Source organism: Nocardia sp. NPDC056952, assembly GCF_042674185.1.
GTDB lineage: Bacteria > Actinomycetota > Actinomycetes > Mycobacteriales > Mycobacteriaceae > Nocardia.
This window is the reverse complement of record NZ_JBHURA010000008.1, coordinates 154,252-211,922: the sequence shown is the minus strand read 5'-3', so window position 1 is coordinate 211,922 and position 57,671 is coordinate 154,252. Positions and strand designations below refer to the sequence as shown.

Here is a 57,671-nt window from a genome sequence, read left to right as displayed (position 1 = left end):
CCGGCGGGGCGCACGTCGATCCGCTGATCGCGCTCGATCTGGAAATCGTCACCGTGACCGATCGTGGCGTGGTGCTGACCTGGACCACGTTCGGTCTCGATCCGGGAGGCCGTCCGTTCCCGGTCCCCGCCGATACCGAAGTGCGCCTGGCCCCGGCGGATTCGCCCCGCGAGCCGGTCACCGTCTACCACGACGACTCCAGAACCCCGTTCCATCACGCCGAGATCGACGACCTCGAGCCCGGCCGCCCGTACCGATTCCAGGCCCTGTCCAACGGAATTCGCGCGCTCCCCGCCCCGACGCTCACCACGGCGGCACCCGGCGCTCCCGAAGCGCGTGGCGAATTCACCACGCTCACACCACCTCCCGGACGCCTGCTACACACCATCGCCCTGGCCAACGACGTGCACTACGGCGAAACGGTGAGCGGCATCGTGATCGCCGGTTTCCCACCCGGATACCAGAGTGACCCGCCCTATCCACGGTTCATGCTCGACGGCCTCCTCGCTGATATCAGCGCCCGCGACGCCTCGCTCCTGCTGTTGGCCGGCGACCTCACGAACGAGGCCACCGTCGACGAATCACGTTCTGTCCGAGCACATCTGGACACATGGGGGACTCTCGGCACCGATTACCTGGTCGCCCGCGGCAACCATGACCGCCCGCACGACTATCCCGACTGCGCCGACTGCTGGGGCGATCACTTCCTGCCCCGGCAGCAATTGACCGAACACCACCTCGGTGACCTGCGCATCCTCGGCCTCGACACCAGCGCCCCGGATGCCGCGGGCGGCACCGTGGACCGCCCGCAACTCGACGCCCTCACCGAAACGCTGCGCGCCGACCCGGACCGGCCGACCATCGTGTTCGGCCACCACCCCGTCACCGCCGAGGCGGGCTTCACCAATATCGGCGGCCCCGGCTTCATTCTCGACCGCGCGGTCGCCCTCGAACTACAGCGCCTCTACCAGCGGTCGCCGGGCGTGTTCCTGCACCACAGCGGTCACACCCACCGAACCAGGCGCACCCGGCCCGACCTGCCCTGCGCGGTGGAATTCCTGGAAGTCGGTGCGGTGAAGGAGTATCCGGGTGGTTACTGCCTGCTCCACGTCTACGAGGGCGGCTACCGGGTGAACTTCTACAAGACCCGATCCGAGGATGCCCGCCGCTGGAGCAGCCTGACTCGCGGCCAGTATTTCGGCACCGCACCGGACTATCTCCTCGGCACGATCGAGGACCGCAATCACGCCGTCACCCGGGATCTCTCCGGACTCTGATTCGCCGGTCGTCCGCATCCGCGCATGTCACGCGGGGTATCTTCCTTAGGCAAGCCTCATCATAGGATGGGGACCCTTGGTGGAAGGACGCGAATGACCTCGCGCAGTTGGAAACCTCTGGCCGGACTGATGGCGGTCGCCGTGGCGACACTCGGCCTGAGCGGCTGCTCCTCCTCCTCGGGCAGCGCCGACGAGATCACCGTCTACAACGCCCAGCACGAGTCGCTCACCAAGGAGTGGGTCGCGGCGTTCACCGAGGAGACCGGCATCAAGGTCACTCTGAGGCAGGGTGGTGACACCGCGCTGGGCAATCAGCTCGTCGCCGAGGGCGCCAACTCCCCCGCCGATGCCTTCCTCACCGAGAACTCCCCGGCCATGGCGCTGGTGGAGAACGCGGGCCTGTTCGCCGATGTCGACAAGGCCACCCTCGACCAGGTGCCGGAACGGTACCGTCCGTCGACCGGTAAGTGGACCGGAGTCGCCGCTCGCGCAACGGTTTTCGTCTACAACAAGGACAAGCTCAACACTGCGGGGCTGCCCGCCTCGCTGCTGGATCTCGCGCAGCCGCAGTGGCAGGGCCGATGGGCGGCGGGCACGTCCGGCGCCGACTTCCAGGCGATCGTGGCCGGTTTGCTCGCCCTGAAGGGCGAGGACGTCACTCGTGCCTGGCTGCGCGGCATGAAGGCCAACGCGACCAGCCTGCAGAACAATGTCGCGACCATGAAGGCGGTCAACGCGGGCAATCCCGACGGCGGCGTGATCTACCACTACTACTGGTACCGCGACCAGGCCAAGACCAAGGAGGGCAGCGCGAACACGGCGCTGCACTACTTCAAGAACCAGGACCCCGGCGCCTTCGTCAGCGTGTCGGGTGGCGGGGTGCTGAAGTCGAGCAAGAAGCAGGAGTCCGCGCAGAAGTTCCTGGCCTTCATCACCGCGAAGAAGGGCCAGGAGGTGCTGCGCGACGGCGATTCGATGGAGTACCCGGTGGCGAGCGATGTCGCCGCGAACCCCGCGCTGCCCCCGCTGGCCGACCTGCAGGCGCCGGCGATCGACCCGAGCAAGCTCGACGCGAAGAAGGTCACCCAGCTGATGACCGAGGCCGGGCTGCTCTAGGTGCGCACCACCCTCGTGAGGTCGGCACCCCGGGTCGGTCGGCCCGGGGTGTTCAGCACGCTCGTCGCGCTGGTGCTCACGGCGGCGACGTTCGTGCCGCTGGGCTATATCGTCTCGGTGCTGTTCGACACCGGGCTGAGCGAGGCTGCCGCGCTGGTGTTCCGACCCCGGGTAGGTGAGCTGCTGACGAACACGGCACTGCTGGTGGTGTGCACGGTGCCGGTCTGCGTGGTGCTCGGCATCGGGTCGGCCTGGCTCGTCGAGCGCACCGATGTGCCGGGACGGGCGTGGTGGGGGCCGGTGCTGGTCGCCCCGCTCGCGGTGCCCGCGTTCGTCAACAGTTATGGATGGGTAAGCGTTTTCCCGTCGATGCACGGGCTGTCGGCCGCGGTGATCGTGGCGACGATGTCGTATTTTCCGCTGGTGTACCTGCCGGTCGCGGCCACGCTGCGCCGACTCGATCCAGCGATCGAGGAATCGGCGCGTGCGCTGGGCTCGGGGCCGGTAGCTGTGTTCTGGCGAATTACGCTGCCGCAGTTGCGATTAGCGATTCTCGGCGGCGGCCTGCTGATCGGCCTGCATCTGCTCGCCGAATACGGCGCGTTCGTGATGTTGCGGTTCGACACCTTCACCACGGCGATCTTCGAGCAGTACCAGAGCAGTTTCGCCGGACCGGCGGGCAGCATGCTCGCGGGGGTGCTGGTGCTGTGCTGTCTGGCGCTGCTCGGTGGTGAGTCGCTGCTGCGCGGCGACGCGCGCTACGCCCGGCTGGGTGGTGGTGCGGCGCGGGCGGCGCGGCCGATCGCGTTGGGTGGGCTGCGGGTGCCATTGTTCGGGGTACTCGTGGCGGTGGTTGCCGGGTCGCTCGGCGTGCCGCTGTGGACGATCGGGCGCTGGCTGTGGCTGGGTGGTTCGGCGGTGTGGGATTCCGTGGAAATCGGTGCGGCGCTGAGCCAGACGATCGGCCTTGCGGCCGCGGCCGCGCTGGTCACCACGCTGTGCGCGTTCCCCGTCGCCTGGATCGCGGTGCGTTCGACGAGCACGTTCGCCCGGCTGATCGAGGGCGCCAACTACATCACCAGTTCGCTGCCCGGCATCGTGATCGCGCTCGCCCTGGTGACCGTCACCATTCGCTGGACACCGCCGCTGTACCAGACGGTGTCGCTGGTGGTGATCGCCTACGCGCTGATGTTCCTGCCCCGTGCACTGGTGAGCGTGCGAGCCGGGCTGGCGCAGGTCCCGGTCGGCCTCGAAGAGGTGTCGCGGTCACTGGGCGAATCGGCCTCGACCACCTTCTTCCGGGTCACCCTGCGGATGACGGCACCTACCGCCGCGTCGGCCGCCGCACTCGTCTTCGTCGCGGTATCAACAGAACTCACCGCGACGCTACTGCTGGCGCCCACCGGCACACGCACCCTGGCCATGCAGTTCTGGGCGAAGTCGGGCGAACTCGATTACGCGGCCGCGGCGCCGTACGCGTTGATCATGATCATCGCCGCCGTCCCGGTGACCTATCTGCTGTTCACCCAGTCACGAAAGGCGGCCGGGATATGAGTCGGCTTGTTGTCGAAGGTGTTTCGAAGAGTTTCGGTGGCACCACGGTGCTCGATCACATCGACCTCGACGTACCGAACGGCACGGCAACGGCGGTGGTCGGCGCGTCGGGCTGCGGCAAGACCACCTTGCTGCGGGTGATCGCCGGATTCGAGGGCCCGGATACAGGTTCGGTGCGGCTCGGCTCGGACACTGTTGTCCACCAAGGTATTTGTGTACCGCCGCAGCGCAGGAGAATCGGTTACGTGGCCCAGGACGGCGCCCTGTTCCCGCACCTGAGCGTCGCCGACAATATCGCCTACGGCCTGCACACCGGGCTGCGCGGCGCCGTCGACCGCCTGCGCCCACACCGCGACCGCCCCCGTGTCATCGAACTCCTGGCCATGGTCTCCCTCGACCCCGACTACGCCGACCGCAAACCCCATCAACTCTCCGGTGGCCAGCAACAGCGTGTCGCCCTGGCCCGCGCACTCGCCCGCAAACCGGATCTCATGCTGCTCGACGAGCCGTTCAGCGCCCTCGACACGGGCCTGCGCGCCACCACCCGACAGGCCGTGGCCGACACGCTGCGCGCCGCGGGCATGACCAGCATCCTGGTCACCCACGATCAGGAGGAAGCACTCAGCTTCGCCGAGCAGGTCGCCGTCATGCGCGCGGGGCGGTTCACCCAGGTCGGGCCGCCGCAGCAGGTCTACCACCGGCCCGCCGACCTGTTCACCGCCCGCTTCCTCGGGGACTGCGTGCTCCTCGACGCCCTCTGTGAAGCCGACACCGCCAAGTCGGTCCTCGGGCCCGTCCCGGTGCAGCCGGGCGCCCCCACCGGCGAAGTGACCCTGATGATTCGCCCCGAACAGCTCGCCGCCCAGGTGATCGCCGACGACGAACCGCATTCCGGTCACGTCACCGCCGTCGACTTCCGTGGCCCCGACGTGATCGTCACCATCGACCTCGCCGAGGGCGCGGGCACCGTCCGCGTCCGCCGCACCGGCATCGACGCGCCCGCCACCGGCAACCGCGTCCGCCTCACCGTCCACGGCCCCGCCGTCGCCTACTGACATTGTGATCACGCTGATCCCAACCCTCAGCGCGGCTGAGTGGTTTACAGCATGTCCGGAAACCAGAGAGTTTCCGGACACCGCCTTTCTCGGGCGTCGTCGGTTCACGCCACAATTGTTGCGTGAACGTCTGTTTCCGCGTCAATCGGAACGGTTTCACCAACACCCACAAAGTGTCGGTCAGCGCCTTCCCGTCGGCGGACATTGTTTACCCGGCCTCCTGCTCGGGGGTCCGGGGATCGCGAAAAGTCCTGTGCAATCGCCGGCCATTGGGCGAGGTTGATCGCCGCGTTATGGTCACGATCAGCACGAAATCCACACTTGCAGAGGAATACTCGATCCGCCAACGACAAGACGGGGTTGATCGCCCCACAGGCCGAGCACCGCTTACTCGATGGATACCAGCGATTCGCGAGGGTGACCGTGCCACCACGCCATGCCTGTTTATAAGTCAACAGCCGAGCGAAGTCAGACCATCCAGCATCGCTGATCGCGCGTGCCAAGCGATGGTTGCCTAGCATCCCCACCACGTTCAGGTCTTCGACAACAATCCGGTCGTGGGTTTTGACCAGCCTGTTAGCGATCTGATGGGTGAAGTGACGGCGAATATCGGCGACTCGATGGTGGTGGCGTCGCAGCCGGGCGGCTGCCTGTCTGTGGTTATGAGAGCCTTTCTGTTTCCGAGACAACGATTTCGCCAGACGGCGTTGCTGGGCAAGTTCAGTAGCCAAGGGCTTGGGAGCGGTGGCGACGCGCGCGACTTCGGCCCCGCCGGCGGTTGCCGCGACGGCGAAAACGGTCAACCCTCTGTCGATCCCGACCCAACCACCGTCATCGTGGTGTTCCCGCGGCCGGTGATGGTGAGCCGGGTGCAGATCGGATGCCTCTGCAGCCAGGCTGATCCACCATCGTCCCGCCCGGAAAGAGACGGTGGCGTAGAGGATCTTCGCCCGCCCTTTGGCGAGCATCCGCCGCAACCGGCGGGTGTCCTCGCGCACCCTGACCGCACCGATCCCTGGCAGGGTCACCGACCGTGCGATCAGGTCGTCACCGATTCGGATCGCCGTCCATCCTGTCCTGGCACATTTGTTGCGGATCCGAAACGCCGGGACAGTGTTGGTCTTTTTCTTGAATCGAGGAAACCCGATCCGCCTACCTGTGCGTTTACCCGTCCTGGAGTCCGAGAACGCGGCCAGGGCGCGACCGCAGTCGACGGCGGCTTCCTCGAAGACTTGTTGGCATACCTGGGTACGCCACGCCAACCCGGTCACGAGGACCTCGGCGACCCCGTCCGTGTCGACAGCGAAGACCCGTCCAGCGCCTTCGGACTTCTTCCAGGTGTTGAACGTGTTGATCAGATCGAACCGGGTCCACGGCACTGGATGTTCCCGAGAGATCTTGCGTTCGGTGAGCGCGACCTTCACAAAAGCCAGGCTTTGGTTGAACGCAAACCGAGCCGCACCGGCATGACGGGCGAGCACGACGGACTGCTCGACCGTGGGATCGAGGCAGTATCGAAAAGTCGTGTGACGGCTCATCACCGACGAGTGTGACACAGGCCACCGACATCAAGTTTCGCTGGATTGATCGTTGAGATCACGCTGATCCCAACCCTCGCCGCGAGCACCGGAGCACGGCACTATCAATGGCGAGGCGGGCGTGGCTGAGTGGTAAGGCAACGGTCTGCAAAGCCGTCTACGCGGGTTCAATTCCCGCCGCTCGCTCTGTGGGAAAGCGGCTGGGTCGTGGAATGATCGTTTTCATGTCACGGCCCAGACCGCTTTCCCAGGACCCTATCGCCGAGGCTTACCGGCAGTGGGTCGCCCACGGCTGGGAGTCGGTCGCCGATGGGATGGCCCTGGTGACCTCGCTGGTTCGGGCGCAGCAGATCGTGATGGCGCGCGTCGACGAGGCGCTCAAACCGTCCGGGCTGACGTTCTCCCGCTACGAACTCCTGCAGCTGCTCAGTTTCAGCCGCACCGGCGCGCTGCCGATGGCCAAGGCGAGTGCGCGTCTGCAGGTGCATCCGACGAGCGTGACCAATACCGTCGATCGGCTCGAAGCCGCGGGGCTGGTGGTCCGCGTCCCGCACCCCAGTGACCGACGGGCAACTCTCATCGAAATCACCAGCGCGGGAAGGAAATCCGTGGCCGAAGCCACGGCGGCACTGAACGCCGAGGTGTTCGCCGAACCCGGCCTGCCCGCCGACCAGGGCCGCGACCTGTTACGACTGCTGGCACAATTCCGTCACGACGCGGGCGATTTCGCGGTCGACGACCCGGAAAACCTCGCATTCCACGCGACCTGGCAATCGACCGGAGAATCTTCTGCCGATCCCCTTGGCAGCTAGCCCGAAAAGGTTCACGATGTAGCGCATGGTGCTGATCCTCGGGGTGTCGGCGGGCGCGGGTGGAGCCCGTGCGCTGCTGACCCATTCCGATCAGCCCCACATGCCGCCCATCGACCGGATCCACGTACCGCGCCGGGCGGGCGGATCGGTGGAGGAATCGGTACTCACCGCGATCCATCGCATGCGCGCCGCGGCCGCCGAACGCGACGAGTACATTTCCGGCACCGCGGTCACCTGCCGCAGCGAGTTACAGGCCGATGCGATCAGAGCGGCAGCGGGCCAGGCCGACTTCGCGATCGTCGACGAACCACTGGCCCAGTTACGCTATCTGCGTTTCAGCGGCCTGCTGCCCGCCACCGACTCGGTGATGCTCTACGACCTGGGCAATTCCGGTTTGACCATCACCCACGCCGATTGCCGTACCGAAACCATCCTCGCGGGCAAACGCAGCACCGTCATCAGCGGCAACGGCTACGACGCGCTGCTGCGCCGGCAACTCGCGCGCAGTGGCGTCTCGGCCGACGCGCACGCCAGCCGCGAACATCGGGAATCGTTGAGCCGCACCAGAGTTGTCACCGCCGCCGATGCCGACACCGGCGGCCGTGCCGTGCTCACCCGCAGCGATCTGGCCGCTCTCTGCGAAGCGGGACTGCATCATTCGGCGTCGTTCGTGCGCCTGCTGATCGAGGAGACCGGGGTGCAGCCGGGAGCGCTGGCACTACTGGGCGGCTGCACCCGCAACCCGAGCATGCGCGCGGATCTGGCCCGGCTGATCGGCCTGCCGATCGTGTACGACCCTGAGCCAGAATATGTTTCGGCGCGCGGCGCGGTGCTGCTGTGCGCCCGTCGCCCCTCGGCGCGGTTACGGATGCCGCGTGGAGGTGCGGGGGTCATCGGAGTGCCGCCGCGCCAGGGTCGCCGAAAACTTCTCGCGGCGGTCGCGGTGACGGCCACCCTCGGTGGCACGGTCGCCGGCCTGCTCAGCAACGACAACCCCTCGGCGCGGTCCCCTGAACAGGGCACCGCGCCGAGTACCGCGCACTTCATCGACGGTGCGCCGCGCTGGAAACCGAACTAGCGGTTGGTGAAGTTCGGCGGCCGCTTCTCGACGAAGGCGGCCATGCCTTCCTTCTGATCCTCGGTCGCGAACAGCGAATGGAACACCCGGCGTTCGAACAGCAGCCCCTCGGCGAGCGTGCTCTCGAACGAGCGGTTCACCGCTTCCTTGGCGACCATCGCGACCGGCAGCGACATCGACGCGATGGTCTGCGCGGCCTCCAGCGCGGTGTCGAGCAGTTCGTCGGCGGGCACGACCCGCGAGACGAGCCCGGAGCGCTCGGCTTCCTCGGCACCGATCATCCGGCCGGTCAGGATCAGATCCATCGCCTTGGCCTTGCCGATCGCGCGGGTGAGACGCTGCGAGCCGCCGATGCCGGGGATGACGCCGAGGGTGATCTCGGGCTGGCCGAACTTGGCGTTGTCGGCGGCGATCAGGATGTCGCACAGCATCGCCAGCTCACAGCCGCCACCGAGCGCGTACCCGGAGACGGCGGCGATGGTGGGCTTGCGGAAGTTGGCCAGGCGGTCCCAGCGGGCGAAATAGTCGGCCAGGAACATGTCCATGTACGACTTGGGCGCCATCTCCTTGATGTCGGCGCCCGCCGCGAAGGCCTTCGCCGAGCCGGTGATCACGACGGCGCCGATGGAATCATCGCGGTCGAGCTCGTCGAGCGCGGCGATGACGTCGTCGAGGACCTGGGCATTGAGAGCATTGAGTGCCTTGGGCCGGTTCAGGGTGATCCAGCCGACCCCGCCCTTACCGTCGGTGCCGCCCTTGCGCTCCAGCAGAATCGTCTCGAATTCGGTCACAGCCACCCTCTTGTCAATCAACGGTCACGGATGGTGCAGACCATACCGAGCCGCGCCGCTCTCCGGTGACCTGGATCTGAACTGTGGCACGCCGTCTGTGACGCATTCCACCGCGCCCGATTTGCGGCACAATCGTCGCCATGGGCAGCGACCACTTCGTGCGGATCACCCGCCTGCGCGCACTGATCGACCACGAGAACACCGGCGCGGGCGAGCGCGCCACCGCGGAGCGGATGCTGGACCGATTGCTCCGAAAAGCCGCGGACCACACTGCTTCGGGCGCCGCGCCGGACCGCGTCTACGGTTCGCGGCACCACCGTGCGGGCAGGCACGCGAGCACCGCCTCGATCGTGGAATCGGTCCGCGAAGACATCGCCTTCGCCCGCACTTTCGTCGCCGCGGGCGCGCCCGGCGAGGTCACCGTCCACAGCCCCCTCGCCGCGGCTCCCGCCGAGCTCACCGTGGCCGTGACGACCCCGTTCGCCGACCAGATCGTCGTCACCATCACCGACATACCCCCCGCGTGGGGCTGGGAACCCGACGAATTCGACCGCATCACCGCCACCGAGGACCTGCGCCGGCTCGCCGACGAGCTCGCCGAGATCATCGACAGCTACAACCACGACGGCGCCGATGTGGGTCCCCGCTTCTTCCGCACGATCCGCGCCCAGGAAACCACCCTGATCCGCTGACCTGAACCGACCCGCCCGAGGCCCACCGCAGGTCATCGCTGCTTGCCGACCACGACCACCACCCCCGCGGTGAGCACCAGCGCGCCGATCCCCAACACCACGCAGGCGACGACCGGCCCACCAGCGGTGTAGTCGGCCACCACCTGCACGACCGCGATCGCGATCCCCGCCGCCCCACCGAGCACCAGCACGGCGTCGCGGCGCAGCACGTACAGCACGAAGCAGAGCACCCCGATCAGCGCGGTCAGGCAGGGCCGCCACAGCGATTCGCCGAACGTCACCGATTGCGCCCCGATCACCGCGATCACCCCGCCGAGGACATATCCGGCCCATTCGGCCACCAGCAGGCGAGCCGACGCGAGTCCGAACCACAGCGCACCGAATGCCATCAGCGCGATCCCCTGCCACGGCGACCGGACATCGAACAGCTCCGAGGTGACGCTCAGAATGCTCGCGACACCGAAGCAGGCCACCGCGACCGTTCCGAGCACGCTCGGCACCAGCAGATATCCGAGAACGGCGGTGAACAGTCCCGCGATCGAGGCCGCGACGGCCGTCGCGTCGCCATGATGCCCGTCGAACGCCGTCGCCACCGCACCGGTCACCGCCACCGCCGCCAGCACGAGCAGCACCGCCGCCAGCCGCACCCGCCCCGCCGACGCGATCGGCACCCGGCGGAACACGCCCACACATCCTTCGGCCAGTACCACCGCTCCCCACATCGCGCACCCGGCGACCACCACCAGCAACACCACCCGCCCCGATTGCGCCACCTGCGCCCACGCCTTGTCGATGAACAGCCCCAAACCCGCGGCTACCAGCGCGGCCCCCAGGTACGTCACGATCTCGGCGGCCACCCGTCCCCCGCTCGCGCGCCCGGCCCGCTCCTGCTCGTCGACCGCCCGTAGCACCGCTCCCCGCTGCTCCCCACTGATCACCGCGGACGCCACCAGTCGCTCCAACGCCACATCCACCCGGTGCTCGCGAACCATCCGTCGAGTATGTCGACCTGCGGTGATGATTCCGCCGCAAGCCGGGCGGGGCGTTTCGCGGCCAAGTGACGCGGTTCACAGTAGAATTACTTTGATGTCCTAGTATCGGGCGATCTATCAATGGCGGAGGCAGTCATGAGCCTGCATGTTCCGGTGAATCCCGTGCGCTTCGTGACCTCGGCGGCACTGTTCGACGGGCACGACGCGGCGATCAACATCATGCGGCGGATTCTGCAGGCACAGGGCGCCGAGGTGATCCATCTCGGGCACAACCGGTCGGTACGCGAGATCGTCGACGCGGTGATCGAGGAAGACGTGCAGGGCGTCGCGGTGAGCTCGTATCAGGGTGGGCACATCGAGTTCTTCGAATACCTGGCGCGGGCACTGCGCGAGGCGGGCGCCGGTGAGGTGCGGATCTTCGGCGGTGGCGGCGGGGTGATCGTCGCCGAGGAGATCGAGCGACTCGCGGCGAGCGGCGTGCGGATCTTCTCCCCCGAGGACGGCCAGCGCCTCGGCCTGCCGGGCATGATCAACGAACTGATCCAGCTCTGCGATGTCGACCCCGCGCGCACCGCCCCCGATCTCGACGCGCTCTACACCGGCGATCGAAACGCCCTGGCGCGCACCATCACCTGCCTGCAGCAGGGCTCGCTGCCCGAATCCGATCGGGCGGCGATCCTCGCGGCCGCGACCACACGGCGTGTTCCCGTGCTCGGCATCACGGGCACCGGCGGGTCCGGAAAGTCCTCCCTCACCGATGAATTGGTGCGCAGGCTCCGCACCGACCAGCAGGACAAGCTGCGCATCGCCGTGCTCGCGGTGGACCCGACCCGCAGGCGAGCCGGCGGCGCCCTGCTCGGTGACCGGATCCGGATGAACGCCCTCGACGGCGATCACGTGTATTTCCGGTCACTGGCCACCCGTGGCAATCACGAACTGCCCGACGATATCGACGCCATGATCGCCGCCTGCCGGGCCGCCGGTCACGACCTGGTCATCCTCGAGACCCCCGGCATCGGACAGGGCGACGCGGGCATCGTCGACCACGTGGACGTGGCGCTGTATGTGATGACGCCGGAGTTCGGCGCCGCGTCCCAGCTCGAGAAGATCGACATGCTCGACTACGCCGATGTCGTCGCGATCAACAAGTACGAGCGCCGTGGCGCGGCCGACGCGGTCCGCGATGTGGCGCGCCAATTGATCCGCAACCGTGCGGAATTCGGCGCGAGCCCCGCTGACATGCCAGTCTTCGGCACCAGCGCGGCGACGTTCGACGACGACGGGGTCACCGCCCTGTACCAGCACCTCACCGGCCTGCTCACCGAACACGGCCTGACGCTCGAGCCCGGCGTCCTGCCCCGCGTCGACACCTCGGTCTCCACCCGCTTCGCCCAGCTCGTGCCCCCGTCACGGGTCCGGTATCTGGCCGACATCGCCGACACGGTCCGCGGTTATCACGCCGACACCCAGCGCGAAGCCGCTGCCGCCCAACGGATTCAACGACTGGCACTGGTACACGACGAGCTCCCCGACGACACGGCCGTCACCGACCTGCTCACACAGGCCCGTCCCGCCCTCTCCGCGGCCTCGACCGCGGCACTGGCCGAATGGCCGGCGGTCGCGGAGAGCTACCGCGGCGACGAACAGGTGGTGCGTATCCGCGACCGCGAACTGCGCACGCCGCTGCGCCGCGAATCCCTGTCCGGGACCAGCATTCCCCGTGTGGCCCTCCCCCGCTGCACCGACGACGGCGACCTCCTGCGTTTTCTGCGCGCCGAGAACCTGCCCGGCCGATTCCCGTTCACCGCGGGCGTTTTCCCGTTCAAACGCGAGAACGAGGACCCCGCCAGGATGTTCGCGGGTGAGGGTGATCCGGCCCGCACCAACCGGCGATTCAAGGTCCTCAACGCCCATGCCGAAGCCACCCGCCTGTCCACCGCGTTCGACTCCGTCACCCTCTACGGCCACGACCCGGCCGAACGCCCCGACATCTACGGCAAGGTCGGCACCTCGGGAGTCTCGGTGGCCACCGTCGAGGACATGCGCACCCTGTTCGACGGTTTCGATCTCGGCGCCCCGACCACCTCGGTCTCGATGACCATCAACGGCCCCGCCCCGACCATCCTGGCCTTCTTCCTCAACACCGCGATCGATCAGGCGCTGCAGCGCTTCTCCGATGCCGAAGGGCGCGAACCGACATCGGCGGAAGCCGCCGATATCCGGGCACGCACGCTGTCGACCGTGCGCGGCACGGTGCAGGCCGACATCCTCAAGGAGGACCAAGGCCAGAACACCTGCCTGTTCTCCACCGAATTCAGCCTGCGCATGATGGCCGACGTCCAGGAATGGTTCGTACGCAACGACGTCCGGAACTTCTATTCGGTCTCGATTTCGGGATATCACATCGCCGAGGCAGGCGCGAATCCCATCAGCCAGCTCGCTTTCACCCTCGCCAACGGATTCACCTATGTGGAGACCTACCTCGCGCGCGGGCTGGCGATCGACGACTTCGCCCCGAATCTGTCGTTCTTCTTCTCCAATGGCATGGATCCCGAGTACACGGTGATCGGCCGGGTGGCCCGCCGGATCTGGGCGATCGCGATGCGCGACCGGTACGGTGCGGGCGAACGCGCCCAGAAACTCAAGTACCACGTGCAGACCTCGGGTCGATCACTACACGCGCAGGAAATGCAGTTCAACGACATTCGCACCACCCTGCAGGCGCTGATCGCCGTCTACGACAATTGCAACAGCCTGCACACCAATGCCTTCGACGAGGCGGTGACCACCCCGACCGAGGATTCGGTGCGCCGCGCGCTGGCGATTCAGCTCATCATCGCCAAAGAATGGGGCCTCGCCGTCAACGAGAATCCGCTCCAGGGCAGTTTCATCGTCGACGAACTCACCGATCTCGTCGAAGAGGCCGTGCTGGTCGAATTCGAGCGGATCAGCGAACGCGGCGGAGTGCTCGGCGCGATGGAGACCGGCTATCAGCGCGGCCGCATCCAGGACGAGTCGATGCGTTACGAGCAGCGCAAACACGACGGATCTCTGCCGATCGTGGGGGTGAACACCTTCCGCGGCCGCGACGACGGCGCCGAACACGCCCCGCTGGAACTGGCTCGCGGCACCGAAACCGAACGCCGCTCCCAGCTGGACCGGCTGCACAGTTTCCAGGCTGATCACGCCGAGGAATCCCATCGCGCGCTGGCGCGGCTGACCGAGGTAGCGCACACCGACGGAAATATTTTCGAAGTACTCATGGACGCGGCGCGGGTGTGCACATTGCAGCAGGTCACCGATGCCTTCTTCGCGGTGGGCGGACAGTATCGGCGCACTGTGTGAACCGCGTAATCCGTCGCGGCGCGCCGTTGGCGTGTGACAATCGCCGTGAGCTCTGCCAGCGGCGGCGATGGGACGCACAGCATGGATCTGACCGACTTCGACATCATCGATGCCCATATTCACCAGTGGGATCCGCATGCCACCCCACGCGAGTTCAGCAAGCTCGCGAAATTGATGCGCTATCTGCCTTTACCGGTCGATATCGCGGCGAAGCTGGCCCCGCTGCGTGACCGCCAATTCGTCGGCGAGCCCAGCGCCTACCTCCAGCCTTATCTGCCCGCCGACTACCGCGCGGACCGGGGAAATACGCCGGTCGAATCCGTGGTGGAAATCGAGGTGCAGTGGACGGGCTGGAAGCCCGACGAGACGCGCTGGGTGGCGAGCCTGCCGTTCGGTGTCGACACGCCCGCCTTGGCCACGATCATCGGCTCGGCCGACCCCGCCGGCGCGGATTTCGGCGCGGTGCTCGATGCGCATCAGTCCGCGTCGCCGCTGTTCCGTGGTATCCGGACGATGGTCGCCCACCACCCCGATCCCGCCGTGAAGTCCTTCGCCGCCCACGACGGCGCACTCACCGCCCCGGCGTTCCTGCACGGCTTCGGGCAGCTCGCCGAGCGTGGGCTCTCGTTCGACGCCTGGGTGTACTCGGGGCAGCTCCCCGAGGTGACGGCGCTGGCCGAACGGTTCCCCGAGGTACCGATCGTGCTCGATCATCTGGGGACGCCCGCGGGCATCTTCGGGCCGGTCGGCAAGGACACCGGGCACACCGCCGGACAGCGGGAGGTCCTGTTCGATCAGTGGCGCGAGGACCTCACCGATCTGGCCGCGCAGCCCAACGTGGTGGCCAAGGTGAGCGGGCTGATGATGCCGGTGCTCGGACATCCGGTGCCACGACGCGGTGCTCCGACACCTGTCCCCACACTGCTGAGACGGGTGGGGCCGCTGCTGGCGCACGCGCTGGCGGTGTTCGGCGCCGACCGGCTGATCTGGGGGTCGAACTTTCCGGTCGACAAGCCGATCACGAGCCTCGGCGGCGCGGCCGAGACCGTGGCCACCGCGCTGAGCGAGGCGGGCGCGAGCACCGACGACCTGCGGAAGGTGTTCGGCGGCAATGCCGTCCGGTTCTACCGGATCGAACCCACCGCGTGAATCGCCGCGTCCACGAGCCGGTTTCTGTCGGTGGCCGGGTTTAGCATCGGCGCATGAAAGCCATCGGCACCTTCGAGGTCACCGCGTTCGATCCCACCGAGCTGACGCCGCAGCCGCCCATCGTCACCGGGATGCCGGTCGGCATCTCGACCATGACGAAGGCCTACGCGGGCGAGATCGAAGGGCTCTCGGCCACGCTGTTCACCGCCGCCTTCGACATGAGCACCGGCGCGGGCACCTATCTCGCGATGGAGTCCTTCGAGGGTGCGCTGAACGGCAAGGCCGGTGCGTTCAACTTCGTCCACTCCGCCACCACCGGTGGTACCGACCGCACCGACGAGTTCTTCCACATCGTCCCCCGCAGCGGCACCGGGGAACTGACCGGCATCGCCGGTACCGGCGCGCTGTACGTGGATGCCGAAGGCGGACACCATATCTGGTTCGAGTACGAGCTGGGCTGATGCCAGGTCCAACAGCAGACCGGGCCGAGCCGTCGACTCAGTCGTCGAATTCGGTATAGAGCGAGCGCAATTCGCGTAAACCGGTTGCCGCGGTCGGTTCGTCCTCGGCCGACATCCGCAGCGCGCGACGCAGCGGAATCGCGTCGAGGTCGTCGATGACGGCGTGGAATTCGACGCGGGGCAGCTCGGGTAGGACCAGCTCGTCGCCGTAGGGGTCGTCGGAATCGGCGGTGCGCGAGGACTTCTCGACACCGCCGATGAGGGTGTCGAGGTCGAGCCCTCGCAGGGTGAGGATCTCGCTGGGCTGCTCGTCCAGGCGCTCGGCGAGCAGATAGCAGACCGCCGCCACGTGCTTGCACGGCCAGCCCATGTCCGGGCAGCTGCAGGCGAAGTCCAGTTCGGAGGCCGTGGTCGGCAGTAGGTGCGGGCCGAGCGCGGGTGGGAGCGCGCCCGAGGCGATCTCGGCCAGCATGCCGGGCGCCTCCCTGATCTCGGCGAGCAGCAGGTCCACCTCGTCCTCGCGCAGCGGCCGGATCGACAGCACCGAGGTGAACGGGCTCGGTTGGCTGCCCTGCACCTCCGCGGTCACCGCGCCGCGTTCGATCCGGTAGTTCACCACCTGCCCGACCCTGGCGTAGGTGCGTCCGCGCGAGAGCCTGCCCGCGTCGGCGACCTTCTCCACCGCGTCGAGCAGCGACTTGCCCCACCAGGTCCGGCCGAAACCGCCGCGAGCCTGGGCACCGCCGCGCACCGGTTTGCGCGGACCGAACTGGCTGAAGTCGGCCATCTACTCACCCACCGCCTCGGCGCCGAGGGTGAACAGCTCGCGCAGTTCGTCGGTGCTCATCTCGGTGATCCAGTTCTCGCCCGCGCCGACCGCCAGATCGGCCAATTGCTTCTTCCCGTTGATCATTTCGTCGATCCGCTCTTCGATGGTGTCGACGCACACCAGCTTGCGGACCTGCACCGCGCGCTGCTGGCCGATCCGGAACGCGCGATCGGTGGCCTGGTTCTCGACGGCCGGATTCCACCAGCGGTCCAGGTGGATCACGTGATTGGCGGCGGTGAGGTTCAGCCCGGTGCCGCCCGCTTTGAGCGAGAGCAACATCAGCGGCGGGCCGTTCTCCCCTTGGAAGCCGGTCACCATATCGTCGCGGCGCTGCTTGGCCACGCCGCCGTGCAAGAACGGGATCGGGGTGCCGAACCGTTCGGTGAGGTAGGGCTGGATCAGGTCGCCGAACTCACGGAACTGGGTGAAGAGCAGGGCCTTCTCGCCGTCGGCGAGCACCGCGTCGAGCACGTCCTCGACCAGCGCCAGCTTGCCGGAGCGGTGGCCGCCGCGTCGCAGGATCGGCGAACCGTCGCCCAGATAGTGCGCGGGGTGGTTGCAGACCTGTTTGAGGCGGGTCAGCGCGCCGAGCACAGCGCCCTTGCGCGCCATGCCCTTCGCGTCTTTGAGTTTCTCCAGCATGTCGTCGACGACGGCCTGGTAGAGGGCGGCCTGTTCGACGGTGAGGTTGGCCCGCACCGTCATCTCCAGCTTCTCCGGCAGGTCGCTGATCACCGCCGGATCGGTTTTGAGCCTGCGCAGCACGAACGGATCGGTGATCAGGCGCAGCCGATCGATGGCCTGCTGATCGCGTTCGCGCTCGATCGGCACCGCGAACTTGGCGCGGAACGATTGCGGGCTGCCGAGCAGTCTCGGCATGGCGAAGTCGAACAGCGCCCGCAGTTCTTCCAGCCGGTTCTCGACCGGAGTTCCGGTGAGCGCCAGCCGATGTCGCGCGGTGAGCGCCCTGGCCGCACGCGCCTGCCGGGTCACCGCGTTCTTGATGTGCTGGGCTTCGTCGAGCACGATCCGCTCCCACTGCTGTTCGTTCAGCAGCGTGATATCGCGGGCGAGCAGTGCGTAGGTGGTGATCACCAGATCCGAATCAGCCACCGCCGCAGCGAATTCCGAGCCCTGGAGCCGACCTGGACCGTGATGCACGAGCACCCGGAGATCTGGCGCGAACCGTTGCGTCTCCCGCTGCCAGTTGCCGACCACCGACATCGGACACACCAGCAGCGTCGGTCCGACCCACGCCGCGGCGTCGTAGGTCGCGAGAGCGGCGAGCTCGTCGACCACCGCGGGCTGCGTCTTCTCACGCGCCACGGCAGCTGCGCCGACCTCGCGCTCGTGTACGAGCAGCGCCAGCACCTGCACAGTCTTGCCGAGGCCCATGTCGTCGGCCAGGATCGCGCCGCAGTTCAGCCTGCTCATCGTGGCCAGCCAGCTCAGGCCACGTTCCTGGTAGGGCCGTAGCTGGGCTTTCAGGCCGACCGGAACCGGAACCGGCTCGGGTTCGCTTTCCCTGGCGAACAATTCGGCCGCCCAGCCATCGGCGGTGACCTCGGTGACCGGGACATTGTCGACCCGCTCGGCGGCGAGTTCACCGATCATGTCGGCCAGGGTGATCGGGCTGTCGTCGGCATGCTGCGCGACATAGCGGGCAGCGGCGGCCAGTGCTCGATGGTCGGCCTGCACCCACTCGCCGCGCAGCTGGACCAGGTCGGATTTGCTGCTGATCAGCCGTTCCATCTCGGCCTGGGTGAGCACCAGATCGCCGAGCGCCAACTCCCACCGGTAGGAGAGCAGGCCGCTGAGGCCGACGGTGGATTCGGCGGCGGCGGGACTGCTCACGCGCAATCGCATGCTCGGTTCGGCGATGTTCCAGGCCCGTGGCAGGAGCAGCCGAATACCGGCTTCCTGCAAGGCATGTGCACCGTGGGCCACCAGGTCGGCCACCACCTCGGTGGGGAGCAGCAGGTCGAGGCCGCGCGGATCGGTGGGGAGGTCGCGCAGGCGCGGGTAGGCCTTGCGCGCCTGGCCGAGTTTCTCCGCCGCCGTGCGTACGAGCACCGGATCATCTTCGAAGACAACGGGTTTGGGTGCGCCGTCGACCGGGCGCAGGCACACCTGCAGTCGCCACAGCGCCACCGATTCGTCGGCCGTGCCGAATTCGCCGTCGGGTTCGCACAGGCGCAACACCAGTTCCGGCTCATCGGCGGCATAGCCTTCCCGCCACTGCGTCAGCGTTTCCGACAGGCGGTAGGAGCCGGCGTCCAACGGGGTGTCGGCGACCAGCGCGGCCAGCAGCGGGTGCGTCATCGTGCGGTGCGCGAGATATTCGCGGGCGATCGGGTCGGTGAGATGTGCGCACAGGTCGTCGAGCACGGCGGCGGGCGGGCCCGCCACCCGCAGCGCCGACGGCATCGCGGCGGCCAGCTCGGCCAGCCACGCTCGTTGACGTTGTCCGCCGACAAGCCGCCAGCGCACCCACCACTGGCCGTCGGCCCGCTCGATCTGGGGCACCACGCGCCCGGCCCGCACCCACCGTTCGATGCCGCGCGCGACGTGCGCGAGGAACCGCAGATCGCCGGAGATGTGCTCGCGCGGCAGTCGGCTGCGCAGCACAACGGCCGCCGTCGGTGGCGCGAGCGCGTGCGCGCGCACCTCGGCGGTCCCGGACTGTCCCTCGGCATCGACGACGAGCACCTGGGCCCGGTGCCGGAACCTCGCGCGATCCAGGATGTCGCCGAGCACCGACCCCACGGCGACCGGCTCCGCGTCGTGCCACAGCAGTAGGCCCGATTCGGGGGACCACAGACCGTGCAGCATGAGCTCCATCCAAGCAGGCGGCACCGACACCGATCACGGCCGCCATACCCCTGGATTTCTCGCCGCAACGAGAACATAATGAAATAACCCCAGGTCACGGGCCGGAACACCCACCGGCGACAACTCCATATGGACCCAGGCGGACCGGACGATCCGGTTCGACCGATGACCCCTTGTAATTCGTGCGGAGGGCAGCGATGACGATTCTGCTCCAGGTTCTCGAGCAGAGCTACACACCCAACACCCCTTGGGAACGGCGCAAATTCACCTTCATCGACACCACGAAGATCCTCGGCATGCGGCTGGACGGCCAGGCAGGCGTCTGGCTCGATCTGTCGCGGCCAGGCGAATCCCAGCGCCTGGCGCACACCATCGACCCCAGCGAATCCATCACCTTCCTGCTCACCGTCTTCGCCAAGATCGCCGAATGCGAAGACCGTGGCGGTTCGTGGCTGGTCGGCCATGACGGCGCGCACGTCTCCTCGATAGCAGCCACCCGATTCCCGCCCAACCCGGCCGAGCAAGCCGCGGACGACCTGCTGGCCCGGGCGTGGTTATAGGCCACATCGTCGACTGAGGCGGCCTTCCCCGAGCCCGGCGCCGCTCGAAGCGCGATTGTTGTCGGTACCACCGGCTACAACATGCGGGTATGGGGAAACCGGCGTGGTTGCTCGTCACAGTGCTCGCGGTTGCCGGGTGCGCGGTGATCGGACCGGAACAGCCGGTCACACCCGCACCCGGTAGTCCGACGCGCGCCGAGCTCACCGCTTTGCTCGACACGGTGCGCGTGATCGCCGCGCGTCCTCGGCCCGGCGGCTACGAACGTGGGTGCAAGGCGGGTCAGGCCTGCGTGTTCGGCCCGGCCTGGACCGACGATTCCGACGCCCCCGGCAGCCACGACGGCTGCGATACCCGCAACAACGTGCTGGCGATGCAGCTGCGCGAGGTGGTGCATCGGGGCCGCTGCGTGGTGGTGGAAGGCATCCTCACCGACCCCTACACCGCCACCGATATCCGCTTCAGCAAGTCCGACGGCGGCCGGATCCAGATCGACCATGTCTACCCACTGGCCGCCGCCTGGGATATGGGCGCCGCGACCTGGACCCCGGACAAACGTCGCCGCTTCGCCAACGACCTCGCGGTGAACCTCCTCGCGACGGGCGCCGCCACCAACCAGGCCAAGGGTGACGACACCCCCGCCGCATGGCTGCCGCCCGCGCGACCCAACCACTGCTTCTACGCCGCCAAGTACCTCACCGTGGCCCTCGACTACGACCTGCCCATCACCGCCGCCGACAACGCGACTCTGCACGACATCGCCCGCGGCTGCCCGTGAGCACCGCGAGAAGGCGTTCAGTCCAGGACGTTGATCCGCGCGCCGGCGCTGAGCAGATCAGTCGCGGAGAGCCCGCACATGGCGTGGAAAGTGTCGCTGAAGTGTGAGGGGCTGGCGAATCCGGCGTCGGCCGCGGCGGTGGTGAGGTCGGCACCTTTGGCGACAGCCCGGCCGACGGCGAGCATGCGCGCCCAGACACGATAGCGGCGGAAGGTGGTGCCCGCGTGTTCGGTGAACAGGTGCAGCAGCCGGGATTTCGACAGCTGCACCTCGGCCGCGAGTTCTTCCGCGGTGATCGATCGGGTCGGGTGCGCGCGCACGATCGCGGTCGCGGCGGCAATCCTCGGATCGAGTCGGATCCGCGCGGGACCGCACGCGATGTCCATCACCTCGGCCGGGTCCATGTCGTCGCGGGCGGCGAGGCGGATCAGGGCGGTTTCGTGGTGGTGGTGGACGCCGAATTCGTGCACGCGCTCGGTCATCTGCTCCCAGCACCCGTGGGCGCGGGGCGACCCGGGGTCGATGTAGCAGAACAGCATTCGGGTCTGCTGCGCGACTACCTGGTGCAGCGTGCGTGGGGGTATCAACGCGCTGCGAACGGTGCGCCGACCGAACGAATCGGCGTGCAGGGCGAACGGGCCGTCGACGCCGACAGCGAGGCAGTGCACCGACCCTGAGTGGCGGTCGAGCCGCAGCGAAGGCCCCCGGTAGACGGCGTGGCCTATCCACAACCACACGTCCGCGCTCGCTGCCGACGGGTAGCACGTTTCTGGAAGCGGTCGCTGACCCATGCCCGCCATGCTTGCACGAGATCAACCGGGATGAACGAGCACCGCATCGTGCTCGCGCTGCGATCGAACAGGAAACGTGATGAGTGTTGTCTCCGAACTCGGCGAGTCTCGCCTTGTGCACCTGCCCCAGGGCACTGTCCGGATCTACGAACGCGGGCAGGGTGAGCCGGTGCTGTTCGTGCACGGCTTGTTCGCCAATGCGGCGGCATGGCGCAAAGTTGTTCCACGACTGGCCGATTCATATCGGTGCATCACCGCCGACTGGCCTTTCGGAGCGCACCGGATACCGATGACTCCCGATGCGGATCTGACCCCGCTGGGCATCGCCGAGACGATCGCCGATGTGATCGAGACTGTCGATCTGGATGCTGTGACGCTGGTCGGCAACGACGGCGGCGGCATGCTCTCCCAGCTCGTGGTGACCCACCGGCCCGAACGAATCGCCCGGCTGGTGCTGACACCGTGCGACGCCTACGAGAACTTCCCGCCACCGCTGTTCGACTACCTGTGCTGGATGGCCCGCACACCGGGGGCTGGATCACTCACAGGCTTGCTCCTTCGGTTCCCCACGGTTCGGCAGACGTACGCACGCTCGCGGTTCGGATTCGGTGGCCTGTCGAACAACCCGATCTGCGGCGAGCTGATAGACCACTACCTGCACGGAATGACACACGATCGCGCGATCGTGCGCGACAGTCTCAAATTCCTTCGCGCCGTAGACAACAAGTACACCCTCGATGCTGCCGCTCGCTTCAGGTCGGCCACCCTTCCAGTGCTCATCGCATGGGCCGAGCAGGACCGATTCTTCCCGTTCGAACACGCGCGACGACTCGCGGAAGACTTTCCGAACGCCCGCCTCGCATCGATCACGAACTCGCTGACCTGGGTCGCCGAGGACCAACCCGCGCGCACCGCGGCAGTGATCGATCAGTTCATCGGCACGACACCCCTGCACGCCGACCGGCCCTCGTAGGCGAATCGCACCGCAGGCGCTCATTCTCCGGTCGCCACGGCCCGTTTCGGATCGTTCGACCACTGCGAGTACGAACCCGGGTAGAGGGCGGCGTCGATGCCCGCGACGGCGAGAGCCGCGATCTGGTGGGCGGCGGTGACGCCGGATCCGCAGTACACCGCGACCGGGCCTTCGCCGAATCCGGCGAAACGTGCGCGCAGCTCTTCGGCGCTCCGGAAATGCCCTGTGCCGTCCAGGTTTTCGGCCGTCGGCGCACTGATCGCGCCCGGTATGTGTCCGGGACGCGGATCGATCGGTTCGACCTCGCCGCGATACCGCTCGCCCGCGCGAGCGTCGAGCAGCACTCCCGACCATTTCGCGGCGGCGTCGGCGTCGATCACCGGCAGACCGCCTGGCCGTACCACCAGGTCACCGTCGAGGGGGTCGGCTTCGGTGCCGGTCGCGATCGCGCCACCGGCCGCGATCCACGCGGGCAACCCGCCGTCGAGGATGCGCACGTTGTCCACACCGGCCCAGCGCAGCAGCCACCATGCCCTCGCGGCCGCCGTTCCCCCGGTCGCGTCGTAGACCACTACCGGATCCCCCGCGCTCAATCCCCAGCTGCGCGCGCATTTCTCGAAGGTGCCCGGGTCGGGTAGCGGATGCCTGCCACGGGCGGGCGATGGCGCGGCGGCCAGTTCGGTCTCCAGGTCGACGAACACCGCGCCCGGGATGTGTCCGTCGAGATAGTGCTGCGGGCCGTTGGGATCGCCCAGCGCCCACCGCACATCGAGCAGATGAATCGGCTTGTCGGCCAGCTCTTCCCGCAGCTCGCCCGAGGAAATCAACACCGCGCCCAATCCCACTCCTACTCCGAGCCCCCGCCTGCGAAACCGTTCTCGACACCCTACGCATCGAACCGGCGCAGCGGCACCCGTGCACGCAATTTCGCGGCCGAACGCCAACCCGGACGGCCTGCCGCGATGGCCGGCATCGATGCCCGCAGGACGTATCGCCGGGGGGGAGCGTTCGCGGGCCGATCACCCAACTGGACCGGCTCGCACCCAGCGCGAATCAGTCCACTTTCGCGAGACTGGCAGGCGACGACCCCTGCTTCGTCGGGCATTATCGGCACAATGTCGCAGGTCTCCACCACTTCGCCCGATATCGCCGACAAACCGGCGGGCATCGCACAGCCGCTCGGTGCGGGCGCTATCACCGCGCTGGTCGGCTTCACGAGCTCGTTCGCGGTGGTGCTGAGTGGTTTGCGCGCGGTGGGGGCGAGTCCGGCGCAGGCCGCGTCGGGCCTGCTGATCCTGTGCTTCACCCAGGGCATCGGCATTCTGCTGCTAAGTGTGCGGTACCGGATCCCGATCACGCTGGCCTGGTCCACGCCGGGTGCCGCCCTGCTCGCGAGCACCGGACTGGTCGCGGGCGGCTGGCCGGGCGCGGTCGCGGCCTTCGCGGTGACCGGCGTGCTGATCGTGATCACCGGGTTGTGGCAGCGGCTCGGCTCGCTGGTGGCCGCGATCCCCGTGCCGATCGCGCAGGCGATGCTGGCCGGTGTCCTCGTTCCGCTGTGCCTGGCCCCGGTGCAGGCACTGCGCACCTCGCCCGCCGTGGTCGTCCCGGTCATCGTGGTGTGGCTGGTCCTGCAACGGTTCGCACCCAAGTGGGCGGTGCTCGTCGCCTTCGCCGCGGCGGCCGTCGGTACGGGCATCGACATCGTGGTGAACAACCGGCACCTGGAATTGTCCGCCATGGTTCCGACTGTGGAATGGACTGTCCCCCAGTGGCATTGGCAGGCCGTCGTCGGCATCGCCATCCCGCTCTACGTCGTCACCATGGCCTCGCAGAACATTCCGGGCGTCGCGGTGATGCGCTCGTTCGACTTCCAGGTCCCGTGGCGTCCCGCCATGCTCGTCACCGGTATCGGCACCATCCTCGGCGCGGCAGCGGGCGGCCACGCGATCAACCTCGCCGCGATCAGCGCCGCCCTCGCCGCCGCACCGTCGGCGAGCCCCGACCCCAAACGGCGGTGGATCGCCGCGGCGACAGCGGGCGCCAGCTACCTCGTCCTCGGCCTCGCCTCCGCCGCCCTGGTCACTCTCATCGCCGCCGCGCCGGAGGGAACCATCGAAACCGTCGCGGGCCTTGCCCTGCTCGCCACCCTCGCCGCCGCCCTGACCGGCGCCCTCAGCGACCCCGCCCACCGCATGGCAGCCCTGGTCACCTTCCTCGTCGCCGCCTCCGGCACCACTCTCTTCGGCATCGGCGGCGCCTTCTGGGCTCTCGTTGCAGGCCTCGTCGTGCGCCGTTTCCTGCCCACCGGCACCTGAGGGTCCGGCGGCAGGGCCGAGTTCAGTTCGGGCCTGCCAGCCGGTCGAGCAACGGGCCGGTCCGCGGTCCCACCAGCTCACGCATGACCAGGGCCATATTGGTGCGCTCCACGCCGGGGATCTTCAGGATTCGGCCCGCGATGCGGTAGAGGTCGTCGGCGTCGCGGGCGACGATCCGGACGGTGAGATCGGTGGCGCCGGTCATCCCGCAGACCTCGGTGACCTCGGCAACATCGGCCAGCTCGTCCACCACGCTGTCGAGTCGGTGCTGGTCGACCACGACCGCGACGAACGCCGCCAGTGGGTAGCCGAGGGCGCGCGGTTCCACCCGGCGTTCGAAGCTGCCGAGCACCCCGCCGCTGTCCCAGCGCGCCAGACGCGCCTGCACCGTGTTGCGCGACAGGCCGAGGCGCGCCGCGAGCTCCACCCCGGTCGCACGGGGGTTGGCGTTCAGCTCGCGCAGCAAACGCGCGTCGGTGGCGTCGAGTGTCACGTCCGGTTCGCGACTGGTCATACAACGCAGTATGACAGCGCACCACCCCCTCAGACCATGCATTCTGCTCATGTGCGCATGTACCACTTGCGCACACCGCATTATGGTGGATGCTGAGTGATACACATCGCACTCAGCGGAGTGGCGTACCTGCATCGGCCCACAAGGCGCGGTAGCGAGGAGGCGATCACGATGTCGCAGAAGCAGACCTACCCGGTCCAGCTGGTTCAGCCCGACGGCCGTCGGGTGTTCGACAGGGAGCACGGCGCGCTGGTCGCCGACATCGATGCCGAGCGGTTGCGGCAGCTGTATCGGGACATGGTGATCACCCGCCGGATCGACATCGAAGCGACCGCATTGCAACGCCAGGGCCAGCTCGGATTGTGGCCGCCGCTGCTCGGCCAGGAAGCCGCGCAGGTCGGCTCGGCGCACGCGCTGCACCCCGACGACTACGTGTTCTGCTCCTACCGCGAAACCGCCGTCGCCTACTGCCGTGGCGTCCCGCCCGAGCAGCTCACCGCCCTCTGGCGCGGCGTCTCGCACCACTGCTGGGACCCCCACGAGGTCAAGATGACCAATGCCAATATCGTCGTCGGATCCCAGGGGCTGCACGCGACCGGTTACGCCTTCGCCGCCCACCTCGACGGCGCCGATATCGCCACCATCGCCTACTTCGGCGACGGCGCGACGAGCCAGGGCGACCTCGCCGAGGCACTCGGATTCGCCGCGGCGTGGAGCGCGCCGGTCGTGTTCTTCTGCCAGAACAATCAGTGGGCGATCAGCGAACCGGTGGCCGTGCAGAGCCATACCCCGCTGGTGCGCCGAGCCGATGGCTACGGGATTCCGGGCGTGCAGGTCGACGGCAACGATGTGCTCGCGGTCCTCGCGGTCACCCGCCAGGCCGTCGAACGCGCGCGCACCGGCGGCGGCCCCACCTTCATCGAGGCGATGACCTACCGGATGGGCCCGCACACCACCGCCGACGACCCGACCCGCTACCGCACCGCCGCCGACACCGAGTACTGGGCCCAGCGCGACCCCATCGAGCGCGTGCGTCTACTCCTCGACGGCGAAGGCGACCTCTCCCCCGAATTCGCCCGGCAGGTCACCGACGAGGCCGACGAGGTCGCCCGCCGGCTGCGCACCGCGACAATCGAGATGCCCGACCCCGATCCCGTGCGGATGTTCGACAACGTCTACGCGACCGAGCATCCACTGATGACCGAAGAGCGCCAACAGCTCTCGGCCTACCTCGCCGAAGGAGCGCAGTCATGATCACCACCTTCGCCGGCGCCCTCAACGTCGGCCTGCGCAGCGCGATGGAAGACGACGCCAAAGTCGTCCTGCTCGGCGAGGACATCGGCCGGCTCGGTGGCGTGTTCCGCGTGACCGACACCTTGCAGAAGGATTTCGGCGACAATCGCGTCATCGACACACCGCTGGCCGAATCCGGCATCGTCGGAACGGCTTTCGGGATGGCGTTGCGCGGATACCGTCCCGTGGTGGAGATCCAGTTCGACGGTTTCGTCTATCCGGCCTTCGACCAGATCGTTTCGCAGGTGGCCAAGATCCACAACCGTACCGGCGGAAAAGTGAAGGCACCGTTGACGATCCGCATTCCGTTCGGCGGTGGCATCGGCGCGGTCGAGCACCATTCGGAATCACCCGAGGTGTATTTCGCGCATACCGCGGGCCTTCGCGTTGTATCACCGAGTACGCCCGCCGACGCGTATTCGATGATTCGCCAGGCGATCTCACTGGACGACCCGGTCATTTTCTTCGAACCGAAACGTCGCTATTGGGACAAGGCCGACGTAGATTTCGAAGGCGAACCGGATCTGCCCCTGCACAAGGCCAGGGTCTGCACCCGCGGCGCCGACGCCACCGTCGTCGCCTACGGCGGCACCGTTGCCACCGCACTCACCGCGGCGAAGATCGCCGCCGAGGAAGGACATTCGCTCGAGGTGATCGACCTGCGCAGTCTCTCGCCGATCGACGTCGACACGATCGCGGAATCGGTGGACAAGACCGGCAGGCTGGTCATCGTGCACGAGGCGCCCGTGTTCGCCGGGCTCGGCGCCGAGATCGCGGCCCGCGTCACCGAACGCTGCTTCTATCACCTCGAGGCGCCGGTGCTGCGCGTCGGTGGCTACGACATCCCCTACCCCCCGGCTAAGCTCGAAAAGCACCACCTGCCCGACCCCGACCGCATTCTGGCGGCGGTCGACCGCTGTCTAGCCGCGTGATGAAAGGTGCCCTCGTGCCGGAACCAGCCGCCGACGACGACGGTCATGTTCTCGAGTTCCGCCTTCCCGACCTGGGTGAAGGCCTGGCCGACGGCGACCTGGTGTCCTGGGCCGTCGCGGTCGGCGACACGGTGGAACTGAACCAGACCATCGCCGAGGTGGAGACCGCGAAGGCGGTGGTCGCGCTGCCGTCGCCGTTCTCCGGGGTCGTGGTCGAACTGCTGGCTCAGCCCGGTGACACCGTCCCGGTCGGCGCGCCGCTGATCCGGGTGCGCAACGATCTCGAGGTGTCGGCCCCACCGACCGCGGAGCCTCACACGAACGTGCTGGTGGGGTATGGGCCCGAGGCCGAATCGACCTCGCGGAGAAGGAAAGCCACGCCGTCCATGGCCTCGAGCACGCCGAGCTCCCATCGCGCCGCCGCGACCCCCGCGGCACGCAAACTGGCCAAGGAACTCGGCATCGACCTGTGGTTCGTCGCGGGCTCGGGGCCGGAGGGCGCGGTCACCGTCGACGACGTGCGCTCGGCCGTGCCGGTGACCCAGCCGCGCACCCCCGCCCGCCTCGGCGATGTCGTGCCCGCTCCGTCGAACGGCCACGTCACCGACGGGGACGGCCTGATCGAGCCCACCGCCCGCGAAGAACGCACGCCCATCGCGGGCATCCGGAAGCGCACCGCCGCCGCGATGCAGGCCAGTTCGCGCACGATTCCCCAGGCCAGCACCTTCGTCACCGTCGACTGCACCGCGTCGATGGAGCTGCTCGACCACCTGCGCACCACCAAGTCCTTCGAAGGACTCACGCTCACGCCACTGGCGCTGGTCGCCAAGGCCACACTGGCGGCGATCGCGGAGTATCCGGGGATCAATACCGCGTGGGACGAGCAGAACCAGGAGATCGTCACCAAGCACTATGTGAACCTGGGGATCGCGGTCGCCTCGGATCGCGGCCTGATGGTGCCCAATCTCAAGGAGGCTCAGTCGCTGAGCCTGCGTGAGCTGTGCCGCGAGATCAGCTGGGCGGCCGACACCGCCCGCTCCGGCAACGCCACCCCGAACGACCTGCGCGGCGGCACCTTCACCCTCACCAACGTGGGCGTCTTCGGTGTCGACAGCGGCGTCCCGCTGGTGAATCCGGGCGAGGCCGCGATCCTGTGCCTCGGCTCGATCCGCAAGCGCCCCTGGGTCTTCCGTGACGAACTGGCCGTCCGCTGGGTCACCACCCTCGGCCTCAGCTTCGATCACCGCATGGTCGACGGCGAGCTCGGCGCCCGCTTCCTCGCCACTACCGCGGGTTTCCTGGAGGACCCGTTGACGCTGCTCAGCCGCATCTGAGCACGCGACGGGACCCGGCCGTATAGTTCGGGCCGGTGCGCGTCCGACCGGACCGCGCACCGTGCGAACGAATTTCGGCAGGTGTATCCGAGGAAAAAGGGGGCGTCATGGGGTATCCGTATGGGCAGCAGCAAGGTCAGGGCTATCCGCCGAACGGCCAGCAGGGCTACCACCCGTACGGCCAAGCCGCACCCGGGTACGGAGCACCGGGCCCCGGCGTTCCCGGGTACGGCGCTCCTGTGCCCGGCTATGGCGCTCCCGGATACGCGACGCCCGGCCCCGGTGCCCCCGGATACGGCTATCCCCAGCCTGCCGCCTCGGGCGCTACCGGGATCATCGCTGCCGTTCTAGCCCTTCTGCTTTCGCTGGTTTCCCTTGTTGGTGCGGTGGTCAGCTATAACGCCACACGCGCTTACGAATGCTCCGGCAAATTCGTCCAGAAGCCGGACGGCAGCTTCGAGTGTTCGAGCACGTCCGTCTCGCCGCTGGTGATGACCTTCGTCGTCACCGGCGCCGCGCTGGGCCTGTTGCTCCTCACCGGCTCTATCCTGCTGTTCCTCCGCAAGACAGCGGGCCGGGTGATCGTCATTGCCGTGGCGGCGCTCAGCGCGCTCGGCAGCCTCCTCTCCCTCGCGACCTCCGCGTCATCCTCGGTGACATCCGGCGCGAGTGTGGCCATCGGGCTCGTCCAAGCCGCGGTCGCGGTCTTGATGCTCAGCCTTGCCGCGGCATCGTCGACCGGGCGCTGGATCCGGGCAGCACAGCAGCAACCGAACTACCCGCAGGGCGGTTACCAGCGGTATTGAACCCACCGGGTGATATATCCGACCCGCAACTCCGACGAAACACGGCGCTCACTCACGGTAAAAAACGGGGACTACAACCTGTTACATGAGTGAGGCGCATCCCGTCGACACCCGGTTGCCGTTCGCTCGGCAACTGGCTTTCGGCATCCAGCACGTCCTGATCATGTACACCGGCTGCATCACCGTGCCGCTGGTCTTCGGCGCGGCCGCGGGGCTGGACCGGGCGACGATCGCGCTGTTGATCAGTGCGGATCTGCTGGTCGCGGGCATCATCACGCTGGTGCAGAGCCTCGGTGTCGGCAAGCTGGCCGGTGCGCGGTTGCCGATCGTCTGCGGCGCTACGTTCGTCGGGCTCAACCCGATGATCCTGATCGCCAAGGAGTACGGCCTCGACGCCGTGTACGGGTCGATGCTGATCGGCGGTGTGGCCGGTGTCGCGCTGGCGTGGCCGTTCGCGCGGGTAGTGCGGTTCTTCCCGCCGCTGGTCACCGGGACCGTGCTGACGGTGGTGGGCGTCTCGCTGATCGGGGTCGCCGGGGGCCTGATCATCGGGACCGACCCGAAGTCGGCCGGCTTCGCCTCGCCCTCCAATATCGGCCTGGCGGCGGTGGTGGTGCTGATCGCGGTGGGCTTCGTCTGCCTCGGACGCGGCGTGTGGTCGCAGCTCGGCGTGCTGATCGCGCTGGTCGCGGGCATCGTGATCGCGCTGCCGATGGGACTGATCACCACCGCCGGGATCGGTACCGCCGACTGGGTAGGGATCCCGCAGCCGTTCCACTTCGGGTCGCCACAGTTCCCGGTGACCGCCGTGGTGGCGATGAGCATCGTGATGGCCGTGGTGTTCGCCGAGTCGACCGCGAGCATGCTGGCGATCAGCGAGATCACTGGAAAACCGCTGAGCAGGGGCGATCTCGCGCGCGGCCTGGTGGGCGACGGCCTGTCGGGTGTGCTCGGCGGCATCTTCACCGCGTTCGTCGACACGATCTTCAATCAGAACGTCGGCGCGGTCGCCACGACCAGGGTCTTCAGCCGGTATGTCACCGCGGTGAGCGGCGCGATCCTGGTGGTGCTCGGGCTGGTGCCCCGCATCGGCGAGGTGGTGGCGGTGATTCCGAAGCCGGTGGTCGGCGGGGTCGGGCTGGTGTTGTTCGCGACAGTCGCCGTCGTCGGCATCACCACGCTGCTCAAAGCCGATCTGACGGACCGGGTCAACGCGACCGTCGCGGCCACCGCCATCGGCATCGGCCTGCTGCCGGTGTTCACCAAGGACATGTTCGACAAGTTCCCCACCTCCGCCCAGATCCTTCTCGACAGCGGCGTCACCCTCGGTGCGGCCACCGCGTTCCTGCTGAACCTGGTCTTCAACCACACCCGCCTGGGCACCCTCGCGCGCGGTTCGACCACACCACCACCGTCACCGGCTTCCCTGCCCACCACGCCGAAACCCGCCGCCGCTATCTGATCGAGCCGAGAGCACCAGGCCGGCGGTCACCGCGCAGCCGGCGCCACATTCCCAGCCCACACATCCCGACCCCGAGGAGGGATCGCCGACGAAGTCGGCGGTTCGCGCCCGTCCCGTCGATCAGGCGCCGTTGCGTAGGCGACGAAGGAGCAAGCAACGGTGCCTGGTCGACGGGACCGCCAGGGACGCGAACTCGAGCGCGCCAGCGCTCCAATAGTTACTGTGCGGGGATGGAGATAGCAGGCAAGGTCGCGATCGTCACCGGCGCGGGTGCGGGTATCGGTGCCGCACTCGCCTATCGCCTCGTCGCCGGCGACGCGCGGGTCGTCGTCGCCGATCTCGATGCGAACAGCGCGGCGAAGGTAGCGGCCGACCTCGGCGACAACGCGATCGCGGTCGGTGGCGATGTGGCCGACGAGCAGGTCGTGGCGGAATTGATCGCCACCGCCGACCGCGAATTCGGTCCGGTTGACCTATATTTCGCGAACGCGGGCATCGGCGGCGGTCCCGGTCTGGACAGTACAGAGGCCCAGTGGGCGAGCACCATCGAGGTGAATGTGATGGCCCACGTGCGGGCCGCGAAACTACTCGTTCCCGGTTGGCTCGAGCGTGGCAGCGGCTATTTCGTCTCCACCGCCTCCGCCGCGGGGCTGCTCACCCAAATCGGTTCCGCCCCATACTCGGTGACCAAGCACGCCGCGGTGGGCTTCGCGGAATGGCTCTCGGTTACATACGGCGACAAGGGAATTCGCGTGAGCTGCCTGTGTCCGATGGGTGTGGACACCCAGCTGCTCACCGGCGCGCTCATCCCCGACGACCCGGAGGCGGGCGCGCTGGCGATCAAGGCCGTGAAGACGGCGGGCGCGGTGCTCTCCCCCGAGGAGGTCGCCGACACCGTCGTCGAGGCGATGGCCGCCGAACACTTCCTGATCCTGCCGCACCCCGAGGTACTGCAGATGTACCGCAACAAGGGTTCGGACTACGACCGGTGGATTTCCGGTATGCGCCGGTTCCAGACCATGCTGCGCGCGTGAACAGCGGACGGTGCGCCCGAAAAAATTCGGCGAGGTAGCGGCGAGATCGCTCGATTCCTGCCACGATGGTCCCTAGCTGCCGGTCACGATCCGCTGATCGGCGGAGGTCTACGCGGAGATCCGGCGATGGCGCACCTGATGTACTTCAAGAAGATTCGCGACGAGCTCACCGAGGTCGAGTACCTCTGGGGGCCGAGCCGAGAACAACTCGACTCGTCCCTGGTGATCGACAAAACGACCTTCGCCGCCCTACCCGGACCACCCGACTCGCCCGCCGGCCAGATCATCCTGCGCGCCCGGCGCGGCAGCGAGTGGCCCGAGGTAGGCGTCATAGCGTCCTGAACGCTGTACCGCGACGGGCTTTCCCTAGTCGGTGACGAGCTCCGCGGCCGCGGTCCGCACCACCTCGGGGATCGCCACCGGTTTGCGGGTGTCGGCGTCGACATAGACGTGGACGAATTCGCCGGTGGCGGCGAGCTCGGGACCGTCGTCGCCCGCACGGAAGATCGCCAGGTCGTAGGTGATGCTCGAGGTGCCCAGGCGGGCGATCCGCAGGCCCACCTGGAGCTGGTCGGGAAAGCTGACCGAACCGTGGAATCGGCACGAAGTCTGCGCGACGACGCCGAGCGCGGGCAGCTCGGTGATGTCGGTACCGGTGGCGCGCATCAGCCAGGCGTTCACGGCGGTGTCGAAGTAGGAGTAGTAGGTCACGTTGTTCACGTGGCCGTACTGGTCGTTGTCGGCCCACCGGGTCGGCATCGGCCACAGGACGGGATAGCTCATCGGGCCATCATGCCGCGCTCCCCTGCCGGTGATCGCGCGGGCTCACCCCGAAGTGCCGTTTGAAGGCGGTGCTGAGGGCGAAGGCGCTGCCGTATCCGACCTGGTGAGCGATGGATTCCACGGTCGCGTCGGATTCGGCGAGCAGATCGGCGGCGAGCGAGAGCCGCCATTCGGTCAGGAAGCTCATCGGTGGTTCCCCGACCAGCTCGCTGAACCGGCGGGCCAGCGCGGCACGGGACATGCCGACCGCTTCGGCCAGGGCGACCACCGTCCACGGATGGGCCGGATTGTGCTGGAGCAGGCGCAGGGCCTTGCCGACCAGCGGATCGCTGTAGGCGTGGTACCAGGCGGGGGCGTCGTCGCGGGCGAACCAGGCACGCAGGGCGGCGATGAGCAGCAGGTCGAGCAGGCGGTCGAGAACGGCGGTTTGCGCGGGCAGGTCCTTGGTCGCCTCGTCGACGAGCAGATCGAGCAGGCGGGTATCGAGCTCGCCGCGCGGCAGCACCGCGACCCGCGGCAGCGCACGCAGCAATCGTCTGCTCACCGCGCCCGCGGATTCGTAGGTTCCGGTGACCATCAGCGTCTCACCGTCGATATCGGTGCCCCACTGGCGGACACCGAGACTCAGTGTCTCGCACAGGATCTCGCCCTCGGGCGTGGTGGTGACCTGCCCCGGCTGGATGACGACCTGGGGTTCGGTCGCCGGATCGTCGGCCACCGTATACGGCTGCGGCCCACGAAAGACCGCGACATCACCCGCGCCGAGTTGCCGCGGCGGCATGGAATCGGTACTGACCCAAGCCTTTCCGCGGATCATCGCGAGCACCGTGAGCGGGGCTTCGTCCTGCACGCGCAGCGACCACGGTGGGTTCAGCAGCGAACACATGAGGAACGCACCGCGGGCGCGTGGACCTTCGAGCAGACCGGCTAACGCATCCACCACTCCACAGTAGACGACAACCCGTAGACGACAACGCATGTTCGTGAGCGGCATGACGATGTCGCCGCGGGCCGCGCGACGGTGTACTTATCTCATGACAAACACCGCTTCTCACCAGCAGCTTTCCCTCATCACCGGCGCTACCGGCAAGACCGGCAGCCGGGTGGCGGCCCTCCTCGAAGCCGCGGGCCGGCCGGTCCGCCACGGCTCGCGCACCGCGGCGATCCCCTTCGATTGGACCGACCGGCAGACCTGGGCGCCCGCGCTCGCCGGTGTCGACTCCGTCTATCTCGCCTTCCAGCCCGACCTCGCCGTGCCCGGGGCCCCGGACATCATCCGCGCGTTCACCGCCGCCGCCCGAGCCGCGGGCGCGCGCTCGGTGGTGCTGCTGTCCGGTCGCGGCGAACCCGAAGCGCTCGAATGCGAAGAGATCGTGCAGAATTCGGGTCTGAGCTGGACCATCGTGCGCTGCGCCTTCTTCGCGCACAACTTCAGCGAAGGCGCCTTCGTCGACGACGTGCTCGCCGGTGCGGTGGCGCTGCCCAACGGTGATGTGCCGGAACCGTTCGTACACGTCGACGACATCGCCGAGGTGGCGGCGGCCGCGCTCACCGACTCGCGCCACGCGGGTCAGCTCTACGAGCTCACCGGCCCGCGCGCCCTGACCTTCGCCGACGCGGTCGGCGAGATCGCCGCGGCCACCGGTCGCGAGATCGCCTTCGTTCCCGTCTCGAGGCCGGAATTCGTTGCGGCCCTGAGTGAATACCAGGTTCCCGATGACGTGATCAGCCTGCTCGACTACCTGTTCGGCACCATCCTCGACGGCCGCAACACCCCCACCGCCGACGGTGTCCGCCGAGCCCTCGGCCGCGAGGCGCGCGACTTCACCGACTACGCCAAGGAGACCGCCGCCACCGGAGCCTGGACACCCCAGCCGTAGCAGTCGACCACCAGGGCCCGGTGATCTCGAAATACCGGGATCTCGTGGCCGGTACCGTCGAAGTGGTGAGTGCAGCGACGATCGACCGCGGGTTTCTGCCGGCCAGGGCCGCGGTATTCGCGGCTTTCACGCTGAACGGGTTCCTGCTCGCGATGTGGGTGGTCCACATTCCGGCGATCACCGACCGGACCGGGGTGTCACCCTCGACGCTCAGCGTGCTCGTGCTGCTGATGTCGGGCTCCGCGCTCGTCGGCATGCGGCTGGCAGGCCCCGCCGCCGACCGGTTCGGCAGCCGCACGCTGGTCGCCCTGGCCGCATCGGCCATCTCCGTGACAGTGATCGGCCCGGGCCTGGCGACCGGTCCGATCACCTTGGCGATTGCCCTGGCCTGCTTCGGGTTCGGCATGGGCGCGCTCGACGTGTCGATGAACACCCAGGCGGTCCACGTCGAACGTGCGTACCGCCGACCGATCATGTCGGCGTTCCATGCGATGTTCTCGGCGGGCGCGTTCGCCGGTTCGCTGGTGGGGGCCGCCGCCCAGCACGCGGGGTGGGCATCCCAGCTGACGCTGCTCTGCGCCGGAATCGGCGGATTGTGCGTCACCGCACTGCTGGTGCCGCACTTGCTCGGCCACAGCGAGGCCGAATCACCCTCGCATGCAGAGCATTACGACAGTGCCGACAGCCGAGCCGTTGACAGTGCGAGCCAGGGTGCGACATCCGCCGTTCCCGCCGACACGACTCGCCTCCGCATCGATCAGCGGAGCGAGCGGCGCCGGCGGTCACGCAAAGTGTTCTCGCTCGGGTGTATCGCGTTCGTCCTTCTCCTCGCCGAGGGCGTCGCGGCCGACTGGAGCGCGCTGCAGGTACGCGAACACCTCGACGCGTCCGAGGCGAGCGCCGCCCTCGCCTTCGGCGCCTTCTCCGCCACCATGACCCTCGGCCGATTCATCGCCGACCGGATCAGCGCGGCCGTCGGCCCCGTCGCGATGGTTCGCTACGGAAGCCTGCTCGCCGCAGCGGGATTCGCGGTGGTCATCGGATCGCCGTGGTTGCCACTCACCCTTCTCGGCTGGGCGATGTGCGGCCTCGGCCTGGCGGGCGGCGTCCCCCAGATCTTCTCCACCGCGGGCAATCTCGGCGGCACGACAGCGGCCACGGATATGTCGCGCGTCTTCACCATCGGCTACCTCGGCCTGCTCGCGGGCCCCGCGATGATCGGCTGGCTCACCGCCGTGATCCCGCTCACCGCGGCACTGGCCGTTCCGCTGGTACTCACCCTGGCCTGCGCGGCCACAGCGAAGGTCGTCAGTCGGTGAAGGTGATCCGGACCGAGACCGGCGTGCTCTGCAACGCGCGGAAGCTCGCCGCGGTCAGCCCGGCGAACACCGGATTGGGCGCGAAGGCGCGAGCCCGCGCGACGACATCGTCGTCCGGGCGCAGCTCAGCGGTCCCGGTTCGCCACCGCTTCCCCTGGCGGACCCGTACTTTCGGTTCCGCGCCGATATTGGCGGCCCACCCCGACCTGGTCCCGTGCTGGCTGATCACCCACGCGCCGCTGTCGTCGAACGCCACCGAGACCGGCACCACCCTGGCCTGCCCGGACTTGCGTCCGATCGTCTCGAGCTCGGTCGCGAACGAGGTGCGGATGCCGATCCGGCTCAGCGCGCGGACCGCCGGGTTGGCGACATAGCGACCCACCGCCCGCTCGACCTCGAACTTGCGCCGCTTCGGGTCCTTGTTGTTCATTGTCGATCCCCTTCTGCTACGGAACGCGTCGACGCCGTGATGTTTCAGCATGGCCGCTACCGTGAGCCACGGTGTGCGGTCGGGGTCGGGCTCGTCGCCCGCCCCGAGCAGATGCAGCTGATCGGTGTGCCACTGCAGGTCGAGGGCACCTTCGAGGCTCTTGACGTTGGACAGTGTGGACACGCGCGCGGGCAGGCGCAGCGAGATCTGCGGCGAATGCAGCCGGGCTGTGCGCGCGTGCAGGATGTCGCCCGCGGCGTCGGGTGACACCGCGCTGGGCCTGCCGAGGCCCACGACATCGCATTCTCCCGACTCGACCGCGTCGACCATGGCCACGCGGGAACGGAATCCGCCGGTGACGGCCAGCGGCACCGACCCGGCGGCCGCCCGGACCGACTCGGCGTACTCGAGGAAGTACGCCTCGCGCGCGACGGTGCTCGCCGAACGCGCCGCCGGCCTGCCCATCATCGCGGGCGATTCGTAACTGCCGCCGCTGATCTCGATCAGATCCAGCTGCTCGGCGGCGAGGCGGCGCACCACCTCGCGCGACTCGTCCTCGGTGAAGCCGCCGCGCTGGAAGTCCGCGGAGTTGAGCTTGATCGCGACGGCGAACGACGTCGAGACCTCGGCCCTGATCGCGCGCACCACCTCCAGCACGAATCGTGCGCGCCGTTGCGGGTCACCACCCCAGCGGTCGTCGCGCTGATTGGCCAGCGGCGAGAGGAACTGTGAGACGAGGTAGCCGTGCGCGCCGTGGATCTGCACGCCGTCGAAACCCGCGCGCTCGGCGATCCGCGCGGTGGTGGCGAATCGGTGCACGATGTCGACGATCTCGGCGTCGGTGAGCGCGCGCGGCGCCGGGATACCGGGCAGACCCAGCCCGATCGCCGAGGGCGCTACCGGCTGCGACCGGGTCGCGAGCGGATTAGCTTGCCTCCCGGGGTGATTGATCTGCATCCAGAGCCGGGTGCCACCGTCCTTGGCGGTTCGTGCCCAGCGGCGCAGGTCGTCGAGGTGGCGTTCGTCGGCGATCACGACATTGCCGGGCTCACCGAGATGGTCGTGGTCGACCATCACGTTGCCGGTGACCACCAGACCGAAACCGCCGGTGCCCCACCGGCTGTAGAGCCGCTCCAGCCGTTCGTCCGGCGCGCCGGCGGCGGTACCGAGCCCCTCGCTGAGCGCGGCTTTCATCAGCCGGTTGGGCAGTACCTGGCCGCACGGCAGGGCGAGCGGATCGCTCAGGGCTGTCATCGTCGGCTCCTCCGCGGATCACGTCGAGTACACCGATCGGTGTACTTACCCGACGGTAGTACACCGATCGGTATACTTCAATCGGACCGATCGAAAGGATGTCGATGGCAGCACGCGACGGACTCGTCCAGAGCACGATCGACCTCGTGCGCCGCAACGGCGTGGCCGGGACCGGTGTCGCGAACCTGCTCGACCACAGCGGGCTCTCCCGCCGGACGATCTATCTGAACTTCCCCGGCGGCAAGTCCGAGTTGATCACCGAGGCCACCCGGGTCGCGGGCCGGGCGATGACCACGCTGATCGAGACCTTCAGCAAGAACACCAAGCCGGAGGAGACCATCGCGTCGTTCGCCGACGCGTGGAAACAGGTCGTCGAGTCCAGCGACTTCCTCGCCGGCTGCCCGATCGTGGCCGCGGCACTCGGACGCTCGGAGTCACCCGCCGCGGCCGACGCGGCAGGCGAGGCGTTCGACGACTGGGAGCGGACACTGGAGACCCGGCTGCGCGCGGAGAACATCGACCCCGACACCGCCAGCTCCTTGGCGACGACCGTCATCGCCACGATCGAGGGCGCGGTGGTGATGTCGCTGGCCAAGCACAGCACCGAGCCGCTCGACCGCGTCGGCCGTCACCTCACCGAGCTGGTCAGGGCGCACATCCGCCCGGTCGGCACGCCCTGACCAGCACGCCCGCAGCGCTACAGGTACATGCCGACGTCGGTGGAGTGGTCGATGGTGGATCGGATCTGGATCCCACCGTCGCGGTGGGCGACCAGTTCGGCGAGGGTCGCACCGTCCGGGAAGCTCGACTCGACGGGAGCGCCGTTGTGGCGGGCCAGCCACTCGTGGGCTTCCGTCGCCGAGAGGCGGCCGACCTCGAGCTGGGCCAGGCAACGGCCCGGCCGCACCACGGCGGGGTGCAGCCGGGAGAGGTCCTCGTTGGTGGTGATCGCGATCAACACGTTGCGGCCCTGGCCCAGCATGCCGTCGGTGAGGTTGAGCAGACGCGAAAGCTTCTGCCCCGCTGCTTCTTTCGCCTCGCCACGGATCAGTTCGTCGCAGTCCTCCAGCACCAGCAGCCGCCAGCGTCCGTCCTCGTCGTCGCCGTCGGCGCCCGCCGCGACCTCCATCAGGTAGCCGGGATTGCTGAACAGTTCTTCCGGATCGACGACACAGTCGACCTGACACCACGGCGCCCACGACCGCGCGAGCGCACGCAGCGCGGTGGTTTTGCCGGTGCCGGGCTCACCGTGCAGCAGCACCAGCCGTCCCTTGATATCGGCGACGCCGAGCCCCATCAATCGCTCCATGCTCGCCGACACCGAGCCGGTGTAGTTGCCACGGATCTCCGCCCACGCGGGCGCCGCGATCTGGCGTCGTCTGCGCGCGGGGCGCCGGACGTCCATGTGCCAGAATCCCATCTCGACCGTGGCTTCACTGTCACGTGACAGTGAAGCCCCATCGGTGGCCTGTGCCAGCACATCGACGGCGAGTTCGTCGCTCACCGCGGTGACCTCGATCGTGGCCGAACCGCTCGCCCACCGCACTGCCCGCAATGCCCAGCCGTCACCGGCCGCGAGCAAGGCACTGCTGTCGTCGTCGGCGACCGAGCGCACGATCCGCGAGTCGCCGGGCCGCAGCGCCGCGTCGGGGCGCACCCGGTCGAGATGAGCCTGGCGGGCGAACGGCTGGTCGCCGCGCAGGAACGGGGCAAGAGCGAGCGCGTCGATCGCATCGCGGGTCGAATAGGTGGAGTCGATGGTCGCCGACCACGGAAACGGCTCGCCCTGATCCTGCGGCTGACGCGGCGAATCGACGAGCCTGAGCTGTTCATTACGTGTGGACACCGAGCCCATGATCGTGGTCGTCGGCCCGGAATGTCCAATGACTTACGGCGAGCACCGCCGGAAACTCGCTGGCATCGAAGGCGAATCCGTCGGTACCGTCGTAGTGTGACGTCCACCCAGCACGACCAGTCCCCGCCGGAATCCACCACGACGGCCGGGATCAAGGAGTGGATCGGACTGGCCGTCCTCGCCCTGCCGACGCTGCTCATCTCGATGGACCTGAGCGTGCTCTACCTGGCGATCCCCAGCATCAGCGAAGCACTCGAACCCAGCAGCTCCCAATTGCTGTGGATCCTCGACATCTACGGCTTCCTGGTCGCCGGCTTCCTCATCACCATGGGCACCCTCGGCGACCGCATCGGCCGGCGCAAACTCCTGATGATCGGCGCATTGGCCTTCGGCGTCGCCTCCGTGATCGCCGCGTATTCGACCAGCGCCAACATGCTGATCGGCACCCGCGCGCTGCTCGGCATCGCGGGCGCGACGCTGATGCCGTCCACGCTGGCGCTGATCCGCAACATGTTCCACGACGACCGCCAGCGCACTGCCGCGATCAGTGTGTGGATGACCAGTTTCATGGTCGGCATGGTGATCGGACCGCTCGTCGGTGGTGCGATGCTCGAGAACTTCTGGTGGGGTTCGGTATTCCTGGTGGCGGTGCCCGCGATGGTGCTGCTGCTGGCGACCGGCCCGTTCCTGCTGCCCGAGTACAAGGACCCGAATCCGGGCAAGCTCGACATTCTCAGCGCGGTCCTGTCGCTGCTGTCGGTGATGGGCGTCATCTACGGCATCAAGGAGCTGGCCAAGGACGGCTGGTCGATCGAGGCCGTCGGCGTGCTGGTGGGCGGTCTGGTACTCGGCACGGTGTTCGTCCTGCGTCAGCAACGCCTGACCAATCCGCTGATCGACCTGCGCCTGTTCGGCAATGTCCGGTTCAGCGGCTCGCTGGTCGCGTTGATGGTGGCCATGCTGGCGATGGGTGGGCTGTTCCTGCTGCTCGCGCAGTATCTGCAACTGGTGCTCGGCCTTTCGGCGTTCGAGGCCGGTCTGTGGACCGTGCCGCAGGCGGCGGCGATGGTCGTGGCGGCCGGGGTGGTGAGCGCGCTCGCGCCCAAGATCCGGCCCGCCTACCTGATGACCGGCGGCCTGATCATCGCCATGGCCGGGTACGCGCTGTTCACTCAGCTCTCCGGCGCCGACGACCTGGCGTTGATCGTCACCGGCATGGTGGTGTTCTCCCTCGGCCTGAGCCCGATGTTCGTCCTCGGCCTCGACCTGATCGTCGGCGCGGTCGACCCGGCACGCGCCGGTGCCGCCTCGGCCATCTCCGAAACGGGTCAGGAATTGTCGGCGGCGCTGGGCGTGGCGGTGATCGGCAGCATCGGCACCGCCGTCTACCGCGGGCAGATGTCGGAGCAGCTGCCCGCCGGACTCCCACCGGAGGTCGCGCAGGTGGCCGAGGACACCCTCGCGGGCGCCCTGCACGTCGCGACGACACTGCCCGAAACGCTGGGCGCCGAGTTGTCCACCGTCGCGCGCGAGGCCTACACCCAAGCGCTGCAGGTGAACTCGGTGGTCGGCATCGGGCTCACCGCCGTTGCCGCCGGGCTGGTCATGGGACTGCTGCGGCAGATCCCCGCGCCGAACGAGAAGACGTCCGACACCGACTGACCGAAGTGGTTCGGACACAACGAATCCCGCCCGATGCTGACCGGGCGGGATTCGTCTCTCGCTGAGTTGTCCCCTCCGCGAGGTTCGTATTCGGCCGATTCGGCCGAGGTCCTGATCGCCTACTTGGCAGCCGGGGCGGGGTTGTTCGGCATCGGCGAGTTGATGGTGGTGAAGTACTGCACCGCGGCCATGATCGCGACGGGGGCGGTGATGAAGATCTGGCCCGCGAGGGTACCGAGCGCGCCGATGGCCATGATGCCGGCGACGCAGCCCACGGCCGCGGCCGGGATGAACGGGCCGAACATGCCGACGATGGTGGCCGAGGCGATGGTGGCGCCCGCGATGCCGCCGAGCACACAACCGACCGCGCCGCCGCCGAGGCCGCCGACCAGGGTGGCGATGCTGGCACCCAGGGAGATGGTGCCGGTCATGCGGCTCCAGGCGGCCTGCTCACGGTCGTACTCGCTCTTCCACGGCGCCTTGTCCTCGAAGGGCAGCGCGACCGGCTTGTAGGTGGCGTGCGCCAGGTCGAACTGCGGGGTCAGCGTGGCGGTGCGGCCGGAGATGTCGGCGGCGATCGGGAACACGAATTCGTCTACGCGGAAGGCCAATTCGGTACCCGCGACGGTGGTGCCGTTGGCGGCCTTGATCTTGAAGACGCCGTCCTCGACCACCATCGAGCCCGCGTCGGTGCCGATGATCGTCGAGGTCTCGGTGGTGGTGGAGGTGAAGTTGATCGGCTCATCCGCGGCAGGTGCTGCGTGGCTGGTTCCGGCAGCGATGCCGAGGGCAACGCTGACGGTGGAGGCCAGCAGGGCGAACTTGGTGATTTTCACGGGGGTGAACCTTTCGTGTTCCTCGTGGCGAGATGCGCGGCGCACAAGCTGCGGTCCGGGCGAGATGTGACCATAGCGAGGTAAGCCTCACCTATCAAGACCTTGCTTAGGCTAACCTCCAAGACGACCCAGTTTCGCCGCGAGAGAGAACCCTGATGAGAAATCCGCGTTGGTGCGGGTGGCTTCTTGCCGCATTCGCGCTGGTCGCAGTATGTGCTCTCAGCCTGCTGGTCGGCACGAAAGCCATTGCGATCGGCGATGTCTGGCAGGCACTGTTCGGCGTGAGCACTACTCCCGATCACGTGACCGTCACCGAGTACCGCGTGCCACGCACTCTGCTCGGGCTGCTGGTCGGGCTCGCGCTCGGCGTCGCGGGCTGCTTGATGCAGGGCCTGACCCGCAACCCGCTGGCAGACCCCGGCCTGCTCGGCGTCAACGCGGGAGCGGCCTTCGCGATCACCATCGCCGTCGCGATGTTCGGCGTGAGCGAGATCACCTCGTACGTCTGGTTCGGATTCCTCGGCGCCGCGCTGGTGTCGGTGGTCGTCTACCGCGTGGGCACCGCCGGACGATCCGGCACCGACCCGGTGCGGCTGACGCTGGCCGGCGTCGCCGCCACCGCGGTTCTCGGCGGCCTGACCAGGGGCTTGATCCTCATGCACCCCAAGGCTTTCGACGAAATGCGTCAGTGGGATTCCGGCGGACTCACCGGACGCGGATTCGAGATCCTCTACGGCGCGGCCCCGTTCATCGCGGCGGGCCTGATCATCGCGGCGCTGTGCGCGCGCTCGCTCAACGCGGTCGCGCTCGGCGACGATCTGGCGCACTCGCTGGGTGTGCACGTGGGCCGCACGCGCCTGTTCACCGCGCTGGCGGTGGTGCTGCTGTGCGGCACCGCCACCGCCGCGGTGGGCCCGATCGCGTTCGTCGGTCTCGCGGTTCCGCATGTGGCCCGCTGGCTGATCGGACCCGACCAGCGCTGGATCTTCGCCTATTCGCTGGTGCTCGCACCGATCCTGGTGCTGTCGGCCGACATCGTGGGCCGCCTCGTCATTCGTCCCGATGAAGTCCCCGCAGGCTTGGTCACCGCGTTCCTCGGGGCGCCGGTACTGATCTGGCTGGCCCGTCGCGCAAGAGTAGGTGCCGCCGCATGAGTTCGACGATCGATTTCGGCCGCGCGATGCTGGTGGTCCGGCCGCGCGGAACACGTTTCTCCGCCCGGATCGGCGTGCGCACCCTGGTGGTCTGCGCTGTCCTGCTCACGATCTCGGTGGTGACGGCGGTGCTGGCCCTCGGCAGCGGTGACTACCTGATCCCGCCACTGCGGGTGTTGCGCGCGCTGGTGATCGGCGACGAGCGGTTCGACCGGCTGGTGGTGTGGGACTGGCGGCTGCCGCGCATCCTGCTCGCCCTGATCCTCGGCGCCGCGCTGGGCGTGAGCGGCGCCATTCTGCAATCGGTGACCAGGAATCCGCTGGGCAGCCCGGACATCGTCGGGTTCAACACCGGCGCCTACACCGGCGCGCTGATCGCCATCCTGACCCTGGGCGGTGGGCACCTGCAGACCGCGACCGGTGCGGTGATCGGCGGGCTCGGCGCCGCCCTGGTCATCCACCTACTCGCGTTCCGGCACAACGTGGCCGGGTTCCGGCTGATCATCGTCGGCATCGGCGTCAGCGCCATGCTCGCCTCGATCAACACCTGGCTGATCCTGCGCGCCGACCTGGACGCGGCGATGTCGGCGGCGGCCTGGGGTGCGGGCACGCTCAACGGACTCTCGTGGCCGCAGGTCGGTCCCGCGGTGGTGATCCTCGCGCTGCTGGCGATCGCGCTGATCCCGGCGGCACCCCGCTTGCAGATCCTCGAACTCGGTGACGACACCGCCCGGGCGTTCGGTCTGAATGTCAGCCGGGCGATGCTGTGGCTGATCGTGCTCAGCGTCGCGTTCACCGCGGTGGCGACGGCGGTCGCGGGCCCGATCGCGTTCGTCGCCCTCGCCGCACCGCATCTGGCGCGCAAGCTGGCCCGCACACCGTCGATCGCGCTCGCGCCCTCGGCGGCGATGGGAGCGATGTTGCTGATCACCTGCGACTGGATCGCCCAGCACGCGTTCGCCCCGACCACCGTGCCGGTCGGCCTCGTCACCGTCTCGGTCGGTGGCCTGTACCTGGCATATCTGCTGGTCGCCGAGGCGCGACGGAACTAGGAAAGCGAAAAGATGAACGACACTTCACGGCTACGCGCCGACCGGGTCCGCCTCGGCTACAAGGGCACCACGATCAGCGACCAGCTGTCGGTGGATATCCCGGACGGCAAGTTCACGGTGATCATCGGCCCGAACGCGTGCGGCAAGTCCACGCTGCTGCGCGCACTGGCCCGGCTGCTCACCCCCGAGTCGGGAACCGTGCTGCTCGACGGCAAACCGATCAGTTCCTACCCGGCGAAGCAGGTGGCCAGGCAGATCGGTCTGCTGCCCCAGACCTCCACCGCGCCGGACGGCATCCGGGTCGCCGATCTCGTTGCCCGCGGCCGCTATCCGCATCAGACGCTGCTGCGGCAGTGGTCGAAGGCCGATGAGGAAGCCGTCACCTCGGCGATGGCGGCGACCGGTGTCACCGAGTTGTCGGCGCGGATGGTCGATGAGCTCTCGGGCGGTCAGCGCCAGCGGGTGTGGATCGCGATGGTGCTCGCCCAGGACACCCCGCTGATCCTGCTCGACGAGCCGACGACCTATCTCGACATCGCCTATCAGATCCAGTTGCTCGATCTGTGCCGGTCACTGAACCGCGAATCCGGGCGGACCGTCGTGGCCGTGTTGCACGACCTCAACCACGCCTTCCGCTACGCCGATCACCTCGTCGCCATGCGCGACGGGCGGGTGGTCGCGACGGGTGCGCCCGCCGACATCGTGACCGCCGAGCTCGTCGACGAGGTCTTCTCGTTGCGGTGCCGAATCGTCGACGACCCGGAAACCGGTACGCCACTGGTGATTCCGCTGGCACAGGATGCCGCCAAGGTGCGCTAGACCTGCGGCGATGCGGCAGCCGAACATAGGTATTCCGCAATTAGTTAAGTTAGGCTAACCTAACTGATTGTGAATGTGACGAGGGAGGGAGTTGCCGTGACAGATGGTCTCGAGTTGCCGCTGACCGGACCGCAGCTCGGCATCTGGAACGCCCAGCGCTTCGATCCCGAGTCCGGGCGCTACCTGGTCGGCGAGGTCCTCGAGATCACCGGGGACGCTCCGATCGATGTCGGCCTGCTGAGCGAGGCGATCCGTCGCACCGTCACCGAGGCCGAGAACATGCGGCTGCGGTTCACCGAAACCGCTGACGGGCCAAGGCAATTCGTGAGCAATGCCGAAGCGGTGCTGCGACCGACCGTCGATCTCCGGGCGGCTGCGGAGCCGATGGCTTTGGCCTACGAGGCCGTCGCGCTGGAGCGCGAGCAGGCCGCGCAACGGTGCCGGGGCATGGTCGACCGGCAACTCTACAACTACACGCTGATCCGGATCTCCGACTGCGTGGTCTGGTGCGTGCAGCTCTACCACCACCTCATCGTCGACGGTTACAGCGCGGCGCTGCTCTCGCGCCGGGTCGCCGCCCACTACACCTCCCTCCGACGCGGAACACCCTCGCCGAAACAAACTTTCGGAACCATCGCCGAGTTGGTCGCCGAGGAGCAGGCCTATCGGTCCGGCCCCGAATTCGAGGCCGACCGCGCCTACTGGCGCGACCAGCTCACCCCCTGGCCGGATCTCGACGGTCGCGGTCGCCACCTGGGCGGTGCGGTCGAGCGGACGATCCGCGCCGAAGCCATCCTGTCCACCGAACTGCTCGCGGCACTGCGCGAAAGCGCCGAACGGCACGGCATCACGTGGGCCGACGCACTCGTCGCCTGCTACGCCGCGTTCCTGCACCGCCAACTCGGCACCGCCGATGTGGTGGTGTCGATGCTGCTGATGGGCCGGGTCGGCCGTGCCGCCCTGCGCACACCCGCCATGGCGGTGAACGTGCTTCCCCTGCGGGTCACGGTGAGCGCGGGTGACCGGCTCGGTGAACTGGGTCCCCGCATCGCCGACATCCTGCGCGAGGTCCGCAAGCACCAGCGCTACAGCGGCGACGACCTCGCCCGCGACTTCCACGGCCACGGCGCGGGCGAACTCCTGCACGGAATCGGCATCAACCTCAAGGTTTTCGACTTCACCCTCGATTTCGACGGCGCGCGTGGTGTGCTACGCAATGTGGCAGGCGGGCCACCGGAGGACCTCGGGCTGACCGTCACTCCGCTGCCCGACGGCACGGTGCTGCTCGGATTCGAATCCGATGCGCGAACCAACGACGCGGACACGGTGCGCGGGCGGATCGGCCGGTTGGTCCGGGTGATCGAGTCCTTCACCGGGTCGGACAAGATCGCGGTGGGTGCGCTCGAACTGCTCGATCCGGCCGAGCGCACGCGGCTGCTGGCCGCGCGCTCGACGGCAATGCAGCTGCCGGACACCGAAACCCGGGCTCTTCACGACGACGAGCAGTCGGTCGCGATGGTCCCCGACCTTCTCGAACAGGTGCTCACCGAGCAACCGGACGCCGTGGTGCTGAGTTCGGCGCAGGCCGAGTACACCGCCGCCGAACTTCGGCTCCGGGTGAACCGGCTCGCGCGCTTGCTGCGCGAGGCCGGGGTCGGGCCGGACGCGATCGTCGGCCTCGCGTTACCCCGCGATGTGGAATTCGTCGTCGCGGTGCTCGCCGTCTGGCGGGCCGGTGGCGCCTATCTCCCTCTGGATCCGGAACATCCGGTCGCCCGGCTGCGCGCCACGATCGCGGACGCGGGCCCCGCCGTGGTGCTCAGCGCCGGTGAGTTGGCGGCCCAGCTCGGCGCCGACGCCATCGCGATCGACGACGCCGACTTCCGTGCGCGGCTCGACGACAACGCGGACACCGATTTCGCTCTCGCGGTGCGGCCCGAGCACGCGGCCTACGTGATCTACACCTCGGGCTCGACCGGACAGCCGAAAGGTGTTGTCGTACAGCACGGCTCCCTGGCCGCACTCGTCGCCGCGCACCGCGCCGGGATCCACGCCGCCGCCGCGAGGCGCGCGGGCGACCGTCAGCTGACCATCGCGCACACCACCTCCTTCGCCTTCGACGCCTCGCTCGACCCACTGCTGTGGATGACCGCCGGACATCGAATCCACGTGTACGACAGCGATACCCGGCGCGACCCGGCCGCCCTGGTCGAGGCTTTCGCCCAGGACGGCATCGACGTCGTCGACGGCACTCCGTCGTTGGTCGCCGCCCTGCTGGAACACGGCTTGACCAGCGAACTACCGTCGTCGGCACAGTCGAGCCCGGTCGGCCGGAAGTCGGCGACAGCGAGCACCGAGGTGATCGGGCAGATCTCGACAGCGACGGATCTCGCGAGCGCCGATGGGACAGCGCGCCCGCCGCTGACGCTGGTGATCGGCGGCGATGCCTGCTCGGCGGAGCTGTGGGGCGCGATCGATCGCGGCGGGTTCGCGGCGGTCAATCTGTACGGCCCGACCGAGGCGACGGTGGATGTGATCGGGGCGCCGATCGACGGCGCTGGTCCACGGATCGGGATGCCGGTCGCGGGCTCACGGGCTCACCTGTTGGACAACGGATTGCAGATCGTCGCCGACGGACAGGTCGGCGAGCTGTACCTCGCAGGTCCGCAGATCGCGCGGGGCTACCTCGGCCGATTCGCCACTACCGCGCAGTCTTTCGTCGCCGATCCGTACGGTCCGCCGGGAGCACGGATGTACCGCACCGGCGACCGGGCGCGCTGGGTTCCCGGGCTCGGCTACGAATACCTGGGCCGGGTCGACAACCAGGTGAAGATCCGCGGCCACCGCGTCGAACTCGGTGATGTGGCAGCGGCACTCGAAGGTCTGACCGAGATCCGCACCGCGGCAGCCGATATCCGGGACATCGCCGGGCGCCCCACCCTGATCGGCTACGTCGTCGCCGCGACGGGCGAGCTCGATACCTCGGCCGCCCGCACCCGCCTGGCCGGCCTGGTCCCCGAGCACATGGTGCCTGCGCGACTCGTCGTCCTCGACGCCCTGCCCACCACGGTCAACGGAAAACTCGACCGCACGGCGCTCCCGGACCCGGCAACGGACGAGTCCGGACGCGCGCCGGCTACCGCTGCCGAACATGCTGTCCACCAGGCGATCTCGACCACCCTCGGCCTCGACACCGTCAGCATGGACGACGACTTCTTCGCCGTCGGCGGCGACAGCATCACCGCCATCACCGTCAGCAGCGGCCTGCGCGCCGAGGGCCTCACCCTCCTCCCCCAGCAACTATTGACCCGGCGCAGCCTCGCCGCGCTGGCCGCGGAGGCGGCCCCCGAGCCGCACCATCCCACGACCGCCGTGGGATTCGAGTCGGCACCCGCTGTCTCGTCGTCGCTCCCGACAGCGCCCGGCCGCCTGATCGCAGCGCTCGCGCAGAGCGACGTGGACGAGTTCAGCGCGACCTACGGACCGGTCGCCGACGTGCTCCCGCTGTCCCCCTTGCAGGAGGGATTGCTGTTCCACGCACTGCGCGACGGCGCCGACGACGTGTACACGATGACGGCCCGCTTCAGCCTCGACGGCGTCGTCGATCCGGAGCGCATGGGTGCGGCGTTCGCGAGCATGCTGCGGCGGCATCCGAACCTCGGCGCGGCATTCAGCTATGAACAGTTCGACCAGCCGGTGCAGATCGTGCCGCGGGCACCGGGGGTCTCGTGGCAGGTCGAGGATCTGCGCGAGACACCTGATCCCGAAGCGCGAGCACGGCTTTCGGTGCGGCGCGCCGGCTCCGAACCGTTCGATATCGATCAGCCGCCGCTGATCCGCGGCCTCCTGATCCGCCTCACCGACACCTCGCACTGGCTGGTTCTGCTCGCCCATCACCTCCTGGCCGACGGCTGGTCGGTACCGACGATGGTCCGGGAAACCCTCGCCCTCTACACCGGCGAGCCCCTCTCGCCCCCCGCCTACTTCGGCGACTACCTCACCTGGCTCGCCACCCGCGACACCACAGCGACCCTGCACTGGTGGACCGAAAGCCTCACCGGCCTGCGCACACCGACCCTGCTCGCCGCCACCCCTACATCCGCAACCGATCCGGTGGATTCGACGACGGCCCAGCGACAGCGTCCGGTCGGACTGCGGGTTCCGCTCGCCGCCGACGTGGCGACAGCCTTGGCCGAGAACGCCCGGCGGCACGGGCTGACCGTGAATACCGTGCTGCAGGGCGCGTGGGCGATGGTGCTCGCGGATCACTTCGGGCGCACCGATGTGGTGTTCGGGACCGTGGTTTCCGGGCGTCCCGCTGATCTCGCCGGTGTCGGCGGGATGGTCGGATTGTTCAGCAATACCGTGCCGGTGCGGGTGTCGCTCGGGGCCGGCAGGCCGGTGGCCGAGCAGTTCGGGCAATTGCAGCAGACCTCGTTCGACGGCCAGGCCCGGGGATACCTCGGGTTGGCCACCATCGAGCGGGCGCTGGGAATCGGACGGCTGTTCGATTCGCTCGTCGTGTTCCAGAACTTCCCGAAAGCCGGTCTGTTGCAGCCGGATCCCGGTGGTGTTCAGGTGGTGGACGTCGATGTGGACGGGCTGACCGACTTCCCGGTCACGGTGACCGCGTTGCCCGGTGCCGAGTTCGCGCTGATGCTGCACCACGATGCGGCCGCAGTGCCCGGCCCGGTCGCCACCCGGCTCAGTGATCGCCTCGGCGCCGTATTGTCCACGCTGGCCGCCGATCTCGACGGTTCCGTCGAGGAAGCCATGGCTGCCGCGATGCCGTCGGAAACACGCGGCAGCACGCTGGCCGACTGGTCGGTGACGGCGACGATCTCCGCCGACGCGCCCGCCGTCACCGCGAACGGCGTGACGCTCTCGTTCGGTGAATTCGACAGCCGGGTCCATCGGCTCGCGCGCTGGCTCATCGACGAGGGCATTCGGCCCGAAACCGTGGTCGCGGTGGCGATGACGCGTGGCATCGAGTCCATCGTCGCCGCGCACGCGGTGTGCCGGGCCGGCGGGGTCTACCTGCCGCTGGATCCACACAGTCCCGCGCAGCGCGCCGACAGGATCCTCGGAACATCGCGCGCGGCGCTGGTTCTCACCACCGCGGCCGACGGCTTCACGACCGATCGCGCACCTGTGGCGCAGGTCGAAACATTGGATCTGTCCGGTTTCGCCGATACCCCGGTCTCCGACCTCGACCGACTCGCGCCACTGCGCCCCCGCAACGCCGCGTACCTGCTGTTCACCTCGGGCTCCACCGGCGAACCCAAGGGCGTGAGCGTCTCGCACGAGGCCATCGCCAACACCTTCGAATGGATGCAGCGACGGCACCGGTTCGGCGCGGGCGACACCGTCTTGTACCGCACCGCGGCGACGTTCGACGCCTCCCTGCTCGAACTGTTCCTGCCGCTGCTGGTCGGTGCGCGCGTCGTCGCGGCACCGGTGTCGGGTCGACTCGACCGCGACCCGCACTACCTGACCGACCTGATGGCGACCGAGCGGGTCGGCATGGTCCAGCTCACCTCGTCGATGCTCACCGTGCTCGCCGAGGAAGCCGATCTGAGCGGCTGCACCGCGCTGCGCTGCGTGATCACCGGCGGCGAACCGCTACCGCCGCCGACCGCGGCGCGGATCAGAGCGCTCACCGGCGCCCGCGTCCACAACCTGTACGGGCCCACCGAGGCCGCGGTCTGCATCACCCACCACGAGACCTCCGACGCCGACCGCGGCAATGTCCCGATCGGTCTGCCCGCCACCGGCGCCGATGTGCGTGTTCTCGACCCCGAACTGCGCCCGGTCGCGGTCGGTGTGATCGGCGAGCTGTACCTCACGGGAACGCAGTTGGCGCGCGGCTACCTCGCCCGCCCGGCCCGGACCGCGGGTTCGTTCGTCGCCGACCCGCTGGGACACGGCGAACGCATGTACCGCACCGGCGATCTCGTGAGCTGGGGCCCGCACGGCGAACTCGACTACGTGGGCCGCGCCGACAGCCAGGTGAAGCTACGCGGTCAGCGCATCGAACTCGGCGAGATCGAGGCAGCCCTGCTGAGCTGCCCCGGCGTCGCCCACGCGGCGGTGATCCTGCGCGAAGACACCCCCGGCGATCAGCGCCTCGCCGCCTACCTGGTGGCCAAGGCGGACACCGGCATCGACATCGTCGCGGTCCGTTCCGGCTTGCGAGCACGGGTGCCCGCCTACATGGTCCCGGCCGCGTTCGTCGTGCTCGACCACATCCCCCGCACGACCAGCGAGAAGATCGACCGCAAGGCCCTGCCGATCCCGGCCTACGACGCCGACCCGAGCAGTGGGCGGGTAGCCGAAACGAACACGGCCAACGGTGCTGTCGGCTCCCACTTCGCGGTCGGCACCGCGACGGCGACCGGCAGCGGCCCGCGCCAGGACGCCGAGCTGATCAGCGCCATCCGTTCGGCGATGGCAGCCGTCCTGTCCATTACCGACATCGGTGCCGACGCCGACTTCTTCGAGGCAGGCGGTCACTCCCTGACCGCCGTCCGCGTGATGGGCAGGCTGCGGCGGGCAGGTCTGGCGGTCGTCCTCGACGATGTCTTCGAGGCGCCGACCCCACGGGCACTCGCCGAGCGGATCGCCCAGAGCGACAATGCCTCTCGCGCGTCTTCCCGAGCACACGACGCGAAGGCCGACGATGCCTGGGGTTCCCGGCTCGATCATGTCCTCGAACTCCGCACCACCGGTTCGCGCGAGCCACTGTTCTGCGTTCACCCGGTCGGCGGCACCGCCTGGCAGTTCGGCCCCCTCGCCACACTGCTGCGAGCCGACCGCCCGCTCATCGGCCTACAGCTCCCGACTCTGAGCGACACCACCTTCCGTGCCGAGACCATCGACGACCTGGCCGCGCACTACGTGGCCACCATCCGCCGAATCCAACCGCACGGCCCCTACCACCTGCTCGGTTACTCCCTCGGCGGCACCGTCGCCCACGCCATGGCAGCCGCACTGACGGCCGCGGGCGAGCAGGTCGCCTTCACCGGACTGGTCGACGCGTTCGCCCTGTCCGATCTCACCGAACAGGCGACCCGCGCCCTCACCGACCCCGCCGATCTGGACCGGTTGCTGCCCGGCATCCCGGACGACGCACCAGAACTGGCGACGAAACTGCGCGAGGCCGCGACAACCCTGCTCGGCATGGTCACCGCGTCCACCGCGGCCGACTACGACGGCCCGATGGCGCTCTACGCCGCCGACACCGGAACCACACCGGGCCGCACCGAGGCGCAACTGGCGGGCTGGCGGTCCGCACGGGCCCGGCTCGTGGTGCGCCGACTGCCCTACTCCCACTTCGAGATCGTGTCGCCCGCCGGCTGGGCCGAGGTCGCGGCACTTCTCGACACAGACCCGGTGATCGGCGGCTGAGCATGCAGCGCACCGCTTTTCACCGTTCGAAAAGAAAGATGAGGACAACTCCTTCCATGTTCACCACACGATCATCGGGCAGGCTCCGCGCCACCCTCGCCCTGCTGGTTCTCGCGCTGATCGCAGCGCTCACCGGCTGCAGCACCTCTTCGGGCGACACCGCCGCACCCAGCGGCCCCCGCGAGGTCCAGACCCCGAAGGGCCCGGTCTCCGTCCCCGCGGATCCGCAGCGCATCGTCGTGCTCAACGGCACCCTGGCCGGCTACCTCTACGACCTCGAGGCGCCGGTCGTCGCCGCCGACCCGCGGCTGCTCGGCGTCGCCAGCAAGCCGGGTGAGTTCCCGTCCGGCTGGGCCGAGGACGCGGCGAAGCAGGGCACGAAGGCCCTGCCCACCGGTGAGAACATCAACCTGGAGTTCATCGCCGCCCAGCGCCCCGACCTGATCATCGGCGGCGGCCAGGGCTACCCGGCGCAGCAGTCGGTGAACGCCTACGACCAGCTCAGCGCGATCGCCCCGACCGTGCTGGTGCCGACCGAGACCACCTACTGGCAGGACCAGCTGCGAGTGATCGCCGACGTGGTCGGCAAGCCGTCCAAGGTCGACCAGCTGATCACCAACTACAAGGACAAGCTGGCCAAGGCCAAGGCCGCCATCAAGGCGCCCGCGGGCAACACCGTCATCATGCAGTCGCTCAAGAGCCAGAAGCCGACCGCGTTCGTGCCCACCGCCGCACTGCCCACGCTGCTCTCGGAGGTCGGGTTCACCCTGGACCAGCAGCTCGAAGCCAAGGCGGGCAACCCCGCTCGCGAAGGCAGCGCCGATTTCATCAGCTTCAGCCCGGAGCTGCTGAACACCGCCGTCGACGCGCCCGTGCTGTTCATGATCCCGCTCAACGGCGGCCGGAGCCTGGCCGAGCTGCGGGCCGACCCGATGTACGCGTCGCTGCCCTCGTTCAAGGCGAACACCGTCTTCGAGCTGCCCGCGACCAGCTCACGTCCTGACTACCGCACGGTCATGACCACGCTCGATCTGCTCGTGGAACGCTTCAAGTGACAGCGGTCGGCGGCCTGCTCATCGACATCAGCCCGCTGCGGACCTCGCGTCCGTTCCGGTGCGCGTTCGCGGCGCGGCTGGTGTCGGTGCTGGGGCTCGGGCTGCTCATGGTGGCCCTGCCGTTGCAGGTCTATCAACTGACCGGGTCGACCCTGCAGGTCGCCGGCATCGCGACAACCACCGCTGCCGCGTTGTTCGCCGGCAGCCTCGCGGGCGGTGTGATCGCCGACCGTTACGACCGGCGCAACGTGATCCAATGGTCGCGCAGCGCCGCGGGTTTCGGGTTCCTGATCCTCGGTATCAACGCGGTGCTGCCGGATCCGATGCTCTCGGTGATCTATCTGGCCGCCGTCATCGACGGACTCGCGGGCGGCGTCAGCGGCTCCGCGTTGATGGCTCTGGTCCCGATGTTGGTCGGTCGCGAGAAGATCGCGGCGGCAGGCGCTTTGACCGCGCTCACCACCGACCTCGGCACCATGATCACGCCCGCGATCGCCGGTGTGCTCGTCGCGCAGGCGGGGGTGTCGGTCGCGTTCTTCCTGTGCGCGGGCGCCACCGTCGCCACGGTCGGGTTGATCACCGCGATCGGGCCCGCGCCGCCACCGGCCCGCGACCTGCAGAACCCGGTGCGCGAGCTGGCGATCGGCATTCGATTCGCGGTGCAGCACAAAACCATTCGCATCATCCTGCTCACCGGCTTGCTCGCCATGCTGGTCAGCGGCCCGCTGGTGCTGCTGCCCGCCTTCGCCGAAGTCGAACTCGGCGCGGGCCCCGGCACCCTCGGCCTGCTCTACGCCGCGCCGGGCGCCGGTGCGGTCATCGGCTCGCTCACCAGCGGCTGGATGAGCCGCACCCGCTACAACGGGCTCGCCTTGCTGATCTCGCTGGCCCTCATGCCGCTGGGCGTGATCGCCGCCGGGCTGTGGTCGCACGCGGCGCTGGTGTTCCTCGGACTGGCCGGCTTCGGCCTGGCCAGGGCGGTGAACATCGTGCTGCGCTACACCCTGCTGCAACAGCAGGCGCCCGAGGAACTGCGCGGCCGGATGGCCGGACTTCTCATGGTGCAGTCGGTGACCGGCACCGCGATCGGTTCGATGGCCGCCGGACTCGTCGGCCAATTCTTCGCACCGGGTTCCGCGCTCGTGTTCTACGGCGTCGCGGTCCTGGTTCTCACCGGCGTGGTGGCGCTTGCCGCCGGGCCGCTGCACGGAAAGGAACAGCAGTGACAGATCGCAGTGGCTATGCCGCGCGCATCGCCGAAGTGCTCGCCGGCGAGCACGGCGCGAAGGTCCCGTACCCGATCGGATTGCAGGAAGTGGAGGTGATCCGCACGGTCGCGATCGGGGCCGGCCTGCTCAGGATCACCTTCGGCGGGCCCGATATCGCGTCCTTCCACAGCTATGTGCCGGATGAGCATGTGCGCCTGGTCTTTCCGTGCGAGGACGGGGTACTGCGGCTGCCCGCGCGCGACGGTCAGTCGCTCGAGTGGGGCAACCCGCGCCCGGTGTCGCGCGAGTACACCGTGCGCCGCCACAGCGTCGCCGACAACGAACTCGATATCGATTTCGCGATCCACCCCGGCGGCTTGGCCTCGGAGTGGGCGAGCGCGGCGACCCCGGGCACCAAGATCCACATCGCGGGCCCTCCCGGTGGCGTCGTCGTCCCGGAGTCCTACGACAAGTTCCTCTTCGTCGGTGACATCACCGCGCTGCCCGCCATCGCGCGCTGGCTGGAACGACTGCGGCGGAGCGCGCAGGGCTGGGCGTTCATCGAGGTGACCGGACCAGAGGAAGAGATCGAGATCGATGCGCCCGCGGGTATCGAGGTGCGCTGGCTGCACCGCGGCGACCTCGAGCCGGGCACCGGTGACGCGCTGGAGAAGGCCGTACGCGGTGTGGAAGTAGCTGCCGGACAGCGGGTTTACGCCTGGGTCGCCGGCGAGGCCGGCTGTCTGCGCGGCATCCGCAAGGTGGTGCGCGGCGAACTCGGGATCGGGCCGAAGGACTCACTGATCGCCGGTTACTGGAAGCGCGGCGTCGCCGACTTCGATCGAGAGGAATGAGCGATGACCGACGAACAAGTCATCACAGATGTGGCAACGGCGCTCGGCGTCGACCGCTCGGAACTGGCCACCGACACCGACCTGCTCGACGCGGGGCTGGACTCGGTTCGCATCATGTCGCTCGTGGAGAAATGGCGGTCGGCCGGACATGCAGACATCGACTTCCCCACGCTCGCAGGTGATCCCGTGCTCGGGTCGTGGATCGAACTTCTGGCCTGATCGCGTGGTGCGCGCCGGGGGCGGCTCGAAATCCGCGCCGCCCCCGGCTCGGTCAGTTGCCGTGCGCACCGTCGGCGAGTGCCTGCCGCAGATCCTTGCGGCTGGTCTTGCCGACGCCGGTTTCCGGGAATTCGTCGACGACCACGACCGTGTCGGGCATCTTCCACGCCGCCACGCCGCGCGAGCGGACGAACTTGCGCACCGAGATCAGCGTGGGCCGCTGTGCCGGGTCGATCGGCTGAATGAAGGCGCAAATGCGCTGACCCAGCACAGGATCCGGCGTTCCCACGATGACAGCGTCGCGGACCGCGGGGTGTTCGAGCAGGTGCGCCTCGAGCTCTTCGGCCGATACCTTCTCGCCGCCCCGGTTCACCCAGTCGCCCGCGCGGCCCGCGACCACGAGATTGCCGTCGGGGCGCACGGACACGATGTCGCCGGTGCGGTACCAGCCGTCGGCGGTGAAGCTGCGGGCATCGGCGGCGGGGTTGTCGTAGTACCCGCGAATGGTGTACGGGCCCTGCGTGATCAGGTTGCCGGTGGAACCCGGCGCCACCGCGGCACCGTTGTCGTCGACGACGGCGAGCTGGTCGTACTCCGACATCGGCCGGCCCTGCGTGCTGACCACCACGTCGATCGGGTCGTCGAGCCGCGTGTAGCAGACCAGCCCCTCGGCCATGCCGAACACCTGCTGCAAGGTCACACCGAGCGCGGGACCGATCCGGCGGGCGAGCTCGTCCTGGCACCGCGCCCCGCCCACCTGGAGTACGCGCAGACTGGACAGATCCGCGGTCTCGCCTGCCTCGGCGCGCTCGGTCCACAGCCGCGCCAGCGGGGGGACCAGACCTGTGATGGTGACGCCGAATCGCTCGATCAGCGGAAAGGCCGTCGCCGGAGTCGGATCGGGCGTCATCGCGACCGCACCACCCGCCCACAGCGCACCGAGGATGCCCGGCGAACTCATCGGGAAGTTGTGCGCGACCGGCAGTGTCGCGAGATAGACAGTGGCGCTGTCGAGTTCACAGATCTCGGCGCTACGGCGCACGCTGTAGAGGTAGTCGTCGTGGGTACGCGCGATGAGCTTCGGGATACCCGTACTCCCGCCGGACAGTTGCAGGAACGCCACATCGCTCGGCGACGGGCCCGCCAACTCGGTGGGAGTGTCGCGGAATTCGTCGATGTCGTGCGCGTCCTCGGGCAGCGACTCACAATCGACCAGCACCAGGTGACGCAGGCTCTCGACCTCGCCGCGCACCTCGGCGGCCAGCGCCGCGTAGTCGAAACGCTGGTGAGTGCCGCAGGTGATCATGGCCTTCGCCGCGGCGGCATCGGCGATCGGCACCAGCTCGGCCTTGCGATGGGCGGGCAGACAGAACACCGGCAGCGCGCCGAGCTCGAACAGCGCGAAGATCACCTCGACGAACTCCGCGCGATTGGGGAGCTGCACCAGCACCCGGTCACCGGGCGCGATGCCCAGGCGGGCCAAACCGGTGGCGAGCGAGCGGGAACGATGCTCGAGCTCGGCGTAGGTCCAGCTGTTCGCGTCGTCCATGACCGCGATCCGGTCCGGCGC

The 57,671-nt window shown here is 68.5% G+C and carries 47 protein-coding genes and 1 tRNA gene (2 of these 48 only partly in view); 34 read left to right on the top strand and 14 right to left on the bottom strand.

Translation table 11 applies throughout. The annotated features are described in order from the left end of the window. From ACFTS5_RS26035 to ACFTS5_RS26020, 4 genes are all read left to right on the top strand, one after another. On the top strand, positions 1-1,277 hold the 3' portion of the coding sequence (locus ACFTS5_RS26035) for a metallophosphoesterase (RefSeq protein WP_378635741.1). The gene continues 79 nt to the left of window position 1, outside the view; only the last 1,277 of its 1,356 coding nucleotides appear in the window; its start codon lies beyond the left edge, outside the window; it ends in the stop codon at positions 1,275-1,277. A gap of 93 nt (positions 1,278-1,370) precedes the next feature. Continuing rightward, complete coding sequence (locus tag ACFTS5_RS26030; protein WP_378635738.1) at positions 1,371-2,393, top strand: iron ABC transporter substrate-binding protein; 1,023 nt, start codon at positions 1,371-1,373, stop codon at positions 2,391-2,393. Positions 2,394-2,408: 15 nt separating this feature from the next. Beyond that, positions 2,409-3,947: an ABC transporter permease gene (locus tag ACFTS5_RS26025; RefSeq protein ID WP_378635736.1), complete on the top strand. Its 1,539-nt coding sequence runs from the start codon at positions 2,409-2,411 to the stop codon at positions 3,945-3,947. Next, positions 3,944-5,002, top strand: a complete 1,059-nt coding sequence (locus tag ACFTS5_RS26020; protein WP_378635734.1) for an ABC transporter ATP-binding protein — start codon at positions 3,944-3,946, stop codon at positions 5,000-5,002. The genes ACFTS5_RS26025 and ACFTS5_RS26020 overlap by 4 nt, the downstream gene beginning before the upstream one ends. 104 nt (positions 5,003-5,106) lie before the next feature. Here ACFTS5_RS26020 and ACFTS5_RS26015 read toward each other — a convergent pair whose 3' ends face one another. Then, complete coding sequence (locus ACFTS5_RS26015) at positions 5,107-6,540, bottom strand: RNA-guided endonuclease InsQ/TnpB family protein (RefSeq protein ID WP_378635732.1); 1,434 nt, start codon at positions 6,538-6,540, stop codon at positions 5,107-5,109. A 115-nt stretch (positions 6,541-6,655) separates the two neighbouring features. On the opposite strand from ACFTS5_RS26015, the gene ACFTS5_RS26010 reads away from it, so the two are divergent. From ACFTS5_RS26010 to ACFTS5_RS26000, 3 genes are all read left to right on the top strand, one after another. Then, positions 6,656-6,726: transfer RNA gene (locus ACFTS5_RS26010), tRNA-Cys, on the top strand. Between the two features lie 38 nt (positions 6,727-6,764). Then, positions 6,765-7,352, top strand: coding sequence for a MarR family winged helix-turn-helix transcriptional regulator (locus ACFTS5_RS26005; protein WP_378635730.1), 588 nt, complete (start codon positions 6,765-6,767; stop codon positions 7,350-7,352). 25 nt (positions 7,353-7,377) lie between these two features. Then, positions 7,378-8,430 carry a hypothetical protein gene (locus ACFTS5_RS26000; RefSeq protein ID WP_378635728.1) on the top strand — a complete coding sequence of 351 codons (1,053 nt, stop codon included), beginning with the start codon at positions 7,378-7,380 and terminating at the stop codon, positions 8,428-8,430. On the opposite strand, the gene ACFTS5_RS25995 is transcribed toward ACFTS5_RS26000, so the two are convergent. After that, positions 8,427-9,221, bottom strand: a complete 795-nt coding sequence (locus ACFTS5_RS25995; protein WP_378635726.1) for an enoyl-CoA hydratase — start codon at positions 9,219-9,221, stop codon at positions 8,427-8,429. The two genes, ACFTS5_RS26000 and ACFTS5_RS25995, sit on opposite strands and share 4 nt — an antisense overlap. 140 nt (positions 9,222-9,361) lie before the next feature. Here ACFTS5_RS25995 and ACFTS5_RS25990 point away from each other — a divergent pair, with 140 nt between their 5' ends. Continuing rightward, entirely contained in the window at positions 9,362-9,913 is a 552-nt protein-coding gene (locus tag ACFTS5_RS25990) for a hypothetical protein (RefSeq protein WP_378635724.1), read from the top strand. Between the two features lie 32 nt (positions 9,914-9,945). On the opposite strand, the gene ACFTS5_RS25985 is transcribed toward ACFTS5_RS25990, so the two are convergent. After that, positions 9,946-10,905, bottom strand: coding sequence for a DUF2157 domain-containing protein (locus tag ACFTS5_RS25985; RefSeq protein WP_378635722.1), 960 nt, complete (start codon positions 10,903-10,905; stop codon positions 9,946-9,948). 135 nt (positions 10,906-11,040) lie between these two features. Between ACFTS5_RS25985 and icmF the strand changes: the two genes are divergently transcribed. From icmF to ACFTS5_RS25970, 3 genes are all read left to right on the top strand, one after another. Continuing rightward, entirely contained in the window at positions 11,041-14,250 is a 3,210-nt protein-coding gene (gene icmF, locus ACFTS5_RS25980; protein ID WP_378635720.1) for a fused isobutyryl-CoA mutase/GTPase IcmF, read from the top strand. An 81-nt stretch (positions 14,251-14,331) separates the two neighbouring features. Continuing rightward, positions 14,332-15,399, top strand: a complete 1,068-nt coding sequence (locus ACFTS5_RS25975; protein ID WP_378635718.1) for an amidohydrolase family protein — start codon at positions 14,332-14,334, stop codon at positions 15,397-15,399. A gap of 53 nt (positions 15,400-15,452) precedes the next feature. Then, on the top strand, positions 15,453-15,860 hold the full coding sequence (locus ACFTS5_RS25970; protein WP_378635715.1) for a DUF3224 domain-containing protein: 408 nt from the start codon (positions 15,453-15,455) through the stop codon (positions 15,858-15,860). Positions 15,861-15,897: 37 nt separating this feature from the next. Here the strand turns inward: ACFTS5_RS25970 and ACFTS5_RS25965 are convergent, their stop codons facing one another. Together ACFTS5_RS25965 and ACFTS5_RS25960 are read right to left on the bottom strand one after the other, a co-directional pair. Then, the gene (locus tag ACFTS5_RS25965) at positions 15,898-16,647 is read right to left on the bottom strand and encodes an SWIM zinc finger family protein (protein WP_378635713.1); all 750 of its coding nucleotides are present in this window, start codon (positions 16,645-16,647) and stop codon (positions 15,898-15,900) included. Beyond that, positions 16,648-19,521, bottom strand: a complete 2,874-nt coding sequence (locus ACFTS5_RS25960) for an SNF2-related protein (protein ID WP_378635710.1) — start codon at positions 19,519-19,521, stop codon at positions 16,648-16,650. Positions 19,522-19,718: 197 nt separating this feature from the next. Between ACFTS5_RS25960 and ACFTS5_RS25955 the strand changes: the two genes are divergently transcribed. Then, on the top strand, positions 19,719-20,081 hold the full coding sequence (locus ACFTS5_RS25955) for a hypothetical protein (protein WP_378635708.1): 363 nt from the start codon (positions 19,719-19,721) through the stop codon (positions 20,079-20,081). An 89-nt stretch (positions 20,082-20,170) separates the two neighbouring features. Beyond that, the gene (locus ACFTS5_RS25950) at positions 20,171-20,857 is read left to right on the top strand and encodes an HNH endonuclease family protein (RefSeq protein ID WP_378635706.1); all 687 of its coding nucleotides are present in this window, start codon (positions 20,171-20,173) and stop codon (positions 20,855-20,857) included. A 17-nt stretch (positions 20,858-20,874) separates the two neighbouring features. On the opposite strand, the gene ACFTS5_RS25945 is transcribed toward ACFTS5_RS25950, so the two are convergent. Further along, positions 20,875-21,648 carry a helix-turn-helix domain-containing protein gene (locus tag ACFTS5_RS25945; protein ID WP_378635703.1) on the bottom strand — a complete coding sequence of 258 codons (774 nt, stop codon included), beginning with the start codon at positions 21,646-21,648 and terminating at the stop codon, positions 20,875-20,877. A gap of 79 nt (positions 21,649-21,727) precedes the next feature. On the opposite strand from ACFTS5_RS25945, the gene ACFTS5_RS25940 reads away from it, so the two are divergent. Further along, the gene (locus ACFTS5_RS25940; protein WP_378635700.1) at positions 21,728-22,621 is read left to right on the top strand and encodes an alpha/beta fold hydrolase; all 894 of its coding nucleotides are present in this window, start codon (positions 21,728-21,730) and stop codon (positions 22,619-22,621) included. Between the two features lie 20 nt (positions 22,622-22,641). Here the strand turns inward: ACFTS5_RS25940 and ACFTS5_RS25935 are convergent, their stop codons facing one another. Continuing rightward, positions 22,642-23,448: a sulfurtransferase gene (locus ACFTS5_RS25935; RefSeq protein WP_378635816.1), complete on the bottom strand. Its 807-nt coding sequence runs from the start codon at positions 23,446-23,448 to the stop codon at positions 22,642-22,644. A gap of 288 nt (positions 23,449-23,736) precedes the next feature. Between ACFTS5_RS25935 and ACFTS5_RS25930 the strand changes: the two genes are divergently transcribed. Continuing rightward, positions 23,737-24,939 (top strand): benzoate/H(+) symporter BenE family transporter, encoded by a 1,203-nt coding sequence (locus ACFTS5_RS25930; protein WP_378635698.1) that lies wholly within the window; start codon positions 23,737-23,739, stop codon positions 24,937-24,939. Positions 24,940-24,961: 22 nt separating this feature from the next. Here ACFTS5_RS25930 and ACFTS5_RS25925 read toward each other — a convergent pair whose 3' ends face one another. Beyond that, positions 24,962-25,453: an Lrp/AsnC family transcriptional regulator gene (locus ACFTS5_RS25925; protein ID WP_378635695.1), complete on the bottom strand. Its 492-nt coding sequence runs from the start codon at positions 25,451-25,453 to the stop codon at positions 24,962-24,964. 171 nt (positions 25,454-25,624) lie between these two features. On the opposite strand from ACFTS5_RS25925, the gene pdhA reads away from it, so the two are divergent. From pdhA to ACFTS5_RS25890, 7 genes are all read left to right on the top strand, one after another. After that, positions 25,625-26,707 (top strand): pyruvate dehydrogenase (acetyl-transferring) E1 component subunit alpha, encoded by a 1,083-nt coding sequence (pdhA, locus tag ACFTS5_RS25920; protein ID WP_378635693.1) that lies wholly within the window; start codon positions 25,625-25,627, stop codon positions 26,705-26,707. Continuing rightward, the gene (locus ACFTS5_RS25915) at positions 26,704-27,678 is read left to right on the top strand and encodes an alpha-ketoacid dehydrogenase subunit beta (RefSeq protein WP_378635691.1); all 975 of its coding nucleotides are present in this window, start codon (positions 26,704-26,706) and stop codon (positions 27,676-27,678) included. The genes pdhA and ACFTS5_RS25915 overlap by 4 nt, the downstream gene beginning before the upstream one ends. Before the next feature lie 14 nt (positions 27,679-27,692). After that, entirely contained in the window at positions 27,693-29,012 is a 1,320-nt protein-coding gene (locus ACFTS5_RS25910; RefSeq protein ID WP_378635689.1) for a dihydrolipoamide acetyltransferase family protein, read from the top strand. 107 nt (positions 29,013-29,119) lie between these two features. Continuing rightward, positions 29,120-29,818, top strand: coding sequence for a hypothetical protein (locus ACFTS5_RS25905; RefSeq protein ID WP_378635687.1), 699 nt, complete (start codon positions 29,120-29,122; stop codon positions 29,816-29,818). Between the two features lie 85 nt (positions 29,819-29,903). Further along, entirely contained in the window at positions 29,904-31,280 is a 1,377-nt protein-coding gene (locus ACFTS5_RS25900) for a uracil-xanthine permease family protein (protein WP_378635684.1), read from the top strand. A gap of 230 nt (positions 31,281-31,510) precedes the next feature. Beyond that, positions 31,511-32,314, top strand: a complete 804-nt coding sequence (locus tag ACFTS5_RS25895; RefSeq protein ID WP_378635682.1) for an SDR family oxidoreductase — start codon at positions 31,511-31,513, stop codon at positions 32,312-32,314. A 126-nt stretch (positions 32,315-32,440) separates the two neighbouring features. Continuing rightward, positions 32,441-32,656 (top strand): hypothetical protein, encoded by a 216-nt coding sequence (locus tag ACFTS5_RS25890; RefSeq protein ID WP_358179757.1) that lies wholly within the window; start codon positions 32,441-32,443, stop codon positions 32,654-32,656. 24 nt (positions 32,657-32,680) lie between these two features. On the opposite strand, the gene ACFTS5_RS25885 is transcribed toward ACFTS5_RS25890, so the two are convergent. Then, the gene (locus tag ACFTS5_RS25885; RefSeq protein WP_378635679.1) at positions 32,681-33,097 is read right to left on the bottom strand and encodes an acyl-CoA thioesterase; all 417 of its coding nucleotides are present in this window, start codon (positions 33,095-33,097) and stop codon (positions 32,681-32,683) included. A 7-nt stretch (positions 33,098-33,104) separates the two neighbouring features. After that, the gene (locus tag ACFTS5_RS25880; protein ID WP_378635676.1) at positions 33,105-34,037 is read right to left on the bottom strand and encodes an AraC family transcriptional regulator; all 933 of its coding nucleotides are present in this window, start codon (positions 34,035-34,037) and stop codon (positions 33,105-33,107) included. Positions 34,038-34,131: 94 nt separating this feature from the next. Here ACFTS5_RS25880 and ACFTS5_RS25875 point away from each other — a divergent pair, with 94 nt between their 5' ends. Both ACFTS5_RS25875 and ACFTS5_RS25870 read left to right on the top strand, forming a co-directional pair. Then, the gene (locus ACFTS5_RS25875) at positions 34,132-34,977 is read left to right on the top strand and encodes an NAD(P)H-binding protein (protein WP_378635674.1); all 846 of its coding nucleotides are present in this window, start codon (positions 34,132-34,134) and stop codon (positions 34,975-34,977) included. A 65-nt stretch (positions 34,978-35,042) separates the two neighbouring features. Continuing rightward, on the top strand, positions 35,043-36,296 hold the full coding sequence (locus ACFTS5_RS25870) for an MFS transporter (protein ID WP_378635671.1): 1,254 nt from the start codon (positions 35,043-35,045) through the stop codon (positions 36,294-36,296). Here the strand turns inward: ACFTS5_RS25870 and ACFTS5_RS25865 are convergent. Further along, positions 36,286-37,980, bottom strand: coding sequence for a nitroreductase family deazaflavin-dependent oxidoreductase (locus ACFTS5_RS25865; RefSeq protein WP_378635669.1), 1,695 nt, complete (start codon positions 37,978-37,980; stop codon positions 36,286-36,288). The two genes, ACFTS5_RS25870 and ACFTS5_RS25865, sit on opposite strands and share 11 nt — an antisense overlap. 104 nt (positions 37,981-38,084) lie before the next feature. Here ACFTS5_RS25865 and ACFTS5_RS25860 point away from each other — a divergent pair, with 104 nt between their 5' ends. Then, complete coding sequence (locus tag ACFTS5_RS25860) at positions 38,085-38,660, top strand: TetR/AcrR family transcriptional regulator (RefSeq protein WP_378635667.1); 576 nt, start codon at positions 38,085-38,087, stop codon at positions 38,658-38,660. A 17-nt stretch (positions 38,661-38,677) separates the two neighbouring features. On the opposite strand, the gene ACFTS5_RS25855 is transcribed toward ACFTS5_RS25860, so the two are convergent. Continuing rightward, on the bottom strand, positions 38,678-39,835 hold the full coding sequence (locus ACFTS5_RS25855; RefSeq protein ID WP_378635665.1) for a DUF5925 domain-containing protein: 1,158 nt from the start codon (positions 39,833-39,835) through the stop codon (positions 38,678-38,680). Positions 39,836-39,931: 96 nt separating this feature from the next. Here ACFTS5_RS25855 and ACFTS5_RS25850 point away from each other — a divergent pair, with 96 nt between their 5' ends. Next, positions 39,932-41,497 carry an MFS transporter gene (locus tag ACFTS5_RS25850; protein ID WP_378635663.1) on the top strand — a complete coding sequence of 522 codons (1,566 nt, stop codon included), beginning with the start codon at positions 39,932-39,934 and terminating at the stop codon, positions 41,495-41,497. A 119-nt stretch (positions 41,498-41,616) separates the two neighbouring features. Here ACFTS5_RS25850 and ACFTS5_RS25845 read toward each other — a convergent pair whose 3' ends face one another. After that, positions 41,617-42,333, bottom strand: coding sequence for a hypothetical protein (locus tag ACFTS5_RS25845; RefSeq protein WP_378635661.1), 717 nt, complete (start codon positions 42,331-42,333; stop codon positions 41,617-41,619). Between the two features lie 155 nt (positions 42,334-42,488). Between ACFTS5_RS25845 and ACFTS5_RS25840 the strand changes: the two genes are divergently transcribed. The 8 genes from ACFTS5_RS25840 (at position 42,489) to ACFTS5_RS25805 (ending at position 56,101) form a co-directional block, all read left to right on the top strand. Then, on the top strand, positions 42,489-43,487 hold the full coding sequence (locus tag ACFTS5_RS25840) for an iron chelate uptake ABC transporter family permease subunit (protein ID WP_378635659.1): 999 nt from the start codon (positions 42,489-42,491) through the stop codon (positions 43,485-43,487). Then, the gene (locus tag ACFTS5_RS25835) at positions 43,484-44,539 is read left to right on the top strand and encodes a FecCD family ABC transporter permease (protein ID WP_378635657.1); all 1,056 of its coding nucleotides are present in this window, start codon (positions 43,484-43,486) and stop codon (positions 44,537-44,539) included. Before ACFTS5_RS25840 ends, ACFTS5_RS25835 begins: the two co-directional genes overlap by 4 nt. Before the next feature lie 12 nt (positions 44,540-44,551). Beyond that, positions 44,552-45,358 carry an ABC transporter ATP-binding protein gene (locus tag ACFTS5_RS25830; protein ID WP_378635655.1) on the top strand — a complete coding sequence of 269 codons (807 nt, stop codon included), beginning with the start codon at positions 44,552-44,554 and terminating at the stop codon, positions 45,356-45,358. Between the two features lie 96 nt (positions 45,359-45,454). Continuing rightward, complete coding sequence (locus tag ACFTS5_RS25825; RefSeq protein WP_378635653.1) at positions 45,455-52,765, top strand: amino acid adenylation domain-containing protein; 7,311 nt, start codon at positions 45,455-45,457, stop codon at positions 52,763-52,765. A gap of 56 nt (positions 52,766-52,821) precedes the next feature. Then, the gene (locus tag ACFTS5_RS25820; protein ID WP_378635651.1) at positions 52,822-53,820 is read left to right on the top strand and encodes an ABC transporter substrate-binding protein; all 999 of its coding nucleotides are present in this window, start codon (positions 52,822-52,824) and stop codon (positions 53,818-53,820) included. Next, positions 53,817-55,046, top strand: coding sequence for an enterobactin transporter EntS (entS, locus tag ACFTS5_RS25815; RefSeq protein WP_378635648.1), 1,230 nt, complete (start codon positions 53,817-53,819; stop codon positions 55,044-55,046). The genes ACFTS5_RS25820 and entS overlap by 4 nt, the downstream gene beginning before the upstream one ends. Then, positions 55,043-55,882, top strand: a complete 840-nt coding sequence (locus ACFTS5_RS25810) for a siderophore-interacting protein (protein ID WP_378635645.1) — start codon at positions 55,043-55,045, stop codon at positions 55,880-55,882. Before entS ends, ACFTS5_RS25810 begins: the two co-directional genes overlap by 4 nt. Positions 55,883-55,885: 3 nt before the next feature. Next, positions 55,886-56,101 carry a phosphopantetheine-binding protein gene (locus tag ACFTS5_RS25805; protein ID WP_358061797.1) on the top strand — a complete coding sequence of 72 codons (216 nt, stop codon included), beginning with the start codon at positions 55,886-55,888 and terminating at the stop codon, positions 56,099-56,101. Positions 56,102-56,153: 52 nt separating this feature from the next. On the opposite strand, the gene ACFTS5_RS25800 is transcribed toward ACFTS5_RS25805, so the two are convergent. After that, a protein-coding gene (locus tag ACFTS5_RS25800; RefSeq protein ID WP_378635643.1) for a (2,3-dihydroxybenzoyl)adenylate synthase crosses the window boundary here: on the bottom strand, positions 56,154-57,671 show its 3' portion. The gene runs 132 nt beyond the window's last position; only the last 1,518 of its 1,650 coding nucleotides appear in the window; its start codon lies beyond the right edge, outside the window; it ends in the stop codon at positions 56,154-56,156.

Excerpts from the sequence above, each read along its gene's own strand:
- ACFTS5_RS26030 (WP_378635738.1), top strand. The coding sequence starts at position 1,371 with ATGACCTCGCGCAGTTGGAAACCTCTGGCCGGACTGATGGCGGTCGCC.
- ACFTS5_RS26020 (WP_378635734.1), top strand. The coding sequence starts at position 3,944 with ATGAGTCGGCTTGTTGTCGAAGGTGTTTCGAAGAGTTTCGGTGGCACC.
- ACFTS5_RS26015 (WP_378635732.1), bottom strand. The coding sequence starts at position 6,540 with ATGAGCCGTCACACGACTTTTCGATACTGCCTCGATCCCACGGTCGAG.
- ACFTS5_RS26005 (WP_378635730.1), top strand. The coding sequence starts at position 6,765 with ATGTCACGGCCCAGACCGCTTTCCCAGGACCCTATCGCCGAGGCTTAC.
- ACFTS5_RS26000 (WP_378635728.1), top strand. The coding sequence starts at position 7,378 with ATGGTGCTGATCCTCGGGGTGTCGGCGGGCGCGGGTGGAGCCCGTGCG.
- ACFTS5_RS25990 (WP_378635724.1), top strand. The coding sequence starts at position 9,362 with ATGGGCAGCGACCACTTCGTGCGGATCACCCGCCTGCGCGCACTGATC.
- ACFTS5_RS25985 (WP_378635722.1), bottom strand. The coding sequence starts at position 10,905 with ATGGTTCGCGAGCACCGGGTGGATGTGGCGTTGGAGCGACTGGTGGCG.
- icmF (WP_378635720.1), top strand. The coding sequence starts at position 11,041 with ATGAGCCTGCATGTTCCGGTGAATCCCGTGCGCTTCGTGACCTCGGCG.
- ACFTS5_RS25975 (WP_378635718.1), top strand. The coding sequence starts at position 14,332 with ATGGATCTGACCGACTTCGACATCATCGATGCCCATATTCACCAGTGG.
- ACFTS5_RS25970 (WP_378635715.1), top strand. The coding sequence starts at position 15,453 with ATGAAAGCCATCGGCACCTTCGAGGTCACCGCGTTCGATCCCACCGAG.
- ACFTS5_RS25965 (WP_378635713.1), bottom strand. The coding sequence starts at position 16,647 with ATGGCCGACTTCAGCCAGTTCGGTCCGCGCAAACCGGTGCGCGGCGGT.
- ACFTS5_RS25960 (WP_378635710.1), bottom strand. The coding sequence starts at position 19,521 with ATGCTGCACGGTCTGTGGTCCCCCGAATCGGGCCTACTGCTGTGGCAC.
- ACFTS5_RS25955 (WP_378635708.1), top strand. The coding sequence starts at position 19,719 with ATGACGATTCTGCTCCAGGTTCTCGAGCAGAGCTACACACCCAACACC.
- ACFTS5_RS25950 (WP_378635706.1), top strand. The coding sequence starts at position 20,171 with ATGGGGAAACCGGCGTGGTTGCTCGTCACAGTGCTCGCGGTTGCCGGG.
- ACFTS5_RS25945 (WP_378635703.1), bottom strand. The coding sequence starts at position 21,648 with ATGGGTCAGCGACCGCTTCCAGAAACGTGCTACCCGTCGGCAGCGAGC.
- ACFTS5_RS25940 (WP_378635700.1), top strand. The coding sequence starts at position 21,728 with ATGAGTGTTGTCTCCGAACTCGGCGAGTCTCGCCTTGTGCACCTGCCC.
- ACFTS5_RS25930 (WP_378635698.1), top strand. The coding sequence starts at position 23,737 with ATGTCGCAGGTCTCCACCACTTCGCCCGATATCGCCGACAAACCGGCG.
- ACFTS5_RS25925 (WP_378635695.1), bottom strand. The coding sequence starts at position 25,453 with ATGACCAGTCGCGAACCGGACGTGACACTCGACGCCACCGACGCGCGT.
- pdhA (WP_378635693.1), top strand. The coding sequence starts at position 25,625 with ATGTCGCAGAAGCAGACCTACCCGGTCCAGCTGGTTCAGCCCGACGGC.
- ACFTS5_RS25915 (WP_378635691.1), top strand. The coding sequence starts at position 26,704 with ATGATCACCACCTTCGCCGGCGCCCTCAACGTCGGCCTGCGCAGCGCG.
- ACFTS5_RS25905 (WP_378635687.1), top strand. The coding sequence starts at position 29,120 with ATGGGGTATCCGTATGGGCAGCAGCAAGGTCAGGGCTATCCGCCGAAC.
- ACFTS5_RS25900 (WP_378635684.1), top strand. The coding sequence starts at position 29,904 with ATGAGTGAGGCGCATCCCGTCGACACCCGGTTGCCGTTCGCTCGGCAA.
- ACFTS5_RS25895 (WP_378635682.1), top strand. The coding sequence starts at position 31,511 with ATGGAGATAGCAGGCAAGGTCGCGATCGTCACCGGCGCGGGTGCGGGT.
- ACFTS5_RS25890 (WP_358179757.1), top strand. The coding sequence starts at position 32,441 with ATGGCGCACCTGATGTACTTCAAGAAGATTCGCGACGAGCTCACCGAG.
- ACFTS5_RS25885 (WP_378635679.1), bottom strand. The coding sequence starts at position 33,097 with ATGAGCTATCCCGTCCTGTGGCCGATGCCGACCCGGTGGGCCGACAAC.
- ACFTS5_RS25875 (WP_378635674.1), top strand. The coding sequence starts at position 34,132 with ATGACAAACACCGCTTCTCACCAGCAGCTTTCCCTCATCACCGGCGCT.
- ACFTS5_RS25865 (WP_378635669.1), bottom strand. The coding sequence starts at position 37,980 with ATGACAGCCCTGAGCGATCCGCTCGCCCTGCCGTGCGGCCAGGTACTG.
- ACFTS5_RS25860 (WP_378635667.1), top strand. The coding sequence starts at position 38,085 with ATGGCAGCACGCGACGGACTCGTCCAGAGCACGATCGACCTCGTGCGC.
- ACFTS5_RS25855 (WP_378635665.1), bottom strand. The coding sequence starts at position 39,835 with ATGGGCTCGGTGTCCACACGTAATGAACAGCTCAGGCTCGTCGATTCG.
- ACFTS5_RS25840 (WP_378635659.1), top strand. The coding sequence starts at position 42,489 with ATGAGAAATCCGCGTTGGTGCGGGTGGCTTCTTGCCGCATTCGCGCTG.
- ACFTS5_RS25835 (WP_378635657.1), top strand. The coding sequence starts at position 43,484 with ATGAGTTCGACGATCGATTTCGGCCGCGCGATGCTGGTGGTCCGGCCG.
- ACFTS5_RS25830 (WP_378635655.1), top strand. The coding sequence starts at position 44,552 with ATGAACGACACTTCACGGCTACGCGCCGACCGGGTCCGCCTCGGCTAC.
- ACFTS5_RS25820 (WP_378635651.1), top strand. The coding sequence starts at position 52,822 with ATGTTCACCACACGATCATCGGGCAGGCTCCGCGCCACCCTCGCCCTG.
- ACFTS5_RS25805 (WP_358061797.1), top strand. The coding sequence starts at position 55,886 with ATGACCGACGAACAAGTCATCACAGATGTGGCAACGGCGCTCGGCGTC.